This is a genomic window from Fictibacillus nanhaiensis, from assembly GCF_019801215.1.
Classification (GTDB): Bacteria; Bacillota; Bacilli; order Bacillales; family Fictibacillaceae; genus Fictibacillus; species Fictibacillus nanhaiensis_C.
The window spans coordinates 173,015-230,685 of the sequence record NZ_JAHVJO010000001.1 but is presented as its reverse complement, the minus strand read 5'-3'; the positions used below and the strand labels follow the sequence as shown (position 1 = coordinate 230,685).

Annotated in this window: 60 protein-coding genes and 1 other annotated feature (2 of these 61 running past the window's edge); of the genes, 8 read left to right on the top strand and 52 right to left on the bottom strand. The window is 38.4% G+C overall.

What is annotated here, in order from left to right; all coding sequences use genetic code 11:
* Window positions 1-167: the 5' portion of a dUTP diphosphatase gene (locus KUV80_RS01160; protein WP_222460860.1), read on the bottom strand. 328 nt of this gene lie to the left of the window's left edge; 167 of the gene's 495 nt are visible here — the first part of the coding sequence; it begins with the start codon at window positions 165-167; its stop codon lies off the left edge, out of view.
* 84 nt (window positions 168-251) lie between these two features.
* The gene (locus tag KUV80_RS01155) at window positions 252-851 is read right to left on the bottom strand and encodes a TVP38/TMEM64 family protein (protein WP_222460859.1); all 600 of its coding nucleotides are present in this window, start codon (window positions 849-851) and stop codon (window positions 252-254) included.
* 139 nt (window positions 852-990) lie between these two features.
* Between KUV80_RS01155 and KUV80_RS01150 the strand changes: the two genes are divergently transcribed.
* Both KUV80_RS01150 and KUV80_RS01145 read left to right on the top strand, forming a co-directional pair.
* Window positions 991-2,331 (top strand): cytochrome ubiquinol oxidase subunit I, encoded by a 1,341-nt coding sequence (locus KUV80_RS01150; protein ID WP_222460858.1) that lies wholly within the window; start codon window positions 991-993, stop codon window positions 2,329-2,331.
* Window positions 2,332-2,348: 17 nt separating this feature from the next.
* On the top strand, window positions 2,349-3,374 hold the full coding sequence (locus KUV80_RS01145) for a cytochrome d ubiquinol oxidase subunit II (protein WP_222460857.1): 1,026 nt from the start codon (window positions 2,349-2,351) through the stop codon (window positions 3,372-3,374).
* Between the two features lie 3 nt (window positions 3,375-3,377).
* Here the strand turns inward: KUV80_RS01145 and KUV80_RS01140 are convergent, their stop codons facing one another.
* The 26 genes from KUV80_RS01140 to KUV80_RS01015 all read right to left on the bottom strand — a co-directional run bounded on the left by KUV80_RS01140 (window position 3,378) and on the right by KUV80_RS01015 (window position 29,279).
* On the bottom strand, window positions 3,378-3,629 hold the full coding sequence (locus tag KUV80_RS01140; protein ID WP_338083456.1) for a DUF1294 domain-containing protein: 252 nt from the start codon (window positions 3,627-3,629) through the stop codon (window positions 3,378-3,380).
* Between the two features lie 74 nt (window positions 3,630-3,703).
* Window positions 3,704-4,063: a 50S ribosomal protein L20 gene (gene rplT, locus KUV80_RS01135; protein ID WP_066291543.1), complete on the bottom strand. Its 360-nt coding sequence runs from the start codon at window positions 4,061-4,063 to the stop codon at window positions 3,704-3,706.
* Between the two features lie 39 nt (window positions 4,064-4,102).
* Window positions 4,103-4,306 (bottom strand): 50S ribosomal protein L35, encoded by a 204-nt coding sequence (gene rpmI / locus KUV80_RS01130; RefSeq protein ID WP_066291545.1) that lies wholly within the window; start codon window positions 4,304-4,306, stop codon window positions 4,103-4,105.
* Between the two features lie 23 nt (window positions 4,307-4,329).
* Window positions 4,330-4,833, bottom strand: coding sequence for a translation initiation factor IF-3 (infC, locus tag KUV80_RS01125; protein ID WP_222460856.1), 504 nt, complete (start codon window positions 4,831-4,833; stop codon window positions 4,330-4,332).
* Between the two features lie 661 nt (window positions 4,834-5,494).
* Entirely contained in the window at window positions 5,495-7,402 is a 1,908-nt protein-coding gene (gene thrS / locus KUV80_RS01120; RefSeq protein WP_222460855.1) for a threonine--tRNA ligase, read from the bottom strand.
* A 50-nt stretch (window positions 7,403-7,452) separates the two neighbouring features.
* Window positions 7,453-7,681 (bottom strand) — a binding site (T-box leader).
* Between the two features lie 64 nt (window positions 7,682-7,745).
* Complete coding sequence (ytxC, locus tag KUV80_RS01115; protein WP_222460854.1) at window positions 7,746-8,615, bottom strand: sporulation protein YtxC; 870 nt, start codon at window positions 8,613-8,615, stop codon at window positions 7,746-7,748.
* Window positions 8,616-8,713: 98 nt separating this feature from the next.
* Window positions 8,714-9,370 (bottom strand): amino acid ABC transporter permease, encoded by a 657-nt coding sequence (locus KUV80_RS01110; RefSeq protein WP_222460853.1) that lies wholly within the window; start codon window positions 9,368-9,370, stop codon window positions 8,714-8,716.
* 16 nt (window positions 9,371-9,386) lie between these two features.
* Window positions 9,387-10,166: a basic amino acid ABC transporter substrate-binding protein gene (locus KUV80_RS01105; RefSeq protein WP_222460852.1), complete on the bottom strand. Its 780-nt coding sequence runs from the start codon at window positions 10,164-10,166 to the stop codon at window positions 9,387-9,389.
* 144 nt (window positions 10,167-10,310) lie between these two features.
* Window positions 10,311-11,417 carry a cyclic dehypoxanthinyl futalosine synthase gene (gene mqnC, locus KUV80_RS01100; RefSeq protein WP_222460851.1) on the bottom strand — a complete coding sequence of 369 codons (1,107 nt, stop codon included), beginning with the start codon at window positions 11,415-11,417 and terminating at the stop codon, window positions 10,311-10,313.
* A 129-nt stretch (window positions 11,418-11,546) separates the two neighbouring features.
* Entirely contained in the window at window positions 11,547-12,488 is a 942-nt protein-coding gene (gene dnaI, locus KUV80_RS01095; RefSeq protein ID WP_222460850.1) for a primosomal protein DnaI, read from the bottom strand.
* A gap of 13 nt (window positions 12,489-12,501) precedes the next feature.
* Window positions 12,502-13,890, bottom strand: a complete 1,389-nt coding sequence (locus KUV80_RS01090; RefSeq protein WP_222460849.1) for a replication initiation and membrane attachment family protein — start codon at window positions 13,888-13,890, stop codon at window positions 12,502-12,504.
* Window positions 13,891-13,965: 75 nt separating this feature from the next.
* Entirely contained in the window at window positions 13,966-14,427 is a 462-nt protein-coding gene (gene nrdR, locus KUV80_RS01085) for a transcriptional regulator NrdR (protein ID WP_222460848.1), read from the bottom strand.
* Window positions 14,428-14,498: 71 nt separating this feature from the next.
* Window positions 14,499-14,894 (bottom strand): cytosolic protein, encoded by a 396-nt coding sequence (locus KUV80_RS01080; RefSeq protein WP_222460847.1) that lies wholly within the window; start codon window positions 14,892-14,894, stop codon window positions 14,499-14,501.
* Window positions 14,895-14,996: 102 nt separating this feature from the next.
* A complete protein-coding gene (gene speD / locus KUV80_RS01075; protein ID WP_066396744.1) occupies window positions 14,997-15,380 on the bottom strand; it encodes an adenosylmethionine decarboxylase in 384 nt (127 codons plus the stop codon).
* Window positions 15,381-15,666: 286 nt separating this feature from the next.
* Window positions 15,667-16,710 carry a glyceraldehyde-3-phosphate dehydrogenase gene (locus tag KUV80_RS01070; protein WP_222460846.1) on the bottom strand — a complete coding sequence of 348 codons (1,044 nt, stop codon included), beginning with the start codon at window positions 16,708-16,710 and terminating at the stop codon, window positions 15,667-15,669.
* Between the two features lie 140 nt (window positions 16,711-16,850).
* Window positions 16,851-17,450: a dephospho-CoA kinase gene (gene coaE, locus KUV80_RS01065; RefSeq protein ID WP_222460845.1), complete on the bottom strand. Its 600-nt coding sequence runs from the start codon at window positions 17,448-17,450 to the stop codon at window positions 16,851-16,853.
* Between the two features lie 14 nt (window positions 17,451-17,464).
* On the bottom strand, window positions 17,465-18,097 hold the full coding sequence (ytaF, locus tag KUV80_RS01060) for a sporulation membrane protein YtaF (RefSeq protein WP_222460844.1): 633 nt from the start codon (window positions 18,095-18,097) through the stop codon (window positions 17,465-17,467).
* A gap of 59 nt (window positions 18,098-18,156) precedes the next feature.
* A complete protein-coding gene (mutM, locus tag KUV80_RS01055; RefSeq protein WP_222460843.1) occupies window positions 18,157-18,978 on the bottom strand; it encodes a DNA-formamidopyrimidine glycosylase in 822 nt (273 codons plus the stop codon).
* A 62-nt stretch (window positions 18,979-19,040) separates the two neighbouring features.
* Window positions 19,041-21,683 carry a DNA polymerase I gene (gene polA / locus KUV80_RS01050; RefSeq protein WP_222460842.1) on the bottom strand — a complete coding sequence of 881 codons (2,643 nt, stop codon included), beginning with the start codon at window positions 21,681-21,683 and terminating at the stop codon, window positions 19,041-19,043.
* Window positions 21,684-21,899: 216 nt separating this feature from the next.
* Complete coding sequence (gene pnpS / locus KUV80_RS01045; protein ID WP_222460841.1) at window positions 21,900-23,633, bottom strand: two-component system histidine kinase PnpS; 1,734 nt, start codon at window positions 23,631-23,633, stop codon at window positions 21,900-21,902.
* Window positions 23,633-24,343, bottom strand: a complete 711-nt coding sequence (locus tag KUV80_RS01040) for a response regulator transcription factor (RefSeq protein WP_222460840.1) — start codon at window positions 24,341-24,343, stop codon at window positions 23,633-23,635. Before KUV80_RS01040 ends, pnpS begins: the two co-directional genes overlap by 1 nt.
* A 155-nt stretch (window positions 24,344-24,498) precedes the next feature.
* Window positions 24,499-24,975 carry a MaoC family dehydratase gene (locus tag KUV80_RS01035; RefSeq protein WP_222460839.1) on the bottom strand — a complete coding sequence of 159 codons (477 nt, stop codon included), beginning with the start codon at window positions 24,973-24,975 and terminating at the stop codon, window positions 24,499-24,501.
* Window positions 24,976-25,055: 80 nt separating this feature from the next.
* On the bottom strand, window positions 25,056-25,994 hold the full coding sequence (gene mdh, locus KUV80_RS01030) for a malate dehydrogenase (protein WP_222460838.1): 939 nt from the start codon (window positions 25,992-25,994) through the stop codon (window positions 25,056-25,058).
* 84 nt (window positions 25,995-26,078) lie between these two features.
* Window positions 26,079-27,347, bottom strand: a complete 1,269-nt coding sequence (gene icd / locus KUV80_RS01025; protein ID WP_222460837.1) for an NADP-dependent isocitrate dehydrogenase — start codon at window positions 27,345-27,347, stop codon at window positions 26,079-26,081.
* Between the two features lie 103 nt (window positions 27,348-27,450).
* Window positions 27,451-28,566: a citrate synthase gene (gene citZ, locus KUV80_RS01020; RefSeq protein ID WP_222460836.1), complete on the bottom strand. Its 1,116-nt coding sequence runs from the start codon at window positions 28,564-28,566 to the stop codon at window positions 27,451-27,453.
* Window positions 28,567-28,820: 254 nt separating this feature from the next.
* The gene (locus KUV80_RS01015; RefSeq protein ID WP_222460835.1) at window positions 28,821-29,279 is read right to left on the bottom strand and encodes a DUF441 domain-containing protein; all 459 of its coding nucleotides are present in this window, start codon (window positions 29,277-29,279) and stop codon (window positions 28,821-28,823) included.
* A 48-nt stretch (window positions 29,280-29,327) separates the two neighbouring features.
* On the opposite strand from KUV80_RS01015, the gene ytvI reads away from it, so the two are divergent.
* A complete protein-coding gene (ytvI, locus tag KUV80_RS01010; RefSeq protein ID WP_246624996.1) occupies window positions 29,328-30,443 on the top strand; it encodes a sporulation integral membrane protein YtvI in 1,116 nt (371 codons plus the stop codon).
* A gap of 68 nt (window positions 30,444-30,511) precedes the next feature.
* Here ytvI and KUV80_RS01005 read toward each other — a convergent pair whose 3' ends face one another.
* The 8 genes from KUV80_RS01005 to dnaE form a co-directional block, all read right to left on the bottom strand.
* Window positions 30,512-30,907 (bottom strand): FxsA family protein, encoded by a 396-nt coding sequence (locus tag KUV80_RS01005; protein ID WP_222460834.1) that lies wholly within the window; start codon window positions 30,905-30,907, stop codon window positions 30,512-30,514.
* 88 nt (window positions 30,908-30,995) lie between these two features.
* A complete protein-coding gene (gene pyk, locus KUV80_RS01000; RefSeq protein ID WP_222462218.1) occupies window positions 30,996-32,750 on the bottom strand; it encodes a pyruvate kinase in 1,755 nt (584 codons plus the stop codon).
* An 86-nt stretch (window positions 32,751-32,836) separates the two neighbouring features.
* The gene (gene pfkA / locus KUV80_RS00995; RefSeq protein WP_222460833.1) at window positions 32,837-33,796 is read right to left on the bottom strand and encodes a 6-phosphofructokinase; all 960 of its coding nucleotides are present in this window, start codon (window positions 33,794-33,796) and stop codon (window positions 32,837-32,839) included.
* Window positions 33,797-33,913: 117 nt separating this feature from the next.
* A complete protein-coding gene (accA, locus tag KUV80_RS00990) occupies window positions 33,914-34,891 on the bottom strand; it encodes an acetyl-CoA carboxylase carboxyl transferase subunit alpha (RefSeq protein ID WP_222460832.1) in 978 nt (325 codons plus the stop codon).
* A gap of 2 nt (window positions 34,892-34,893) precedes the next feature.
* Window positions 34,894-35,748 (bottom strand): acetyl-CoA carboxylase, carboxyltransferase subunit beta, encoded by an 855-nt coding sequence (accD, locus tag KUV80_RS00985; RefSeq protein WP_222460831.1) that lies wholly within the window; start codon window positions 35,746-35,748, stop codon window positions 34,894-34,896.
* Between the two features lie 16 nt (window positions 35,749-35,764).
* A complete protein-coding gene (locus tag KUV80_RS00980; protein ID WP_222460830.1) occupies window positions 35,765-36,415 on the bottom strand; it encodes a FadR/GntR family transcriptional regulator in 651 nt (216 codons plus the stop codon).
* 20 nt (window positions 36,416-36,435) lie between these two features.
* On the bottom strand, window positions 36,436-37,677 hold the full coding sequence (locus KUV80_RS00975) for an NAD(P)-dependent malic enzyme (RefSeq protein WP_222460829.1): 1,242 nt from the start codon (window positions 37,675-37,677) through the stop codon (window positions 36,436-36,438).
* A gap of 112 nt (window positions 37,678-37,789) precedes the next feature.
* Window positions 37,790-41,173 (bottom strand): DNA polymerase III subunit alpha, encoded by a 3,384-nt coding sequence (gene dnaE, locus KUV80_RS00970; protein ID WP_222460828.1) that lies wholly within the window; start codon window positions 41,171-41,173, stop codon window positions 37,790-37,792.
* Between the two features lie 163 nt (window positions 41,174-41,336).
* On the opposite strand from dnaE, the gene KUV80_RS00965 reads away from it, so the two are divergent.
* From KUV80_RS00965 to KUV80_RS00955, 3 genes are all read left to right on the top strand, one after another.
* A complete protein-coding gene (locus KUV80_RS00965; protein WP_222460827.1) occupies window positions 41,337-41,669 on the top strand; it encodes a YtrH family sporulation protein in 333 nt (110 codons plus the stop codon).
* The gene (ytrI, locus tag KUV80_RS00960) at window positions 41,669-42,181 is read left to right on the top strand and encodes a sporulation membrane protein YtrI (protein WP_222460826.1); all 513 of its coding nucleotides are present in this window, start codon (window positions 41,669-41,671) and stop codon (window positions 42,179-42,181) included. The genes KUV80_RS00965 and ytrI overlap by 1 nt, the downstream gene beginning before the upstream one ends.
* A 120-nt stretch (window positions 42,182-42,301) precedes the next feature.
* Window positions 42,302-42,484, top strand: a complete 183-nt coding sequence (locus tag KUV80_RS00955; RefSeq protein WP_222460825.1) for a hypothetical protein — start codon at window positions 42,302-42,304, stop codon at window positions 42,482-42,484.
* A 57-nt stretch (window positions 42,485-42,541) separates the two neighbouring features.
* Here the strand turns inward: KUV80_RS00955 and KUV80_RS00950 are convergent, their stop codons facing one another.
* Window positions 42,542-43,489 (bottom strand): DHH family phosphoesterase, encoded by a 948-nt coding sequence (locus tag KUV80_RS00950; protein ID WP_222460824.1) that lies wholly within the window; start codon window positions 43,487-43,489, stop codon window positions 42,542-42,544.
* Window positions 43,490-43,575: 86 nt separating this feature from the next.
* On the opposite strand from KUV80_RS00950, the gene KUV80_RS00945 reads away from it, so the two are divergent.
* A complete protein-coding gene (locus KUV80_RS00945; protein WP_222460823.1) occupies window positions 43,576-43,875 on the top strand; it encodes a YtpI family protein in 300 nt (99 codons plus the stop codon).
* A 38-nt stretch (window positions 43,876-43,913) separates the two neighbouring features.
* Here the strand turns inward: KUV80_RS00945 and KUV80_RS00940 are convergent, their stop codons facing one another.
* The 7 genes from KUV80_RS00940 to KUV80_RS00910 all read right to left on the bottom strand — a co-directional run bounded on the left by KUV80_RS00940 (window position 43,914) and on the right by KUV80_RS00910 (window position 50,614).
* A complete protein-coding gene (locus tag KUV80_RS00940) occupies window positions 43,914-45,230 on the bottom strand; it encodes a DRTGG domain-containing protein (protein WP_222460822.1) in 1,317 nt (438 codons plus the stop codon).
* Between the two features lie 115 nt (window positions 45,231-45,345).
* Complete coding sequence (locus tag KUV80_RS00935) at window positions 45,346-45,555, bottom strand: hypothetical protein (RefSeq protein ID WP_222460821.1); 210 nt, start codon at window positions 45,553-45,555, stop codon at window positions 45,346-45,348.
* A gap of 57 nt (window positions 45,556-45,612) precedes the next feature.
* Window positions 45,613-46,293 (bottom strand): metal-dependent hydrolase, encoded by a 681-nt coding sequence (locus tag KUV80_RS00930; protein WP_222460820.1) that lies wholly within the window; start codon window positions 46,291-46,293, stop codon window positions 45,613-45,615.
* A 124-nt stretch (window positions 46,294-46,417) separates the two neighbouring features.
* Window positions 46,418-47,545, bottom strand: a complete 1,128-nt coding sequence (ald, locus tag KUV80_RS00925) for an alanine dehydrogenase (RefSeq protein WP_222460819.1) — start codon at window positions 47,543-47,545, stop codon at window positions 46,418-46,420.
* 257 nt (window positions 47,546-47,802) lie between these two features.
* A complete protein-coding gene (locus tag KUV80_RS00920) occupies window positions 47,803-47,964 on the bottom strand; it encodes a hypothetical protein (RefSeq protein WP_222460818.1) in 162 nt (53 codons plus the stop codon).
* 65 nt (window positions 47,965-48,029) lie between these two features.
* On the bottom strand, window positions 48,030-49,415 hold the full coding sequence (gene argH, locus KUV80_RS00915) for an argininosuccinate lyase (protein ID WP_222460817.1): 1,386 nt from the start codon (window positions 49,413-49,415) through the stop codon (window positions 48,030-48,032).
* On the bottom strand, window positions 49,412-50,614 hold the full coding sequence (locus tag KUV80_RS00910) for an argininosuccinate synthase (protein WP_222460816.1): 1,203 nt from the start codon (window positions 50,612-50,614) through the stop codon (window positions 49,412-49,414). Before KUV80_RS00910 ends, argH begins: the two co-directional genes overlap by 4 nt.
* Before the next feature lie 214 nt (window positions 50,615-50,828).
* Here KUV80_RS00910 and KUV80_RS00905 point away from each other — a divergent pair, with 214 nt between their 5' ends.
* On the top strand, window positions 50,829-51,143 hold the full coding sequence (locus tag KUV80_RS00905; RefSeq protein ID WP_222460815.1) for a hypothetical protein: 315 nt from the start codon (window positions 50,829-50,831) through the stop codon (window positions 51,141-51,143).
* A gap of 31 nt (window positions 51,144-51,174) precedes the next feature.
* Here the strand turns inward: KUV80_RS00905 and KUV80_RS00900 are convergent, their stop codons facing one another.
* The 8 genes from KUV80_RS00900 to KUV80_RS00865 form a co-directional block, all read right to left on the bottom strand.
* A complete protein-coding gene (locus KUV80_RS00900) occupies window positions 51,175-51,681 on the bottom strand; it encodes a MogA/MoaB family molybdenum cofactor biosynthesis protein (RefSeq protein WP_222460814.1) in 507 nt (168 codons plus the stop codon).
* A 10-nt stretch (window positions 51,682-51,691) separates the two neighbouring features.
* Window positions 51,692-52,528 (bottom strand): EcsC family protein, encoded by an 837-nt coding sequence (locus KUV80_RS00895; RefSeq protein ID WP_222460813.1) that lies wholly within the window; start codon window positions 52,526-52,528, stop codon window positions 51,692-51,694.
* Window positions 52,529-52,540: 12 nt separating this feature from the next.
* The gene (locus tag KUV80_RS00890; RefSeq protein ID WP_222460812.1) at window positions 52,541-53,218 is read right to left on the bottom strand and encodes a GNAT family N-acetyltransferase; all 678 of its coding nucleotides are present in this window, start codon (window positions 53,216-53,218) and stop codon (window positions 52,541-52,543) included.
* A gap of 431 nt (window positions 53,219-53,649) precedes the next feature.
* Complete coding sequence (locus KUV80_RS00885) at window positions 53,650-54,837, bottom strand: acetate kinase (protein WP_222460811.1); 1,188 nt, start codon at window positions 54,835-54,837, stop codon at window positions 53,650-53,652.
* Window positions 54,838-55,044: 207 nt separating this feature from the next.
* Entirely contained in the window at window positions 55,045-56,043 is a 999-nt protein-coding gene (locus KUV80_RS00880; RefSeq protein WP_222460810.1) for a class I SAM-dependent methyltransferase, read from the bottom strand.
* Window positions 56,044-56,193: 150 nt separating this feature from the next.
* The gene (gene tpx / locus KUV80_RS00875; RefSeq protein WP_222460809.1) at window positions 56,194-56,691 is read right to left on the bottom strand and encodes a thiol peroxidase; all 498 of its coding nucleotides are present in this window, start codon (window positions 56,689-56,691) and stop codon (window positions 56,194-56,196) included.
* A 91-nt stretch (window positions 56,692-56,782) separates the two neighbouring features.
* The gene (gene ytfJ / locus KUV80_RS00870) at window positions 56,783-57,256 is read right to left on the bottom strand and encodes a GerW family sporulation protein (protein WP_222460808.1); all 474 of its coding nucleotides are present in this window, start codon (window positions 57,254-57,256) and stop codon (window positions 56,783-56,785) included.
* 2 nt (window positions 57,257-57,258) lie between these two features.
* Window positions 57,259-57,671: the 3' portion of a DUF2953 domain-containing protein gene (locus tag KUV80_RS00865; protein WP_222460807.1), read on the bottom strand. Its footprint extends 259 nt past the window's final position; the window shows 413 of its 672 coding nt (coding positions 260-672); the start codon falls outside the window, past its right edge — the gene reads right to left on this strand; it ends in the stop codon at window positions 57,259-57,261.

The following is a 57,671-nucleotide window of genomic DNA, read 5'->3' as shown; positions in this document are numbered from 1 at the left end:
CGTTTGCTCCAATATTTAAAACATCTTGTTTCGTTGGCAAGCTCCCCAAGTTCTACTAGAAAAGCTAACTTTCGCTGATCTGCTAATGACTCATCTATAAGGTGATGTTCTTTTACAATTCGAGTGTTCAATTCTTTTTGTAAAGCAAAAAGTTTCTCTATTTTCATATGTGATTCCCTGCCTTTCATTCCTAAGCTATTATATCGCATTTAGCAGAATAAAAAAGATAGGGATTAAAAAAAGCATGCTCCTTATGCAGGCATGCGATGCTTCTCTGCTTTTTCCTTCTCTTCAAAAAACTCACTCCATTTCATGACCCATTCTTTCCTTCTTAACAAATAGAACAGAATAGAGAGCATAAGAAGGAGAGCAATAGAAGTCAGGATAGAAAGGGAGAGTAAAACAGAACCGAAAGAAGAGTAGAAAATGGCAATCGGGATGTTTGATACAAAACTCGCTTTCGTATATTCTTTGAAATTCGAGGAAACCTCGATTAAACAAAGGCTTAAAAGGTGGAAATGCATAAAAGGAATCATTTTTAAAATAGCAATCTGACCAACTGAAAATGGCATTTTTTTACCTATCCATTTCCTTTGAAGCCTTTTTACTTTTTTCATTAGCTTTGGCATACTCTTCATTCCCCAATAAAAGAGAAGGCTCGACAACGTAATACCGATGACAGAATAGAGTGTACCTGCAACTGCTCCGAACAAGATTCCACCGGTAAGACAAATCAGACCGACTGGCAAGAAAAAAAATTGTCTGAACGCTTGCAGAAGGATAAAAAGCAAAGGGGCAAAAATTCCACTAAACTTCAAAATGTCCATGTACATACTCGTATGATCTAACATTTCACACCCCCTTTAAGTCAGCATATGACATAAGACGAGCACTGTATGACAATTAGTACGTGAATAAACATGCGTTCTTTATGACACCTTAAACTTAGGTTGTACTTTTTTGTCATTGAAGGGAAAAGGAGGAATCGGCATGGACACAGTCATACTTGCCAGAGCATTTTTTGGCACATCTTTAGGTTTTCATATTATTTTTGCTACCCTTGGTGTTGGACTTCCATTAATGATCGTTATTGCAGAGATCATCCACCAAATAAAAGGGGATAACGACTATAGCATTATGGCCAAACGGTGGACAAAGGCTTTTGCCGTATTATTAGGAGTTGCCATTCCATCTGGAACGATTGTAGGGGTTCAGCTTTCTTTATTATGGCCAGGATTTATGGAGATCGTTGGTAAAGTTATCTCCTTGCCTTTCCAAATCGAGATTTTCGCTTTTTTCATTGAAGCACTCTTTATGTCAATCTATGTGTATGCCGCTGATAGACTTCCCCGCTATTTCAGATTAATCTCTGTTTTTTTTGTCGCTTTTGGTGCCGTTGCATCTGGCATATTGATAACAGCCGTTAACACGTGGATGAACACACCAGATGGCTTTAAAATTAAGCCTGATGGAACGATATACGATGTTCAGCCCTGGGATGCATTCTTTAATCCTAGTTTTGTATCTTCAGCTTTTCATGTTGCCGTAACAGCCTACATGACAGGAGCATTTGCTATTGCATCAGTCGCCGCATTTAAACTATTAAAAAAACGGTCAGATCGAGAACGTGCCTATCATCTCAAAGGCTTGTTCCTATCTCTTACTGTTGCCTTTTTAATGAGTTTCATTTCTGCTCTTTCCGGCCATCATTCAGCACAGATCTTGCATCAATATGCTCCAGAAAAACTTGCCGCTGCAGAAGGTTTGTTCGAAACTCAGAGATACGCACCTCTTGCAATTGGCGGTTATACCGATCCTAAAACAGAAGAAGTAAAATATGGGATTGAAATTCCTTGGGCGCTCAGTTGGCTTGCAGCAGGGAAGTTTGATACAGAAGTAAAAGGGCTTTATGAATTCCCTCGTGAAACATGGCCGCCTTTTTATGTCCATACTTTATTCAATTTAATGGTAGGATTGGGGACTTTATTATTGGGGCTTGCAGCCATCGCTTTACTTTATTGGTGGTTCTTCGTAAAAAAACGAGGCAGGCCGTTTCCAAAATGGCTGCTTTGGTTCCTCGTTTTATCTGGTCCGATGTCCATGCTTTGTATCGAATTCGGATGGGTATTCAGCTGCAGCGGTAGACAGCCATGGACAATTTATAGAGTGCAGACTACAGCTGAAGCAGCTACAAAAAATGAAGATCTTGGTGTACTGTTTCTGCTTTTCTTATTCTTATATGCACTTCTAAGTGTATTAACCATCTTGATTTTAACAGCTTACTTTAAACGCAATCCGGTTTCAAAAGATATGGATAAGATATCTGGGTAAGAGAGGAGGAAATAACAATGAGTGAAGAGGTACTCGCGATTTTAATGATGTGGTCCTTTATCTTTATCTACAGCATTTTTGGTTCGATTGATTTTGGAGCTGGTTTCTGGGCGATGGTCTACAACAATCATAAAACGATGGCTGGGACGATCGCAAACCGTTTCTTATCGCCTACATGGGAAGTAACGAATGTTTTTCTTGTTTTGCTTGTTGTCGCTTTCGTGGGATTTTTCCCAAAAGGTGCTTACACACTTGGAACTGTCATGTTAGTACCCATCAGCTTAATTTTATTTTTCTTAGCCATACGAAGCGCTTTTATGGTATTCTCCTATTCCGTTCAAGGGTATCGGAAAACCATGTTCTTTATATCAGGCATATCCGGTGTTTTAATACCATCATTATTAATCGCGGTTCTTCCAATCAGTCAGGGCGGATTTATTAGTGGCGACGTCTCGAATCAATCTCTATTAATCGCTAAACTGTTTACAAGTCCTACTCTTTATTTGTACGTTTTATTCGGACTGACATCTGAATTGTTTTTGTCCGCTCTTTTTTTAGCCGATTATTCACGCGTGTCAAACAATGAGAAAGCTTACAGCTTATATCGAAGTAATGCTATCTTGCTAGGACCGCTTACATTGTTATCTGCATTGTTCACACTTTTATTTATGGCGCCGGAAGCTAGTTGGCTCGTCGACAACCTAATGGGACAGAAAATTTGGTTCATCCTTTCTCTTTTAGCTTTTTGCATCGCCTATGCTTCACTTTGGTGGCCAAAACAAAACCGCCCAGGAATTGGACGGCCAAGATTTACATTGCTTGTTACGGTATTACAGTACGGACTCGCTAGTGTTGGATATGGGTTGGCCCATTTGCCTTATATCGTATATCCCGATTTAACGATTTATGAAGCATTCACAGCTAAAGAAACATTTTATTCCTTAATGATTATGTATATCGTTGGTCTTGCGATATTAACGCCAGGTTTCTATATTTTCTGGAGGCTTTTCTTAAAAGATAAAAGATATTTACAGCAGGAATAACTTTTATAAAAACCAACCTGCCAAAACGGTAATCAACATACTTAACAAAGGTATGCCGTAACGAAAGGTTTGATGTTTTGTCTTATGTCGGAACTTCTTCATGGCAAGCCACATTCCAGGTGCTCCTCCAAAAATAGCAACGAGCCAAAGCCGTGTTTCAGAAGTTCGCCACTTTCCTTTTTGAGCTAATGATTTATCTTTTTTCATTACAAAATAGGCGAATATGTTTATTACGATCAAATAAAAGATTAACACTTTATACTTTTCCTTTCTAAATGGAAAAAGATCATCTCCATCATATAGGAAATGATCTTTTCTTTTAGACTAATTTAAGCTTTTAGGCTGTCTTTTGCTTTTGAAGCCAATTCAGCGAAAGCTTTTTCGTCTGTGATTGCAATTTCAGAAAGCATTTTACGGTTGATATCGATACCAGCTAGTTTAAGACCGTGCATTAAACGGCTGTAAGAAAGACCGTTTGTACGAGCAGCAGCATTGATACGAGTGATCCAAAGCTTACGGAAATCACGCTTCTTTTGACGACGGTCACGGTAAGCGTACATTAAAGATTTGAATACTTGTTGTTGTGCTACTTTAAATAATTTATGTTTTGAACCAAAATAGCCTTTAGCCAGCTTAAGAACTTTTTTACGACGACGACGTGTTACATAGCCACCTTTTACTCTTGGCATATTAAAAACCTCCTATTTTTAAATCAACTTTACGTATGATTAACGTTTTTTGTAAGTTAGCAATGTGCGGATACGCTTGTAGTCACCGCTGTTAACAAGTTTCGCTTTACGAAGCTTACGCTTAGCTTTAGTAGACTTGTTAGCGAACAAGTGACTTGTATAAGCGCTCGCACGCTTTAATTTACCTGATCCAGTTTTTCTAAAGCGCTTTGCAGCACCTTTATGAGTTTTCATTTTAGGCATAATGGTTACCTCCCTGGTAAAAATTATTTTTCGGCTTTAGGTGCTAGGATAAGAAACATGCTTCGGCCTTCCATTTTAGGTGAAGTCTCCACCGTAGAAAGATCCTCGCATTCTTTCGCTAATTTCTCTAATACCGTTTTTCCGATTTGAGAATGAGTAATTGCACGTCCACGGAAACGAATACTTGCCTTTACTTTGTCGCCTTTTTCAAGGAACTTACGAGCATTTTTAAGCTTTGTATTAAAGTCGTTTTCCTCAATTGTTGGACTAAGACGAATTTCTTTAGTCGTAATGACTTTTTGATTCTTTCTTGCTTCTCTTTCTTTACGCTGTTGCTCGTATTTAAACTTGCCATAATCCATAATTTTGCATACTGGCGGTTTAGCGGCAGGAGCAACGAGAACAAGATCAAGATTTGCGTTTGTCGCAAGGTCTAAAGCTTCTTGTCTTGATTTAATGCCTAGCTGGCTTCCATCTGGACCGATTAAGCGAACCTCACGAGCTCGAATGCCATCATTGACAGACACGTCCTTACTAATAGTAAGTCACCTCCAAATTTTTTCAGTGAGTATTTTTTTCTAACACTGCACTTGTTATATTCATGCAAATAAAAAAAGCGTCGGCGCATATATCACCCACACGTAAACTGGCTATGTACTAGACATGCCTGAATTCCATCTACCCATCAACAGTCAATAGTGACGTCAAATCAGGTGAGAAGCGGGTGCTTCTGCTTGTTTGATGCTTAAGCTTATTTTATTAACCTTACTTACTATAACATATTGGTGTGAATTGTGTCAAATAACGATTTCATAAGCAACGAAATTAATTTTACTTCGTTTTCAAACGTAATGCAAGAGTTTTTTATCGAAAATTAGTTATTGCTGCTCTATTAACTAATTTTAATGGCTTTTCAATATTTATATGTCCACTTTTCACACTAGCATTGAACAAAAAATAGCTCCTGATAATTGTACTTCCACGATAGCTCACCACCAATCACACGGAAAGTGAGCATCGGTAACGAAAAATGACCACTTTCAAAATCAAAACGGTTGTTTCATGCAAGGCCTGTGAACTGTTCCCCGATATGTTGTCTATTGCATAATTCTGCCCAGATTGTCCATATAAACCAATCAACAACAAAAAAAGAGCAGCCGGATTTTTAAAAGGCCGCTCTACTCAATGTTATCTCTTTTCATTAATTTGAGCTAAAATCTTATCTCTGAAATCTTCATAAGAGACAGTTTCTGATTTTTGCTCACCATATTTACGAACGTTTACCGCATTGTCTTCGATCTCTTTGTCACCAAGAACAAGCATGTAAGGGATCTTCTTCATCTGAGCTTCACGAATCTTGTAGCCCATCTTCTCATTTCTAGTGTCGATCTCTACACGAATCGCATGTTCCTTCAGATCTTCTAGAAGTTTATACGCATACTCGTTATGAACATCAGATACCGGAATGAGCTTCACTTGAACTGGTGCTAACCATGTTGGGAACGCTCCAGCAAAATGCTCCACTAAAATTCCTAGGAAACGGTCAATTGATCCATAGATCGCACGGTGAATTACTACCGGACGAACTTTTTGATTGTTTTCATCCACATATGTGAGGTCAAACTTCTCTGGCATTTGGAAATCAAGCTGAATTGTCGCACATTGATGACTTCTCTTAAGCGCGTCTTTAATGTGGAAGTCGATTTTCGGACCGTAGAATGCTCCGTCGCCTTCATTTAGATGATAGTTCATCCCTAGATCTTCTAGTACATTTTTCAATGCACCTTCCGCTTGTTCCCAAAGGTGGTCATCACCCATAGAGTCTTCAGGACGAGTAGAAAGTTCCACTGAATATTCAAAACCGAAAGTGCTGTAAATTTTATCAACCAGCTTGAAGACGTTTTTGATCTCGCTTTCAATCTGCCCTGGTGTTACAAAGATATGGGCATCATCCTGACAGAACGTACGAACACGAATCATACCGTTCAACGCTCCACTATACTCATGGCGATGCACTTGGCCGAACTCAGCCATACGGACTGGAAGGTCTCTGTAAGAATGAAGCTTGTTTTTAAAAATAAGCATGTGTCCTGGACAGTTCATCGGTTTCATCGCAAACTTTGTGTCGTCCACTTCTGAGAAATACATGTTTTCATGATAATGATCCCAGTGACCTGATTGCTCCCATAAGCGCTGATTCATCATAAATGGCGTACGTACTTCATCATAGTCCACTTGACGTTGAAGTTCACGAGAGAAGTTCTCTAGTTCTGTACGAATCGTTTGACCATTTGGAAGATAGAACGGCATACCAGGTGCTTCTTCCGAGAACATGAACAGCTCTAACTCTTTTCCAAGTTTACGGTGATCACGCTTTTGTGCTTCTTCAATAAAATGCAAGTATTCATCCAGGTCTTTTTGGCTTAAGAAGGCTGAACCATAAATACGTTGAAGCATTTGGTTATCACTGTCACCGCGCCAATAAGCTCCTGAAATACTCATCAGCTTATATGCTTTAATCTTTCCTGTTGAAGGAATATGAGGTCCTCGACAAAGATCAAAGAATTCACCTTGCTCATAGATCGTAATCTTTTCACCTTCTGGTAGGTCGCGGATCAGCTCAAGCTTCAGATGATCATCTAATTTTTCATAAATATCAAGAGCTTCTTCACGACTTACTTCTTTACGTACGATTGGAAGATTTTCATTAACAATCTTCTTCATTTCTTTTTCAATGGCTGGAAGATCTTCAGGTGTTAAATTATGTTCCATATCCACATCATAATAAAATCCGTTATCGATTACAGGACCAATTCCTAGCTTCACATCTGGATACAAACGTTTTAAAGCTTGAGCTAGCAAGTGAGCATTTGAATGTCTTGTCATTTCAAGCCCTTCTTTAGAATCCTGCATCACGATTTCTATGGATGCATTTTCTTCGATCGGACGAGAAAAATCATATAATTGTCCGTTTACTTTTCCTGCAACAGCTTTTTTCTTAAGGCTAGGACTAATACTTTCTGCGACTTGTTCAGAAGTAACCCCCTTCGGAAACTCCTTGACTGAACCGTCTGGGAATGTGATTGAAATTGACATAAGAAACATCTCCTTTAATTTGGTATAAAACAAAAAACACCCGTCCCTATAGAAGGGACGAGTGATAATCTCGTGGTTCCACCCTTGTTCCGCCTTGTATACATACATAAGCGGCACTCGGACAGGATAACGGACTGTAGCCGTCAACGATTACTAAAGCGTTCACCGTTGAAGTTCCAAGGTGGTAAAGCAGTTTTCCGTGTTAGGAAGTTTTCAGCCGGAGACTTCCCTCTCTAAGAACCGTAAAAATTTGCTTCATGTCCTTATCAATACAGATAAAATGATAAATTTATAAGCTTATTATATGCAGTCATTTTTCAAAAAGCAAGAGGACGTTAACAGTTTATGACTTTTTTTTCCGAAAACACCTATTCTGTTTAAATGTCATCCTTTCAAGTGGAGCAATAGAGACGTGTTCTTGAAAAATATTTTTAACGGTTTGTAAAAGTGGATGGTCCATATCATAGGAGTAGATTTTAGCAGATCCAGGCGCCAGTCCAATCAGAGGCCCAAGAAGGCGTTCATCTAAGTTCACGACATTCGTTAATTTCAAAGCTTTTTCATGAAGCTGCTTTAATTGGGATGTGGATAAAGGATTCTGATGCTCATCAAAAATAACAACATCTTCACAGTCAAAAATAACAATAACATGGTTCTTTATAAAAGATTTTTGCTTTGTTAAACAATTTCGTAATTGGTCTACGAACATCTGATATTCAAGCTCGAGTTTATATTCGTCGATTGCGCACTCTACTACTTTGAGCAAAGTTGCTACATATTCTTTCATTCGAAACTTTAAAAAAGCTTCAAACTCAATACATTCTGTTGTTTCATGAAGAATGGACGCCCACTGACTTCTGATGAGTTCATTCAGATCCGTCAGGTTTTTAACTTCAGGTATCCCTTCAAGCTCACCAGAAATAATGCTTTTTGTAATTAAGAATATTTCCTTTTGTTCTGCAGCATCATCATAAAAAAAGGCATGTTCAATCATTTCCTTTAAACAAACATCTTCAACCTTATTTCGTGTAAATTCTGTTAACACATCCAATATGAATCCTTTATCTTCCTGTATGTGCAATTCAAGAATTTTTGAAGAAGCTTCAGATAATTTGGCAAAGGAAGGGTTAATTTTATGTTTTGCTGCTGTCCTAATCATATTTTTACGGACAGCAATCCCATCAGATGGGTGTGAAAAAGCTATCGTGAACAAACGAGTCCCCCCCATATAAAATCTCAATAATACAATATATGGGACCTGGTCATAAAAAATGTTACCGCAATAAAAAAACAACCCGGATATCAGGTTGTTTAATCATATACAAATTTGCGCTCGATTTTAGAAAGGATGAATGCCATGCCAAGAGTTAAAATTAAATACATAAGAGCTGCAGTCATATAAGGCTCCCAAGGACGATAATATTGGCCCATCATAGCTCTTGCATAATACATCAATTCTGGTGTCGCTATAATAGACACGAGAGATGAATCTTTTATTAATACAATAAATTCATTTCCAAGAGGCGGAATCATCCTTCTTGAGGCTTGTGGCAGTATCACATGTCTCATTGCTTGAACATGTGTCATCCCTACTGATCGTGCAGCTTCCATCTGTCCTTTGTCGATCGACTGAATTCCTGCTCTAAATATTTCAGAGATGTACGCCGCGGCATTTAAAGATAATGCGAGTACACTTGAAATAAAAACATTAGGCGGTTTCATAATAAGCGGCATTAAAGCGGAGTGAATCAATAAAATTTGAACAAGTAAAGGTGTGCCGCGAAAAAAACTTATGTACCAAACGCAGGGTAAACTGATTAATGGCTGTTTTACCATCTTTCCTAACCCAATAAACAAGCCCAGAATCGTTCCAAATAGAATAGCTAAAAAAGAAAGCTGTATTGTAACCCATGTACCTTTTAGGAACAAGGGCATGTAATCACCTATGATTTGTAAAGAATATTCCATGCAGACCTCCAAAAAATTATTGTTTCAGCACATCTACATTCGGCTCTTCCCCAAACCATTTTTTATAGATTTCTGCGTATTTCCCATCATCGATTACTTTTTTAAGAGCTTTGTTGATTTCTTCCTGATGATCTGCACCTTTAGGAAAAGCAATTCCATAAAATTCACTCTCAAAGTTCTCCTTATCACTGATTGCTACCAGCTTTTTGTCAGGATTATTTTTAGCATATTCCTGCACAACTGCATTGTCAGCAACAACAGCTTCTACCTCACCATTCAATAATGCTTGTATAGCAAGAGTATTATTATCGTATTTCTTAATATTCTCTGTGGCACCAAACATTTTCTCAAGTGCTTCTTGCCCGGTCGTTCCGTTTTGAACACTTACCTTCTTGCCCTCTAAGTCTTGAGCCGTTTTAATAGATGTTCCCTCTTTTGCTAGAATCATATTAATGGATTCAAAATAAGGAGAGGAAAAATCATAACTTTTCTTTCGCTTTTCATTGATCGTCATAGCAGATATCCCGGCATTCACTTCGTCATTTTGAAGAGCAATCAATAAAGGATCCCATCCTAAATTTTTCAGTTCGTATTCTAAACCCGCTTCCTTCATGACGGCATCGAGCAGGTCCACATCAAAGCCAACGATTTTGTCACCATCCAAAGACTCAAAAGGAGCATAGGCTGCATCTGTTCCTATTGTTAATTTTTCATCTGACCCTGTACTGCTGCAGGCTACCAAAAACGCTGCAGATAATCCGATAACTCCCATTTTCAACATCTGTTTCACATTCATTTTCCATTTCCCCCTTATGTTTAATATCCTTATATTATACACAATATTTTAAATATAAGGAAAATTCTAATTATTATTTTTAAAATAAAAAGATCCCTATTAAAGGGATCTTAAGAGTATCTGTTTATTGTGTTATTGTCAGATTTAATTTTGCATCACAAAATCTTTTTCAGCTTTTTCCTCGTCCTCAAACACACGAAGAACTTCATATTTTGTATTACGTTGTGCAGGAATTTTCCCAGCCTCACGAATTAAACGCAAAGTTAAATTCGTATTTACTTTATGAGTTGTACCTGCTGCAGAAACAACATTTTCCTCCATCATCGTACTTCCAAAATCATTGCATCCATAATGAAGAGATTTCTTGCCGACTTCAGGTCCCATGGTTACCCATGAGGATTGGAAATTTGGGATGTTGTCTAAGAAAATACGGGAAATGGCAACATTCTTTAAGTATTCTCTAGGAGTTGTTTTCTCAGCTTTCATATTCGTATTGTCAGGCTGGAACGTCCAAGAAATAAAGGCAAGAAAACAATTGGTTTCATCTTGTGCATCACGAACTCGTTTTAAGTGAAGAGCTCTTTCTTCAAAACTCTCCCCAAATCCAATAACCATTGTAGCAGTTGAATGAAGACCTACTTTTTTAGCAGTCTTCATACATTCAATCCACTCAGTCCAGGAACCTTTAAGTTTACTGATTTTTTTCCGCGTGCGATCATCTAGAATTTCTGCTCCCCCGCCTGGTAAAGAATCTAAACCAGCTTCTTTCAATTCACGAAGAACTTCCTCCAGGGATAATCCGGATACTTCAACCATTTTCCATATTTCAGCAGGTGAAAATGAATGCATCGTTATTGAGAAGCGTTTCTTAATCTCACGCAATAAATCTGTATAATAGCTAAAAGGCAGATTCGGATTCGTTCCACCTTGCATTAAGATTTCTGTTCCGCCCACATCTACCGTTTCCTGGATTTTTTGAAAAATAACCTCATCCTCTAAAACGTATCCCTCTTCACTTCCAGGCGGTCTATAAAAGGCACAAAATCTGCAATATGTATCACAAAAATTAGTATAGTTAACGTTACGGCCGATTACAAAAGAGGTGATCGGTTCTGGATGCCACCTTTTCATAATAACGTCAGCAACTTCCCCCATTCGTTCGACTTCATCACTTTCATAAAGTTTAACAGCATCTTCTACCGATAAACGTTCGCCATCCAATGCTTTCTGCAAAATCGATTCAATACTCATCGGTAACCTCCGAATCCAATTTCTTATAGACTTATCCTAACATATTTTAATAGAAGAGACAGCTATGAGTGTTAAGAAAGAATAAAATCAGTAAAAAAACTCCTGCTCACAAAGAGCAGAAGTTTTTTATCATTCTTCTCTGAAATTTTTACTGCCACCCATAAACACGGGTGAACTTAAGTGTTTAATTCGTTCCATAATCCTAAGTGCTTTTACTTCATCAAGCCCGCCTTTTTGCGAGTAGGAAAGGTGCTGCAAAAGCATATCAAAATCACAATTTGAAGTATAGAGTGTAGGAAGCTTTTCCATCATTCTGTATTGAAGAATGACTCCAAGAATTTCATCACGGACCCAATTCGTCATATTTTCTGCGCCAATATCATCAAGCATCAAAACAGGTATCGTTTTTAACAATTCCATTTTTGAATCAAAGCTGCCATCTGACAAAGAATTTTTCATTTCACGTAAAAACTCTGGTGTGTGAACCATGAGAGAATTGATTCCTTTTTCGGCTAAACCATTTGCGATCGCGCCAAGCAAGTATGTCTTGCCGACTCCAAATTTCCCATAAAAGTATATCCCTTTTACTTGTTGGTCTGTACCAGCCATTTGAACAAATTCATACGCTTTTGATATAGCATTTCGTCTCGAGTCATCGATACTATGTTTATAAAGCCGCTCGAATGTAGCGCCAAGGATTTCTTTCGGAATAAAATAGCTCTTAATCAACGTGGCCATCGATTTTTTCTGTTCATCTCTTATTTTGAGATCACAAGGTTTGTACCTCAGCTCTACAGTTTGTCTCACTCTTGTAAGTTCTGAACGGTATCCTTGCATGATATTCGGGCATTTTTCCAAACCAGGACAGTTTCTGCACGCTTGTTGTTCGTTTTTAAAGGTATAAAAACTCGACAATAATTTATCGGCATGGGTATCTGAAATGTCAGGATTTTCTCTTAAAAAACGCATTACTTTTGGATCTGTTAGAACTTGCTGTTTCATAAGTTCGTATTTTTCCTGAAATTTATCAAATCCCGGCATATGCTTAACAGATTCCTTGATTGATTCCATGTTAATCCCCCCTTTATTTCGAATTGTTCAACAAGCTTTCTAACCATTTTCTGTTTTCGTCTTCCATTGCATCGTTGTCCTTGTTCTGGACACCTGTATTCGTTTCAGGCTTTAACCAATCTGGCACGGCCACGTTCGGCTGTTGTTGTTTACCATTATAAAACCCTGGCTTCATCGTCTTTTTATCTTGCCACTCTTTGTATTTTCTTTTTTCATCACGTGCGAGTGCCATAGCTTCTGAAACGGTTTGCACTTTTTTCCTTGCCCAATGGGATGAAATACGTTCAACGAGTCCTTTTGCAAGTTTCATATCATTAGTAGTGAGCACATAGTCTAAAAGAACATTTGTTACGCCTGGGGTAAGGTTCTGATCGAGCATACAGTAAGCAACGAGTTTCAGATCAACCTCTGCCGGAGTCGCACCGCTATAATCTTCTAGCAGCCTATACGGTGAAACTTCTTCAAAGAATTTAATCTGTTCTTCTTCTTTTGTTTGGGGCTCCATCCCATGCAGAGCTTTTAAAGGTACAGGCTGTGTTCTTAATGACAACACGGGCAGTCCTTCTTCATGTTCAAAACGATACCATTTTTGGATTTCACGCCGAAGATTCTCACTCGTAATCTCACCTGTAGAGTAATATACATTTTGAATCTGTCTGCTCATATCCATTGGTTCAAGCTGATAGATATAAGCAAGTTTATAGATTGCTTCCTTTAGCTTTGGTGTTAACACTTCTTTAGGAACAATAAAGGTTGAAATCTGGTTAACCATTGCCTCAAAGTCGAACGTTTCATCCCCTAAGGTAACTCTTCCCTGTACACCTTTTTCAACAAGCGTTGTATTCTCCGAGTCCACTGCTCTTTCGGTGATCTCCGAATAACTTTTAGCAGTCATCTCTGACGGATGAAGTGAAGTAAACACATCACTAAACGAGGCTGTGACATCTTTAAAGCCATCAGAGTCCTTCTGCGGAACTAGGAATGTCTCCCGTACTTCCTGAAACCTCTTTTGTCCCAAACGGTTAAACAAATAAATGCTTAAAAAGCCATCCGTAAAAAAGGCTTTAGGTGAAAGGGGCAGCTGAAGCTCGTATAAATATTCTCTTGCGTTATCCTGATCCTGTTTAAACGTTTTTAAAAGCCCGATCGCTTCTAACTTTTTTCTTCCAGATAATATATCTTTTAAAGAAAATTGCGTTAGGTTCATAAGGTGTTGATGTTTTTTTGTTTGTTGGTTCATATTCGATTCACACCATAAAGTCATATACAAACTGTATGCAAAAGCTCCAACCAATGGCTGATACAGTAATGTAAGCACTTTTTGATCGATTTCATGCAACAAACCCTTACTCTGGACGGAATACGTATCAACGGGCACTACTTCCTGAAAATGTACCGTCATCGTTTTCACCCTTTATCTATTAAAAATACTGTTTATATCGTACAAAAAGAGCGTTATAGCCGTTATACTGACGCTTTAACGCTCCTCTTTTTTGATCAGTTCTTTCAGTTCCTGAATAAAAACGTTAATATCTTTAAATTGACGATATACAGAGGCAAATCTGACATAAGCTACCTCATCTGTTTTTGAAAGATGTTCCATCACCTGTTCACCAACAGCTGTGCTTGAAATTTCTGATGCTCCGCTATTTCGCAATTCTTTTTCAATGTTATCTACTATATTTTCTAGTGTTTCTAAAGGGACAGGCCTCTTTTCACAAGCCTTTATTAGCCCTCTAAGAATTTTTTCGCGGCTGAATTCTTCTCTTTCTCCGCCTTTTTTAACAATGATAAGCGGTGTTTGTTCTACCGTTTCAAATGTAGTAAATCGATAACTGCATGATTCACATTCCCGTCTTCGGCGAATGGATCGTCCACTATGTACAGGTCGAGAATCAAGCACTTTTGTTCCATTGTGCTGGCAAGAAGGACACCTCATTGTAATCATCCCCAAAAAATTTTCTATTCTACTCTATCTTAAAGAAAAGGGAGGTATGTGACAAGCTATTCCTATAATTTTTCAGCCAATGATGTTCCGAGATAAGGTAGTCTCTGTTTTAAATCTTCATAGAGACTGCTAATCAGGCGCTGGTTATTTCCAAAATTAAAAGGGAGGGCAGACTCCGTTGTAACATTAATATCTACAGCCGTATTGTATGCTTTAACAGTCACTACACTCATCACAACAAAAGCATTTTTCGGTTGTCTTACTTCGAACGTCACTTCTCCCCTTTCTTCTGAAAACCCAAGTTCCCGAAAATTGGTGTCTTCATCAAGGATATTTTTAATCACATTGAGCACTTCTGCTTTATTAACTTTAAAATAATGGGTTCGGAGTCTTTCGTCCACATGCAGTTCACTCGTTTCCGCATGATTTTCCATAAGGTTTTGCAGCTTTCTAAACATAACAGACCTCCAAATCAAAATAATTGAATCGTATTATTCCCCATTCTATATAAAATAAAAAAGAGGTGTGAAATTCACACCCCGCTTACATTCTGTTTTAAATTATTGAGCTGTAACTTTCGATTTGGCAACGGAAATTGGACCCATTCCACGAGGAACTTCCAGATTTTCGCGTTTTTTAGCGCCTAATGCTTCTGAAATATAATCAGCAGCAACGTTAGGATCGATTCGATCTCCACACGTATATACATCAATACTTGCATAACCATGCTCAGGAAAACTGTGAATAGTTAGATGAGATTCAGAAATAATAACAACACCACTCACACCATGTGGAGCAAATTTATGAAAAGCTACCTCACGAATCTCCGCACCAGCTTTAAGTGCAGCATCAACGAAAGTCTCTTCAATAAATTTCATGTCATTTAGTTTTTCAGAATCACAACCCCATAACTCAGCAATTACGTGTCTTCCCATTGTATCCATTAGCATAGTCCCCCTTTTAAAAATAATCATGCCTTCAAGCATGCGGAATCGAACATCTACCACGGGGGCAAGTTAGTCCAAAGAGGTCCTAACCCTTTAAGTAGCATTCAATGCCTTTGTTTGCTTTATTTGAAGTTCACGAATCATAGTATACTTCTTTTAAAATTTATTTGCAATAACTATAATGAATTTTTTTTAATGGTTTTTTTAAAAAAACTAGTTATTTTTTGTCAAACAAAAAAAGCCGGGATTTTCCCCAGCTTTGAACTTTTATAAAAAAATAACATTAAGACACGGAAGCGTTCTTTTCTAAAGAAGTACTAGCGTTTAATGCGACTGCAACATGCTTCGCTAGATCGACCACTCGGCAAGAATAGCCCCACTCATTGTCATACCAAGCTAATACTTTTACTTTGTTTCCGTCCATAACCATTGTTGAAAGACCGTCTACAATGGATGAGTTCTCATTACCATTATAATCGATCGAAACTAAAGGAAGATCGCTATAACCTAAAATGCCTTGTAAAGAGCCTTCAGCCGCAGATTGGAACGCATGGTTAACTTGATCTTTTGAAACAGAAGTCTTAAGTTCCACTACCACATCAACTAACGAAACGTTTGGAGTCGGAACTCTAAGTGACATCCCATTTAATTTGCCTTCTAGATGCGGAAGAACTTTTGCAATCGCTTTTGCTGCACCTGTAGATGTTGGAATAATAGACTGTCCGCATGCACGAGCACGTCTTAAATCTTTATGTGGATTATCAATATTTTTTTGATCATTCGTATAAGCATGAACCGTTGTCATCATTCCAGATTGTACACCGAACTGATCATCAAGCACCTTTATAACGGGAGCTAAACAATTTGTCGTACACGATGCATTTGAAATAATATGGTGTTCTGAAGGAATGTAATCGCTGTCATTTACACCCATAACAATTGTAATATCTTCGTTTTTACCAGGAGCTGTAATGATAACCTTTTTAGCACCAGCTTCGATATGAAGCCCAGCGGTTTCCTGTGATACAAATTTTCCTGTTGCTTCAATCACGATATCGATTCCAAGTGTTTTCCACGGTAATTCGAGTGGATCTCGAGAATTAACTAATGTAACTTTTTTTCCGTTAATAAAAAGGGCATCTTCTGCAGCTATAACATCTCCAGGAAAAGTGCCATGTATGGAATCGTATTTAACCATATGTGCCAATGTTTCTGCCGGATAGCTGGCATTAACAGCTACAACCTCGAAATCATCATTCTCCATCATTTTACGGAAGACCATTCTTCCGATTCTCCCCAAGCCATTAATTGCAATTTTTGCTTTCATGAAGCTGCTCCTTCCAATGTGTTATACTCTTTATCGTTTCTATCTGTAATTAGTATATCATAATAGGTCTTGAAAAGAACATACTTTTCTATAAAATAGGCAAAAAAGAGGCTATATCATTAAAAAAAACAGAACCTCATTTAAAGGATCTGTTTTCTCAAGTTTTGAATCTGTAAGGTTAGTTTTTCTTCTAATTCTTTTTTTGTTCCATTATTAACAATCACAATATCGGACAGTTCTTTTTTTTCATCGATCGGAAGTTGCGAGTGAATTCTAGATAACGCTTGCTTTTCAGTAAAATCATCCCGTTCCATTAATCGCTTCAGTTGAATATCAGGGGATGCATAAATAAGCCATGTTACGTCTACCATGTGTGTCAGTTTGCTCTCAAATAGTAGAGGAATATCCATGATTACGGGATTTTGACCAGCGTCCAAATGATGTTTTGCCTGATTTTTCATTTCCATCCTCACTGCTGGATGCACGATCGCATTGAGCTTTTCTCTTTTTTTTACATCATTAAAAATAATTTCACCCAGAAGTGTGCGATTCAATGTATGGTCAGAATTTATGATTTGAGAACCAAAGTAAGAGACTATTTTCTGATAAGCCTCTTTTCCCGGCATAACGACTTCTCTTGCGATAATATCAGCATCAATGACAGGTATGCCCTGTTGGCTCAAGATAAGACTTGCTGTTGTCTTTCCGGTGGCTATACCACCCGTTAATCCGATAATCAAAATGGTTCCTCCTGTTACATCTTTAATAATCCCATTACGATCAGTAATAATCCGGGAAGTATAGATAAACGCTTCATCCACGCTGCTTTGTTTACGCTAAATAACCCGACCACCATTCCGCCCCATAAAAATAGAGCACTCATACAAGCAATTGTCATAGTAGTTAATAAAGGAGGTAAGTGAACAAGTGCAGCACCAATCCCTGCTCCAAATGCATCAAGTGAAAGAGCGATGCCAAGTAAAACAGCTTCCCATCCTGTAATGGATCCTGACTTATCGATATCTGCCATGACGGGCTTTTTTAAAATATGGATGACAATCCCTAATGATTTAATTTCAAAAAGCACGATATCTTTTGTTTCTTTTTCCATGTATTCTTTTTCTGGTAAGAATACTTGCCATAGTGAGTAGATTCCAATTCCTAAAAGAATCATGCCCCCTAAAACTTCACCTGTTTTTTTGGAAATAAACTGCTCTAAAGTGAATCCTAATAACATGGAAATTAAGAAAGTAACAGCTGAACATATGGCAATAATCAATATGGAGCGAAAAGGTATTTTTATGGATTTCATTCCATACGTTAATCCGGCTCCAAAACTGTCCAGGCTGACGGCTAATGCCAGTAAAACAAATGAGTAAGCCACCATATTCCTGTACTCCTTTCAGTTAACGGTAAAGTAGTATATGAAAGGAGTAAAGAATTGGTTTATTTTTGGCAACCTTTACAAACGTGAGTGCCTCTGCCAGCTACGACCATTCTTTCAATCTCTGTACCACATATTCGGCATGCTTCATTTTTTCTTCCATAAACAAATAATTTCATCTGAAATCCGCCTGTTTCTCCTACAGAATTCGTGTATGAACGAATGGTGCTGCCGCCATGTTTGACTGCTTCGCTTAAAATTTCAGTAATCGCTCTTTTTAATTTTTTTATACGATGTAAAGATATTTTATTCGTAGGAGTTTCAGGATGAATTCTTGCCTGAAACAGTACTTCGTCTACATATATATTTCCTAATCCCGCTATTATTGTCTGATCGAGAAGCACCGCTTTTATGTTTCGCTTCGTTTTAGCGAATAATTTCTTTAGAAGTCCAGCTGTTAGTGATTCTGACAATGGCTCTACCCCTAATGTTTTTAAAGGAAGGTGGTTCTCTTCCGTTCCTTTTGGATACACATGCATCGTGCCGAACTTGCGTACATCTTGATATCGAAGTTCTGTCTCATCTGTGAATCTAAAGATCACATGTGTATGTTTATCAACAGGAGCATCCGTGTTGAAAAGACCATACTTCCCTTCCATCCTTAAATGGGAAACGAGGGAATCTTCATCGAGATGAAGAATTAAGAACTTCCCTCTGCGGTACACCTGATCGAACGTCTGTCCTTTTAACTTTAGAATGAATTCTTCCGTTTCAGGGTATTTCACAATATTTTTCCAATGGACTTCTACGTCTGCTATTACTTTTCCAGGAAGAAAACGATTTAGCGTATTTTTAACATTTTCAACTTCAGGTAATTCTGGCATATTTTCCACCACTCTTATTATGAAAAACAGCACCCCTATTATATGGGAATGCTGTCATCTTATTATTTAGCCTCAAACCAGGAATCTCCCCAGCTTACGTCCACTTTTAAAGGAACATCTAGTTGAACGGCTTGTTCCATTACCTCACAAACCAATTTCTTTAACTTTGCAATCTCTTGTTCTGGCGCTTCGAAAATTAATTCGTCATGCACCGTTAATAGCATTTTCGCTTCAAGTTTTTCTTCAATCAAGCGTTGGTCCATATCAACCATGGCTTTTTTTATAATATCTGCAGCCGTACCTTGAATAGGAGTATTCATCGCCGTTCGTTCTGCAAAACTTCGAAGGTTAAAGTTTCTGCTGTTGATCTCTGGTAGATAACGGCGTCTATGCAGAAGTGTTGATACATAGCCATTTTGCTTCGCTTCTGTAATACTGTCCTTCATGTATTGTTGCACGCCTGGAAAACTTTCCAAGTATGTTTTAATGAACTCACCCGCTTCTTTTCTCGTTATCCCTAAGCTTTGTGATAATCCATAATCACTTATGCCATAGACGATTCCAAAATTAACTGCTTTAGCGTGTCTTCGCATTTCAGAAGTAACTTCTTGTTCATCAACATGGAACACGTCCATCGCTGTTTTCGTATGAACATCCATCTCCTTTTGGAAGGCTTCCATCAAGTTATCATCTTGTGAAATATGGGCTAATACGCGAAGTTCAATTTGAGAATAATCAGCTGCAAGTATTTTCCATTCAGGATTGGATGCAACAAAGGCATGTCTGATTTTCCTACCTGCTTCAAGCCGAATTGGAATATTTTGCAGATTAGGATCTATGGAACTTAATCGGCCAGTCTGAGCGAGCACTTGATTAAACCGAGTATGAATCTTATCCGTATCCTCATGAACCACCTTTAACAAGCCTTCGATATAAGTTGATCTTAATTTCCCAAGCTGACGATATATTAAGATTTTATTGATGATCTCGTGTTTTCCTTCTAACTTTTCTAATACATCGACAGACGTTGAATAACCGGTCTTTGTCTTTTTAACGGCAGGTAAACTTAATTTTTCAAACAAAATCTCACCTAGTTGTTTAGGAGAATTGATATTAAACGTAACGCCTGCCAGTTCATGTATCTCTTTTTCGAGCGTAGTTAACTGTCCTTCTAAATCTGTACCCATTTTTTTTAGGGTATCGACTTTTACTTTTACGCCAGTCTCTTCCATTTTTGCAAGCACGAGTGATAAAGGCAGTTCAAGGTCATAAAAAAGATTGCTTTGTTCATTCTCTTGGAGTTTTTCAGCCATTACATCTTTTAACGTGAATGTAGTATAGGCCTTTCTGCTAAGATGTTCTGCTAAAACATCGTCTTCAGGCAGTTTTTTCTTTGCACCTTTACCATATACTTTTTCGTTTGAATCAACAGTTAAGGTTCCATACTGCTTAGCGATATCAGCAATCTCGTCTAATGATTCTGAAGGATTCAGCAAATAAGAAGCAAGCTGGAGATCAAATTCGATTCCATTTAAGTCTAAACCTTGTCCCTTTAAGGCGACATGAGCTCTTTTGGCATCAAACATTATTTTCTTTTGATCTTTATCCTGCAGCCAATTCTTAAATGTTTCCGATTCTTTCGCAATATCATAAGGCACATAATACGTACCACTTTCATTGCTAAGAGCAACCCCGTGTATGTCTGCTTTATGATAATCTTCCGTTAACGTCTCAATAACTAACGATGATGGATTCTTTAACATATTTGGTTCAATAATAGAAACGCGTTGAAAGCTAAGTTCTTCTTTCTCTGTATCTGGAAGGGCCGCTTCATCTCCCCCTAAACGATCAAGCAAAGATTGAAAGCCGAGTTCTTTAAATAACGGAAAAACAGAAGCAGTCTCAAAGCCTTCATATGTTGTATCATCAATACCAAGATCAATAGGAGCTTCTTTCGTAATGGTAGCAAGATCTTTACTCATTAACGCCTGCTCTTTATTCTCGCTTAAACGTTCTTTTAACTTTGCGCCTGATATCTCCCCGATCGCTTCAAGCACATTTTCCACTGATCCATATTGTTTAATAAGCTTTATGGCTGTTTTTTCTCCAACTCCAGGTACACCAGGAATGTTATCAGAAGGGTCTCCCATCAGGCCCTTCATATCTATAATTTGCTCTGGTGTTATACCATATCGCTCATTTACTTGTTCAACCGTATATGCTTCTACTTCTGTAATACCTTTTCGCGTAAGAACTACTTCAACATCAGGTGTTACAAGCTGCAATAAATCTTTATCACCGGTAAAGACTTTTACATCCCATTCGCCTTCAGCTGCTTGTGATGCAAGCGTTCCGATAATATCATCCGCTTCATAATTTTCTAGTTCATAACGTTTAATTTTAAACGCATCGAGTAACTGTCTAATAAAAGGAAACTGTTCAGAAAGTTCAGGTGGCGTTTTTTGTCGCCCTCCTTTGTATTCAACAAACGTTTTATGACGAAACGTTGTCTTTCCAGCATCAAATGCAACGAGCATATGAGTCGGTTTTTCATCTTCTAAGATCTTTAACAGCATTTGTGTGAATCCATAGACTGCGTTTGTATAGATTCCTTTATCGTTGTTTAACAGTGGCAATGCAAAAAAAGCTCGATAAGCAATACTGTTTCCATCTATTAAAACTAATTTTTTTGTTTTATTTCCCAAGTCTGTTACCTCCCAAGGGCATTTCTTCTACATACTATTGTATCATGCTCTCTTACAGAAACAAAAAAGAAGCAATGATAAATAAACGAAGACATAAAAAAAGGCGAGAATCATTGGATTCTCGCTAAGGGGGTACTGAAAAAGGATACTTTAAATATAAATCCTCACTATTAATTAATGAAAACAGTGGTGTAAAGGATTTGTAAATCTTATAACTTAAATCTTTTTGGGAAACAAGATGATAAACTCAGAACCTTCACCAAGCTTACTTTTCACATTAATGGTACCATGATGGGCTTCAACGAGATGTTTCACGATCGCAAGTCCTAGACCTGTACCTCCAGAATTTCTGCTTCTAGCTTTATCAACACGATAAAAACGTTCGAAAATTCGGGGAATCTCGTCTTCTTTTATCCCTATACCTGTATCTTTTACTCTCAACTGCACATGCTCTTCCAGTTCTGTGACATCTACAGTTACAGCTCCATTAACTGGTGTGTAGGTGAGACTATTTGAAACAAGATTAATGATGATCTGTTTTAAACGCGGTGGGTCACCATCCATAACAGGGTCTCCTGAAACAGAAACAGACAATGAAATATTTTTATTCTCGGCCTTGTTCTGCAAAATTTCAATGGTTTCATTTACTAGAGATTCTAGGTTAACAGGCTGTGCTTCTAAGTGAAACCCTTGCTCACTTTTTGATAAATCAAGGAGATCTTGGATTAAAGCTTGCAATCGGTCACTTTCATTCAAAATAATAGTAAGAAATTTATTTCGAAATTCTTTATTATCTCCTGCTCCATCCAATAGTGTTTCAGCAAACCCTTTTAAGGATGTAATAGGCGTCTTCAGTTCATGAGATACATTAGCGACAAAATCTTTACGAACTTGCTCAAGCTTTTTTAATTCACTAATATCATGGAATACAAGTACTATTCCTCTTAGTTTACCTTTTACATCTAACACAGGTGCACTATATACATCAAAATGTTTTCGCTCAATATGGATAGGGATGACAACGCTTTTTCTAACGTTTTTTTCAGTGAGATAGGTTTCTTTTACTATGTCTTTAATTGCAGCATGAGGAAATACTTCGTAGAACAAATGGCCTGTCCACTGGTCTGCATGCTCTTTAAACAATTCCTTGAACGCTTTATTTACTAAATTGATGTAGCCATTTGAATCAATTAATATCAAGCCGCTTCCCATATTTTCAATCAACGTTATTAAACGATCATGCTGTGACTCTTGTGATTTTGTCATTTTTTCAAGATTTCGCGCCAAAACATTCAGAGAATAATTCAACTCTCCGATATCTTCGCGATAATATTCATACGTCCTCGCTTTGAAATTACCCTTCGCCAGTTCTTTAGCGGTTTGTGTTGCTTCTTCTACAGGGCGTACGATTTTTTGGATCACTTTCACGGAAACATAAAGAATTATGACAAAACAAATAAGAAATCCAGCTGACATCATGATCCAGATCGATCTTTCTGCTGATTCAGCTGCATCTTCAGAGATCGCTAACTGTATGTAGCCACGCTTATTTTCTTTGTTGCGTTCCCACGTATAATATATTTTTCCGTTCTCATTTCTATGAATTAGTTCGTGATCAGATGGAGCTCCTTTTTTTTCCGGAAAAAAAGAAGACATGTTTCTAGGGCTATTACGATCCGTCGTATACTTTACATTCCAATTTGAGTCTAGAATATAAATGTCCCCTTTTAAATCCTTTGAAGCGTGTTTTATTAAATCATTAATTGCGGCTGATTGATCTTCAGTGATCAAAACCTGCTCGATCAAGCTGAGTTCTCCCGCGTAAAACTCCATTCTTTTTTCTTTTACACTATGATGAACAATGTTTCCCATAATGAGTGCAAGTAGAATAAATACGAGTAAAATCCCGAGTAAAAAAAGCGTAAGAACCCGGTTTTTAAATTCGTTCATTATTGAGGCTCCTCGAGCTTGTAACCAAGTCCTCTAATGGTTTTGATATAGAGAGGCTTTCTCGTATTGGTTTCTATTTTTTCTCGCAAGTGACTAATATGAACGTCTACAATTCTTGTGTCACCTACAAAATCGTAATTCCAAACAGCTGAAAGAAGCTGCTCTCTTGAAAGGACGCGGCTTTTATGTCTTGCTAAATAAACAAGTAGTTCAAATTCTTTCGGTGTCAGTTCAAGTGCTTTTTCTTTAAAATAGGCTTCATAGTTTTCAGGATAAATATCTACTTCACCTATTCTTAAATGCTCAATATCTTCTTTTTGTCTAGCAGAATCTGTACTCATCACAGTCGTTCTACGGAGTATTGCTTTTACTCTTGCAACAACTTCTCTTGGGCTGAACGGTTTTGTCATATAATCATCCGCGCCTAATTCAAGACCCAGTACTTTATCAAATTCATCATCTTTAGCCGTCAACATAAGAATAGGAATATTTAGCTTTCTTAGGCGAAGCTCTTTGCAGACTTCTATTCCATCCATTTCAGGAAGCATAAGGTCTAAAATAATTAGGTCTGGAGCTTCATTTTCTGCTTTTTCTAATCCACTTTTCCCATCCATTGCCGTTATCACCTGAAAACCTGCTTGTTCTAAATTAAATTGCAGCAATGTTGAGATTGATAGTTCATCTTCTACTACGAGTAACTTTTGGCTCATTTATATTCCCACCTTTATAACGACTTGTACAAATTCATCATACTATTTTTTTATTAGTGTGTACAAAAAACGAAAAATCTTCACACTCGCTTAACAGTAGCTTTACATAAATTTAATATCCTTTAAAAATAAAACCCTTTCATAGAGAAAGGGTTTTAGAAATTTTCCATAGTATGAGAAGTGATGGGCTTTGGCGGATAAGGAGGACAAACGTTAAGGTTTGCATGCAAGACTTCCGTTCCCTCTTCATTATTCGCTAATACAGTCATACCTATTGAATGGTTGTCCCGATTTACTTCTGTAATCTCAAAGTAAAACGTGAGCTTTGAATAATGATAGACCGGTTTATGAAACGTAAATTGTGAATGTGTAATAGAACTACCTGGTCCTGGCAAGTACTTGGATACGGCAGAAGTAACCATCCCCATCAGCATAATTTGTGGCACGACCGGTTTCTTAAAAGGTGTTAATGATGCATAATCATGCTGAATAAAAAGAGGATTGTTGTCATTTGTTAAACCTAAATACAACAATAGGTCCTTGTCTTCGATCGTCTCTTGCATTTCAAGTTTTTCGCCTATTTGTATCTCATTGATCTTGCGTCCTAGTTTTCTCTTTTTTCCTATTAGCAATTTGTTCCCCCCTTTTTATGATACCGCTTTCATTGTAAATAGGAGAAAAGATTCGGAAATAATCCCGAATCTTTTTAACCTTATGCTAAAACATTCATTACTGATTTTACAGATTCAGCAGAACGGTCTAACTCCTTTTTTTCTTGCTCTGTAAGTTCAAGTTCAATGATCTCTTCTAGTCCGTTTCCTCCAATAATGGTTGGAACTCCCAGACAAATGCCGTTGTAGCCATATTCACCTTCTAAATAAGCAATAGTAGGGAGAACTCGGCGTTGATCTTTAACAATCGCTTCCACCATTTCAACTAAAGATGCCGCCGGTGCATAATAAGCAGAACCATTTCCTAAAAGGTTAACAATCTCTCCTCCACCTTTACGAGTACGCTCTACAATCGCATCGAGACGGTCTTTAGAGATTAATTTCTCCAATGGAATTCCACCAGCATATGAATAGCGTACTAACGGAACCATATCGTCTCCATGCCCGCCAAGAACAAAACCAGTAACATCTTTTACAGAAAGATTTAATTCCATAGCAACAAATGTACGGAAACGAGCGGTATCTAGAATACCAGACTGTCCGATTACACGGCTCTTAGGGAAACCTGACTCTTTTAAAACGGTATAAGTCATAGCATCAACTGGATTTGTTAGAACGATGATTGTACATTCAGGAGAATGTTTCACAATTTCTTTTGTTACACTCTTCATGATTCCTGCATTCGTATTTACTAAGTCATCACGGCTCATGCCTGGCTTACGAGCAATACCAGCAGTAATGACCACTACGTCAGATCCTGCTGTATCTGCATAATCACTGGTACCTGTAATTTGAGCATCAAACCCTTGGACCGGGCTTGCTTCCATCATGTCTAACGCTTTACCTTTTGTAGGGTTTTCCATTTGAGGTATATCAACTAGTACAACATCCCCAACTTCCTTTTGTCCTAAAATGAAAGCTGTTGTTGCTCCGGTAAATCCTCCGCCAATCACTGAAATCTTTTTACGTTTGTTAGCCATGTCATTCCCTCCAAAAACAGTATAGAAAACGTTATAATTTCATCGTCTTTTGAGAAGACCCCTCGTGAAAGGGGCCAACAAAGCTTACATATTTTTAATTAGTTCGTCTGCAAACTCAGAACACTTAACTTCAGTTGCACCGTCCATTAGACGAGCAAAATCATAGGTTACTACTTTGCTTGCAATCGTGCTTTCCATAGATGATAGAACAAGCTTCGCTGCTTCTCCCCAACCTAAGTGCTCTAGCATCAATACTCCCGAAAGGATAACAGAAGATGGATTTACTTTATCAAGACCCGCATATTTTGGAGCTGTACCATGAGTAGCTTCAAAGATCGCATGTCCTGTTTCGTAGTTGATGTTTGCTCCAGGAGCAATTCCGATACCACCAACTTGTGCAGCAAGTGCATCAGAAATATAATCACCGTTTAAATTCATTGTTGCAACAACATCAAATTCTGCAGGACGAGTTAAGATCTGTTGAAGGAAAATATCAGCAATAGAGTCCTTTACGATAATTTTCCCTGCTGCTTCGGCATCAGCTTGTGCTTTGTTCGCAGCATCTTTACCGCTTTCTTCAACGATGCGGTCATATTGTGCCCATGTGAATACTTTATCGCCAAATTCCGCTTCAGCAAGCTCATAACCCCAGTTCTTGAAAGCACCTTCTGTATACTTCATGATGTTGCCTTTATGAACAAGTGTTACACTCTTGCGTCCTTCGTTGATTGCGTACTGAATCGCTGCTCTTACTAAACGCTGTGTACCTTCAGAAGAAACCGGCTTAATTCCAATACCTGAAGTTTCAGGGAAACGAATCTTGTTAGCTCCCATTTCATCTTGAAGGAATTGAATCAGCTTTTTCACTTCATCAGAACCGCTTGCATACTCGATACCTGCATAAATATCTTCCGTATTCTCACGGAAAATAACCATGTTTGTATCTTCAGGACGTTTTACCGGTGAAGGAACACCCTTAAAATACTGTACAGGACGAAGGCAAGTAAATAGATCTAGTTCTTGTCGTAAAGCAACGTTCAATGAACGGATTCCTCCACCAACAGGAGTTGTAAGAGGTCCTTTAATCGCAATTATGTAATCGCGGATCGCATCTAAAGTTTCTGAAGGCAACCACTCACCTGTTTGGTTAAAGGCTTTTTCACCTGCAAGAACTTCTTTCCAAACGATCTTTTTCTCACCGTTATAAGCTTTCGCAACACTAGCTTCTAAAACACGTGAAGCTGCAGCCCAAATATCAGGACCAGTTCCGTCACCCTCGATATATGGGATAATTGGTTGGTTTGGTACGTTCAACACTCCGTTGTCAACTGTAATACGTTCTCCGTTAGACATAATAAAATTCCTCCTATTTCTGCAATTGCATCTTCATAACTAGTCTACTAAAAAACATAGGGAAAAGAGAAGAAGAATCCCTTCTCTTTTTAAAAAGTGTTCCTTATCTTTGCTCTAATGCAACAAATTGCTGCATATCAGGACCGATATACTCCGCACGAGGACGAATCAGTCGGTTGTTATCGTACTGTTCCAAAATGTGTGCGATCCAGCCAGAAACACGGCTTACTGCAAAGATTGGTGTGAATAGGTCGTGATCGATACCTAAACTGTGATAAACACTTGCAGAATAGAAGTCAACATTTGGAAGCAACCCTTTTTTCTGCTTTAACATATCATCAATCTTGACACTCATCGTGTACCATTTCTCTTCACCAGTGATAGAAGTAAGTTGTTTGGACATTTCACGAAGATGTTTCGCGCGAGGATCACCATTTTTGTATACGCGGTGTCCGAAGCCCATGATTTTTTGCTTGTTCTCAATCGCATTATCCAAGTATGATTCAACGTTCGATTCTTCACCAATCTCAGAAAGCATCTTCATTACTTGTTCGTTTGCACCACCATGAAGAGGTCCTTTTAGAGCTCCGATGGCAGCTGTAATTCCTGAATAAATATCAGAAAGGGTTGCTACACAAACACGCGCAGTAAATGTGGAAGCGTTCAATTCATGGTCTGCATGCAATACAAGTGCTTTATTTAAAGCAGTCTCAGAAATTTCATCAGGCTCATTACCTGTTAACATATATAAGAAATTAGCCGCATAGCTCAGATCTTTTTTAGGAGATACAGGATCTTTTCCTTCTCTGATACGCGCAAATGCCGTTACTAGAGATGCTAATTGTGCTTGAAGACGAATGGCTTTTTTATAATTGCCCTCTGTAGACATGTCCTCTGCATCTTTATCATACATCGCAAGCGTCGAAACAATTGTACGTAAAACTGTCATTGGATGAGCATCCTTCAAAGGAAGCGATTTCATTTGTTCCAACAATGCTTCAGGAAGCTCACTCGCTTCAGCAAGCTCTGTTTTAAACTTTTCCAATTCCGTTAGGTTAGGCAGTTTACCATTCCAAAGCAAGTATACAACTTCCTCAAAAGTTGCATGTTCAGCTAAGTCATCAATGCTATATCCTCTATAGGTTAAAACATCATCGATGATAGAGCTGACAGAAGATGTTGTTGCAACAATTCCTTCTAATCCTCTTGTAGCTGTCATGGCTATCTCTCCTTTTTTTCTGTTATTCTCTCTTCTCCTTTAATAATTTCATTTTTTAAAAAATAGAAAGAGCTTACATTTTTCTTCTTTTAAAAAAGACGGAGAAATAAGATGTAATTCCGACTTCTTTATTCTCAAAAAAGAGACATGAAAAATGAAAGACTATTTAAAGGAAACGGGACATACACATCAATTATAAACAATAATCTGATTTTTGTGAACGAATATCGCTTAATTCATGCGTTATAAGGTTATCACGTTGTGAACAATTCGACAATCTTCATCGCCATATATGCAATTCCTGCACCGATTAAAGGACCTACTGCAACCCCTTTAAAAATGGCCACTGCAAGAATTGTTCCAAATACGAGAGCAGCAGTAATATGTGGATCGTTCTGAAGCAAGTGCAAGCCTCTGCTAGCAATAACTGCCACGAAGATTCCGGATAATAAAGCTATCCACGCATATGAAGATTTAAGCGATTCTTGAAGTTGTTTAAAGCCGATATCACCAGTTGCAATTGGAATTAATACGGCTATGGTGATAATCGTAACTCCCCAATTTATACCCTTATGTTGAATAACAGAAAACCATTTTTCTCCTAGACCTGAAAATTTTAACACTAATAAAAAAGCGACAGCTATCATGAGTGATTGATTTTTCGCTATAACTCCAATCACTAATAAGCCGATTAAAAAAAGAGTTGGCTCCATAATGAATTCCCTTCTTACTTAAGATCTGTAGAAAGCAGGTGATACACCTTGCATCCAGAAATTACACAGCGAATCATTCGCTTCAGTTGCATAGTAATTATAGCGATTGCCATTATTACTTTCGGATATTATGTTTCCGGCATCCTATACCCTTTTATTGCAGGAGCAGTCATAGCTCTTATTATTAATCCATTAGTAGGATTTTTGGCGAACAAATTTAAGATTAACAGAACACTTGCGGTTATTATATCCATTTTAGCTCTTCTCGGGTTTCTCGTCTTATTAATAACCCTGCTTATCCAGGAAATGATGACAGGTTTCGCCTATATCGCCCATGAGATTCCTGCTTATATTCAAGAGCTCGTCACTTACTTTGAGAATTACTTCAAAACAAATGTCCTACCGCTCTACCATGACCTGCTGACTATATACAGCAAGCTAGGAACTGATCAAAAAGAAACCGTCATGGACAACATTGAGAAGATCGGAACGGGTATTACCACGAATGTTACGGGAATTACCCAAGCCATTATTAATGGTGTTTCACTTATGATTGTTAGTCTTCCCACTTTTTTAACTGTTTTTATTTTTTCTTTGCTAGCCGCGTTTTTTATAAGTAAAGACTGGTACCGAATAACTGGATTTTTAACTGCCATCTTCCCAGAAAAACTGACTCAAACCGTGAAAACCGTTTATGTTGAGTTGCGAAAAGCATTATTCGGTTTTTTAAAAGCTCAGCTAACATTGATTTCAATAACTGCATTTATTGTATTGATTGGCCTTCTTATTCTGAGAATTGATTATGCAGTCACAATATCTGTATTAATAGGTGCCATAGACCTTCTTCCATATTTAGGAACAGGAGCTGTGTTCTTACCTTGGATTGCTTATTGTTTCTTAACTGGGAACTACACCCTAACAATCGGGTTATCGATTTTATACGGCGTTGTGGTCATTCAAAGACAGATCATGGAACCAAAACTATTATCCTCAACAATCGGGCTTGATCCGTTAGCAACGCTTGTTGCATTGTTCGCCGGATTTCAATTATTTGGATTCGTCGGGTTAATTATCGGTCCTGTTATACTTGTTGTCATCCGTGCTTTATATGAAGCAAAATTTTTTCATGAAATCTATCACTTTATCATGAAGCCTGTTAAATAAAACGGCTTTAGAAAGACCAATCAAAAAAGAACGCCTGCTCTTTTGGCAGCGTTCTTCAATTTTGACCATTAACGTTTTTTTATTACATAAAATTGACCATTCTTCATTTTTTCGTACAATTTTGCTTTTAGCCAAAACTTCACGATTTTTCTAAATGGAGGAAAGAGCAACGAAAACCCGATAAAGTCTGTTAAGAACCCTGGTGTCAAGAGCAGAGCACCTCCAACGAGAATGCAAGCTCCATCTAAGACTGCATCACCTGGCATCTGGCCGTTATCAAGCTGCTCTCTTACTCTTTTTATCGTTTCGGTACCTTCTCTTTTAGCTAAGAATGCTCCCATGATCCCCGTTAAGAATATACTGGCAATCGTCGCTGGTATTCCAATATATTGACCAGCTAAAATAAATATCCCCACTTCTAATGCAGGCACAAGTATGAATATAAACAATAACAACCGAAACATAAGATTCCTCACTTTCTCCAACTAACATCATATGAATACTTTTACGAATAAAAAAAGAGAAGGTTTCGTTTCCTTCTCTTTTCATTTATTAGATTACGTTTTTTCTTCCGTCATAAATATATCCAACAGAAGCATCAATCGTGATTTCTTGACCATCTGTAAAAATTTCAGTTGCATTCTGGAGTCCTACGATAACAGGGATGCTCATTGACACACCACATACGGCTGCATGGCTTGTTAAACCGCCTTCTTCTGTGATAACAGCTGCTGCTTTTTCAAATGCCGAGATCATATCACGGTCTGTGCCTACTGTTACAAGGATTGCTCCTTCTGTCATCTTATCCATCGCTTCTTGGGCAGTTTTTGCAACTACCACTTTACCTGATGCTGAAGATTGTCCGATTCCCTGCGCTTTAGCAAGAACGTCACCAATGATATGAACTTTCATCAAATTGGTTGATCCTGATTCACCAACAGGAACACCTGCAGTAATGACAACAAGGTTTCCATGCTGAACTGCATCTGCTTTAATAGCTGAATCAATCGCAATTTGGAACATCTCGTCAGTTGTTTTTGCTTTTTCCCCTTTAACCGGAGTAACTCCCCACACAAGAGCAAGCTTACGGCAAACATCTTCATTACTTGTTACTGCAATAATCGGAGCTTTAGGACGGTATTTGGAAATCATACGGGCTGTTTGTCCTTTTTCAGTAGCTGTAATAACGGCATCCGCTTCTAAGTTTAGAGCAGTAAACGAAACAGATTGAGAGATCGCATCTGTAATCGTCGTTTTACTCTCTTTGCTTCTAGAGGATAAGATCGTTTTATAATTTAAAGAGCTCTCAGCTCGGCTGGCAATTTTGTGCATCGTAAGAACGGATTCAACAGGATAGTTACCTGCAGCTGTTTCACCAGACAACATGATTGCATCTGTTCCGTCAAAGATTGCATTAGCTACGTCACTCGCTTCTGCACGTGTTGGACGGGGATTACGCTGCATGGAATCTAGCATCTGTGTTGCTGTAATAACTGGTTTTCCTAGCTCATTACATTTTTTAATAAGCATTTTTTGTACGAGCGGTACTTCTTCAGCTGGAATCTCTACACCAAGATCCCCACGGGCTACCATCAGTCCATCAGACACAGCAAGAATTTCGTCGATATTATCAACGCCTTCTTGGTTTTCAATCTTAGGGATGATCTGGATATGGTTTGCATTGTGATTATCTAAAATTTCGCGAATCTCAAGCACATCTGTCGCACGGCGAACAAATGAGGCCGCGATAAAATCTACACCTTGCTGTATTCCAAACTCGATGTCTTTCGCATCTTTATCCGTGATCCCAGGAAGCTTTACGCTAACATTCGGCACGTTTACACCTTTTTTGTTTTTTAGAGTACCAGAGTTCAAGATTTTCGTTATTAATTCTTTCTTTCCGATCTCAATGACTTCAAGTTCAATCAAACCATCATCAAGTAATATTCTAGATCCTACTTCTACATCTTCAACAAGGCCCGGGTATGATACAGATATTTTCTTTTCGTTTCCGATCACTTCTTCCATAGAAATGATCAGCTCATTACCAGCTTCGAGCTCAGCTACACCGCCTTCAAGTGTTTGAGTACGGATTTCCGGACCTTTCGTATCTAGAAGAATAGCTACGGTTTTTCCGAGTTCTTTTGAAGCTTCACGAATATTAATGATTCGTTGACCATGTTCTTCAAAATCACCATGTGAGAAATTAAGGCGGGAAACATTCATCCCTGCATTCATCAATTCTTTTAATTTATCTATGCTTTCGCTTGCCGGACCTATCGTACAAACGATTTTTGTTTTACGCATCATGTAAATGGCCTCCTGGTTTCTTTTTTCGCAAGAAGGCATCGTACAGACTGAAAGTTATGCAGCCATACGATGCATCATGCTTGTTATATAGATAATTCTTGGGATAATCGGTACATGTCTCTATCAATTAAGTGCTTTTTAGATAAAACCTCTGTAATGTCATAATCCACAAGTTTGTTATTTTCAATACCTACTGTTCGTCCAGCTTTGCCTTGTAAAAGAAGTTCAACTGCCTGAGCTCCTAGTCGGCTTGCTAAAACACGGTCAAAAGCAGTTGGTGAGCCACCACGCTGAATATGACCCAGAACTGTTACTCTCGTCTCAAATCCAGTTAGCGTTTCAATTTCCTTTGCAACATCAACACCACTTCCACAACCTTCTGCTACGATGATAATACTATGCTTCTTTCCGCGTTCGTGTCCTCTTTGCAGCTTTTGTACGACCTGTTCCATCTTATGTGCTACTTCTGGAATAAGAATGGTCTCAGCACCGTCTGCTAATCCTGCCCAAAGCGCTAGGTCACCAGCATCTCGTCCCATTACCTCAATAATATAAGTACGCTCATGAGAAGTCGCCGTATCACGAATTTTATCAATTGCATCAATGATTGTGTTAAGTGCCGTATCAAAACCAATTGTGAAATCAGTTCCAGGAATATCGTTGTCAATCGTCCCAGGAACACCTATAGTAGGGTATCCTTGTTCTGATAATTTCTTAGCCCCTTGGAATGAGCCATCGCCCCCTATGACCACTAAGCCTTCTATCCCAAATTTCTTTAATTGGTCAATTCCTTTTTGCTGACCTTCAGGTGTTTTGAATTCTAGGCAGCGTGCTGAATGAAGCATCGTACCACCACGGTGAATGATATCACCAACAGAACCTAGTTCCAATTTTTTAATATTACCAGAAATTAATCCTGCATAACCATTGTATATCCCGTACACTTCTAAATCATGATAGATTCCTTTTCTGACTACCGCTCGAATCGCAGCATTCATGCCCGGAGAATCGCCACCACTTGTTAGAACTCCTATCCGTTTCATGAAACATTCACCTCTCTAGTTCTCTCGTCTTATTAAAATATCATGTTCAAATGTTGAACACAATAGACAACAATAGGCAAAAAAATGCGCCTTCCCAATGGCGGAAAGGCACATTCCCTATTTAACAACAATGGAATCGTTTACAAACCCAAATTGTCCGATTTTTTTATATTTTTCATAACGCTGTTCAATGAGGTCTTCTTCCGACATGGTTAGAAGTGTATTTAGTGAAGAATCTAAAACATCATCAATGAGTTCTGATTGTCGTTTAGCATCTTTATGAGCTCCACCTTTTACTTCTTCAATAATCTCGTCGATGATTCCAAGTTCTTTTAGATCAGGTGCTGTAATTCTCATAGACTCGGCTGCTTTTTTTGCAAGTGAGGCGTCTTTCCAAAGGATAGCGGCAGCACCTTCTGGTGAAATAACAGAATAGGTCGAGTTCTCAAGCATATAAACGTAATTACCTACACCAAGTGCAAGAGCACCGCCACTGCCGCCCTCTCCAATAACGATACATATAACAGGAACGGTCAGCCCTGCCATTTCAACGAGGTTACGGGCGATCGCTTCACTCTGCCCTCTTTCTTCTGCAGATTTTCCTGGGTATGCACCTTTTGTATCAATAAAACAGATGATTGGGCGGTTAAATTTCTCCGCCTGTTTCATTAAACGTAAAGCTTTCCGATATCCTTCTGGATGAGGCATACCGAAATTACGACGTACATTTTCTTTCGTATCTTTTCCTCTTTGGTGGCCAATAACGGTAACTGGAGTACCTTTATAAAACGCAACTCCACCTACAATGGCTTCATCATCACCAAACAGTCTGTCTCCATGAAGTTCTATGAAATCAGTAAATAAGTATCCAATATAGTCAAGAGTAGTGGGACGTTCGGCATGTCTGGCAATCTGAACACGATCCCATGGCTTCATTTCTGAATACGTACTATATTCCAAGTTCGAAAGCTTTTCTTCAAGTCGTTTAATCTCGTCAGTGAGATCAATGTTTTTTTCATCCATAAAGGATTTTAATTCCGCTATTTTTTTTTCAAGCTCATGTATCGGTTTTTCAAATTCTAGCTCAGCGGCCATGCTTAACGCCCCCCTTCTGAATGAATTTTTAATAGAGTCCCTAACGTTTTTTTCATCTGGCTGCGATGAATAACTCCATCAAGCTGACCATGCTTTAATAAAAATTCTGCCGTTTGAAAATCGTCAGGAAGCTCCTGTCTTATCGTTTGTTCGATAATTCTTCTTCCCGCAAATCCAATGAGTGCACGCGGTTCAGCGAAGTTATAATCCCCTACTGAAGCAAAACTTGCAGAGACTCCTCCAGTAGTAGGATGAGTCATAACGGAGATAAACAATAGGCCCTTATCACTTAATCTTTTTAGAGCAACGCTCGTCTTCGCCATCTGCATGAGACTTAGAACACCTTCTTGCATACGCGCTCCACCTGATGCTGTAAAGATAATAAACGGACATTTTTTCTCTATCGCTTTTTCGATCGCTCGAGTAATTTTTTCCCCTACTACAGAACCCATGCTTCCCATTCTAAAACGTGAATCCATAACGGCAATTGTTATAGAGACACCGTTGATCTTCCCTTCACCAGTGACTACCGCTTCATTAATTTTTGTTTTCTTGCGGTCACTCTCCAGTTTTTCAACATAATTAGGGAACTCCAGTGGATTTTTTGAAATCATATCTGCGTTATATTCAGTAAAAGTGCCGTCATCCAACAAACTCGCTATTCGTTCCTGTGAAGACATGGAATAGTGATACTGACATGATTGGCAGACAAGTAAGTTTTTCCTTAACTCTTTTGTCACCATGATGTGCTTACATTCCGGGCATTTACTCATAATCCCTTCAGGAACATCTTGCTTCACTTTACCTGTAGGTATTGTGGCATACTTTTTCTTTTTTACGAACAATCCTTTAATCATGAATGAATAACACCACCTATTCGATTGCGTTTAGGGCATCGTTTTGTTTTGATAACAGATCCGTTAGCTCTTTAGCATTTTTCTGTTCCAGAAGTGTAAGGACTTCCGAGCATAACTCTGGAGACCAGTTCGAATCTGCTTTTTGTAATGATGATCCATAACCCGTTAGTTCTACATATAAACGATAAAGAAGATGATTGCCGCATGTCTGAATGACATTTTTTTCAAATTGTTTACATAATACTTGTAGCTGCTCATTTGAGCTTCTCTTTATTTCTTTAATTAACTCATGCAGATTACTCAATTCGGAAGAAGTGCATCTCATAATCGCCAGACCTACACAATCTTTTATGACAATATGACGTGTTTCACGCAAGTCTTCCCGAGCTTTCACATCGTTAAGAATAAAAGAAGCTAACACCTCTACAAGACGGTGACCTGTTGCTTCTCGTATAAATGTCCCCTCTCCCCTTCTTGTTTCAATCAACCCAAGAAGTTCAAGAGAGCGTAACGCTTCGCGAACAGAGGACCTTCCCGCATGGAGCCGATCGCTAAGTTCCCGCTCCGAAGGAAGTTTGTCACCCGCTTGAAGACCGTCTTCAACAATAATAGCTTTAATTTTTTTTAATATTTCTATATATACTTTTTCGGTAGGCTGGACAGACATTCCTCTCTCCTTTACCGGTTTCATTCATCTTTTCCGATGAGGGCAAGTTTCTTTGTCTTTTCAGCGATTTCTTCTGGGTTCACTCGAATTCTTGCAACACCCGTTTCCATTGCAGCAGTGGCTACTGCCGCTGCAACCATTGGCGCTACTCTTGGGTCAAAAGGAGCGGGAATAACATACTCTGCATGCAGTTCTTGTGGATTGACAAGATTTGCAATGGCATGAACAGCCGCAATCTTCATTTCTTCATTAATGTGTGTTGCTCTAACATCTAGTGCTCCACGGAAAATGCCCGGGAACGCCAAGACGTTGTTCACTTGGTTGGGGAAATCTGAACGTCCCGTCCCAATAACCATAGCTCCTGCTTCTTTTGCTTCATGCGGCATAATCTCTGGATTAGGATTAGCCATAGCGAAAATAATCGGCTCTGGGTTCATAGATTCAACCATTGCCTTTGTAAGAGCACCTTCAACAGAAACACCAATGAAAACGTCAGTACCGCTAATAACATCAGCAAGGGTACCTTCTTGTTTTGTACGGTTTGTAAAGCTGGCAACTTCTGATTTCACACTGTTCATACCATACGGGCGGCCTTCATAAATCGCCCCCTTTGTGTCACACATAATGATGTCTTTTACTCCAAAGCGGTCTAACAGTTTAATAATTGCGATACCAGCAGCTCCAGCACCATTTACAACTACTTTGATCTTAGACATTTCCCGCCCCGTTAATTTCAATGCGTTCACTAATCCAGCTAGTGTAACAATAGCTGTTCCATGTTGATCATCATGAAAGATTGGGATATTTGTTTCTTTTTTCAATCGTTCTTCAATTACGAAACAGTTAGGTGCTGCGATATCTTCCAGATTCACTCCACCAAACGTAGGTTCAAGCAGTTTAACGGTTTCAACAATTTTGTCTACATCCGTCGTGTTCAAACAAATAGGAAAGGCATCAACACCTGCAAAACTTTTAAACAATACAGCTTTTCCTTCCATAACTGGGAGAGCCGCTTCTGGTCCGATATTTCCTAGCCCTAAAACTGCTGTTCCATCAGAAACTACCGCTACTGTATTGCCTTTCATCGTATAATCATAGACTTTTGATTTGTCATCATAAATATCTTTGCAAGGTTCAGCAACACCAGGAGAATATGCAAGGCTAAGATCCTTTGCATTTCGAACGGGCACCTTTGATTTTGACTCTAATTTACCTTGATGTATTCTGTGCATGTGTAGTGCTTCTTCTCGTAATGTAGACATCTTTTCATCTCCAAATAAATTAAAATTTTAAGGGTCGATGAGTCAATAATAGTGGTCAGACCACTATTATTGACTCACTTATTATATCAAATGTAAACAAACTGTAAAGTTATTAATTTCTTTTAAGTACGACATTGCCTTCTCCAACTACAGATTGGAGTTCTAATAACAAATCTTCAGAAACGCTTATTGTCTTTGTGACTTGGACTTTTTGCCTTGTTTCTTCATAGATTAAAACAACAGGAACACTTCCTTGAGATTGATAGAGTATTTGCTTGACCGCATTTAGATGATCAGGTGAGGCATGTTCTTTATCAATTTTAATAAATAAAGCAGAATGGTCTTTCGGTTTAAGTTCATGTAAAGGGATGCATTTATTAATTAATACTTGTAATGCGTCATTACGTTGTTCAACACTTCCCTCCAGAAATAGCTGCTCTCCTTTTTGCAGAAGTCCATGATGTCCCTCGTACACTTTTGGAAACACTACAGCCTCTATTTCTCCACTCTCATCACTTATTGAAAGAAAAGCCATAAGCTCTCCTTTTTTTGTTTTAATGACACGCACTTTGTCTACTAATACGCCCAGGCGAACGGAAGAATTCTTGCCTTTTATGTCAGCGATGCTCGTTGCGGCCCAGCTTCTTAAAGCTGTTCGAAAGCGTTCTAATGGATGGGAAGAAAAGAAAAAGCCTAAAGATTCTTTTTCGAATTTCAGTTTCTCGCTTTCCTGAAAGGGCTGAACATGAACATAAGAAGGCTTTGGGAGATTAATGTCGTCATCAAAAAAATACATTTGATTTTTTCTTGAAATTTCTTGAACCTCTTCCCCATATTCGATAGCAGTCTCAAGAGAAGCTAACAGAACAGCTCTGTCCTTTCCAAGATCATCCAACGCTCCTGCAAATATTAAGGATTCAAGTGTTCGTTTATTGACTACTTTTTGCGGACACCGTGCACAAACGTCAAACAGATCGCTAAATGCTTCTTTTTCATTTTCTTCCGTTAAGTAACGTATCGCATTGATACCGACATTTTTTACAGCTAACAAACCGAATCGAATACCTTTTCCTTCAGTTGTAAAATAAGCACTGCTCTTCTGAATAGATGGCGGAAAAACGAAAATGTCCTTTTGTAACGATTCCTTAATGTATTGATTCACTTTATCATGATTGCCAATAACACTAGAAAGTAATGCTGCCATGAAATATGTAGGATAATTTGCTTTTAAATATGCTAGCTGATAGGCAATAACACTATATGCCACGGCATGGCTTCTCGGAAAACCATAATCGGCAAAACGAACGATCAGATCATATAATGCGTCTGCAGACTTCTCATCATAGCCTTGCTTTAAACAGCCTGCAACAAAATGATTCCGTTCTCTCATGAGAATATCTCTTTTTTTCTTACCGACCGCTCTTCTTAACAGATCAGCTTCTCCAAGCGTAAAACCCGCTGCTTTTGTAGCGATCTGCATGATCTGCTCCTGGTACACGATTACTCCATATGTACTTTTTAAAATAGGTTCTAGATCAGGATGCATATAAGCAACTGTTTTTTGACCGTTTTTACCTGCGATGTAATCCGGAATATTCTGCATAGGACCTGGTCTGTACAGGGCATTCACTGCAACGATATCTTCAAATTCAGTTGGTTTAAGCTGCTGAAGAACTTTTCTCATTCCGTCTGATTCTAATTGAAATACACCTGTTGTATCCCCTTGTGAAAGGAGACGGAATGTTTTTGCATCTGTAAATGGTATCGCATGTAAATCAATTTTTACCTTTTCACTTTTTTCAATGGAAAGAAGAATATTTTCAATTAAAGATAGATTACGAAGCCCGAGAAAATCCATCTTCAAAAGACCTGCCGCTTCTAACCACTCCATACTATACTGGGTTAACGGAATGCCGTCATGACCTTTCTGCAACGGTACTGTCTGAACAAGAGGGGTTCTGGATAAAACAACACCTGCCGCATGAGTCGAAACATGTCTTGGAAGCCCCTCTAAAGTCATAGCAATATCAATCAGCCTTTTCACATTCTTATCTGTTTGACAAGCTTCCTGTAGCCCAGCAGATTCTTTTAAAGCGTTCTCTAAGCTAATCCCTGGCCTTGAAGGGATGTTTTTAGCCGTTTGGTCTATTAGAGAGGGAGGGAGATCCATCACTCTTCCGGCATCCCTAACTGCCGCTCTTGCTGCTAATGTTCCAAATGTAATGATTTGAGCCACATAGTCTGTCCCATACTTATTAGCAACATATTGTAAAACCTCATCTCTCCTGTTATCTGGAAAGTCAATATCAATATCCGGCATCGTAACACGTTCAGGATTTAAGAACCGTTCAAAAATCAGATGATGATGAATCGGATCTACATTTGTGATTTTTAGAACATACGCCACTAAAGATCCTGCCGCTGAACCCCTGCCAGGTCCTGTAATCATTTTTTGGTCATGTGCATATTTCATAAAATCCCAGACAATAAGAAAATAATCTTCAAAATTCATACTTTGAATGACCTGTAATTCATAATCAAGTCTTTTTTCAATTTCTGGTGTTACTGTTTCATACCTGTCCTGTACCCCTTTTTTACATAGCATCGCCAAGTAATCAAAGCTACTGCTATCACCCGGAACCGGATATTTCGGAAGGGATATTTCTCCTAATGTAAGCTCTAGATCGCACCGGTCAGCTAGTATTTTTGTCTCGCTGACAGCCTCTGGCACAAAAGAAAACAAATCTTCCATTTCTGACGTAGATTTCAAATAATAATCTCCAGTAGCTAATTTATAGCGGTCAGGATTGTTCATCTTCTCTCCATGCTTAATACACACTAGAATATCATGTGCACTTGCATCTTTTGCATCGAGATAATACGTTTCATGTGCACAAAGAAGAGGAATGTGAAATTCTCTCGAAAGGGATTGAACCTCAAGATTCAGCGTTTTCTCAAACCCTGTACCATGATCTTCAAGACCTAGATAAAAACGGTCAGGAAAGTACTGTTGATAAAAGTGAATGCTTTTATTTACTAAATGGCCTGCACCTTTATCATGGGACAGGTGCTGCTGTATTTCACCTTCTGCTCCTGATGAAAGCGCAATCAGCCCATTTGAGTGGTTTGAGAGGTCCTCATGTGAAAGTGGCGTGATTTCTCCATCTTGCTTCGTTTGCATAATCGTTGTCAGTTTTAGCAGGTTCTGATATCCTTCTATATTCATTGCGTACAAAAGAATCTTATAAGCTGATTTTCTTATTGAATGATCGTTCTCATGCAACTCACCTAGATCTGCCTCTAATCCCAAAATAGGCTTTATTCCCACTTTTTTACAAGCTGAATAAAATTTTAACGCTCCGTACATATTTGCTTTATCCGTCAGAGCAAGCGCAGGAAAACCTGATTCTGCTGCACGCTTAACTAGCTCATCAATTCTGCATGAACTTTCAAGAAGAGAGTATTCACTATGTACATGAAGAGGAACAAATCCCATTTGAGTCACTTCCTTTTTGCAGCTATTTCCACTTCCATTATAGTACATCTGATCGTATGTGTTAATGAAACAGGTTATTAAAAGTCAAGTTCTTCGTAATTATCAAGTAAACAAGCATACTCTCTTTTTTTGTCCATACATTAAGTAGGAGGGGAGGATTCGTATGGTACGCGATTTCTTTGCAAATATGATATTGGATTTTGCCATTGCATTTGGAGTACTTTTAGGTGGTGCACTCATCGGTGGACTTGCAGCATTTTTAGTTGGAAAAGCTCCTATATATGAGATGATGGAGCTGGCTAAAAGACTTAAGATATGGGCAATCGTCGCTGCTATAGGAGGGACTTTTGATACCATCACTAACTTTGAACGCAGTTTTGAAAATGGAGCTACGGTTGAGATTTTCAAGCAGTTAACATATATTTTCGTTGCGATTGCTGGCGCAAATACCGCTATGCAGCTCATTCAATGGCTAAGCCAGGAGAACATCAACTGATGAGAATTCCACCGCTGTATCAACGAAAAGGCTACCAGCGTTTTTTTGCTGGAATGGCGATTGGATTTATCATCGGATGGGTGTTTTTTTTAATTCAAGGTGGTTTAGCTCATGAAAGACTGATTCATAAAATAAAAGAGCAAAATTCTATCATTATAGATTATAAGAAAAAAAACGAGATTTTGACTTCAGATGACAAGAGAGCAAATGAAGAACTGGCCAAAAAATTCAAGCTGCATGAGATTAACGTGAGATTTTCCAATGAAGGGTCTCAGAAACTATCAAATCTGACAAAGATGCACTTAAAACAAGCGGTTGAAGATGACCTGGAACATTTAATAGGTGAAGATACGGAAACTATCGCAAAAAGTAATACACTGCTTTTTCAAGCTATAGAAAATAAACCTTATCGGATTGATGATGACGAACAAGTTTATCGAATTACGATTGACCACCTCTATTTATATACAGGCGTTCTTAGGATATATATATCTGCAACCCCAAATGAATGATTATGCATGAATAATAAACAAAATATTACGTTTTAATGAAACTTTGGGCAATGAAATGGCATTTTCCCTTTAATTTGTATACAATATGTATAAAAGAAGTGAATTATGGGGGGAAACTGAATGATTATCAATCGAAAAGAACTTGCACGCGAAAAAGTGAAAGAATTACAAAATGGTTTCTCTGCTTTCGCAGAAACAAAAGAAGTGGCAGAACTTATTAAAAGAGAGCTTTCCAAATTAAACTTAAACGTACATGAAGATGTAACAGATGTTGGCTCTTGGTTTATACCAGAAAAAAAGTAACACGAAGAACATACTAACATTCTTTACGTGTAAAAAGGCCCCCCAATGAGGCCTTTTTTATTTGGACTTGTATTCGAGACAAGCGTTTCTTAGTTCTTTTAAAACATCTTCTGTTTCACTTTTATTGTAAACAGTAGCTCCTGATGCTCTCGGGTGTCCCCCTCCATTAAATTTAGCGGCAATGCTATTTACGACAGGTCCTTTAGAACGAAGTCTCACTCGAATTTGATCAGGCTCATCCACAAAGAAAACCCAGCTTAGTAATCCTTCGACGTGCGCGAATGAATTTACTAAGAGCGATGCTTCACTTGGACTCGCATTAAATTCTTTTAAGGTTTCCGCTGTTAGATGAATATAACCTACACAATCATCTAAGATAGAAAAGTGCTGAAGTACATAACCATTTAATCGTACAAGTTTTTCTGAAATTTTATATAGACTTTCATGAATCTCAGAAGGCGAAAACCCAGTATCTAATAAATGTGCTGCAAAACGGTGTGTCTTTTCTGTTGTATTTGAAAATAAAAAACGACCTGTATCACCGATTATACCCGCATATAAAAGTCTAGCGGCTTGCGCGTCAAGCATCAGACCTTTATCCTTGCCAAATAAGTAAAAATCCATGATCATCTCACTTGTTGAACTAGCGGTTGTATCCACCCATATGACATCTCCATACGGATCTTCATTTGGATGATGATCTATTTTGATGACCCTCTTTCCTAATGAGTACCGTTGATCACTAATACGAGGAGAATTGGCCGTATCACAAATAATTACTAATGCACCTTCATACATAAAGTCTTCAATCGTATCCATCTTATTTAAAAAAACAAGGCTTGGATCTTCTTCACCAACGGTATAGACCTCTTTATCAGGAAAACTTGCACGTATAATACGAGCTAATCCTCCTTGAGAACCTAACGCATCTGGATCTGGCCTAACATGGCGATGAATAATAATTCGTTCATGTTCTTTTATTTTATTTAAAATTTCCTCTTTCATAATAGACTCCTTTTGATCATCGTTGTGGCAATTCTAATTTTAAACGTTTACAATATAGTGGAGTAAATACTTGGGGGAATTTTGTAATGCCGATTTTTATTATCATTATTATACTTTCTTTTGCTCTTTATGTGTTTTATAAAGTTCGTGAAGTACGTGCGAAAGAGCCTTTTTATAAACGCTGGACAGGAACAAAAGCAAAGATGGCTCTCGGAGCATTCTTGGCTTCTTTTGGGTTAAATGAACTATCTACAGTCGAAGGGCGAGTACAGCTCTGGGTTGGAATTATCTTTTTAGCGTACGGCATCGTTTTATTATGGATGGGATGGAAGATGTATAAGCACTTCCTTACTCTAGCAAGAGACGAAGCCCATAAAAACGAATAGGCAGTGATAAAAAGTCCCTAAACGGGACTTTTCTTCGTTTATGATCGGTGATCAATCAATTGCGCCATCATCATCGCTTTACCAACAATTTTTCCATCATGATGTATTTCTACATCTACTTTTCCAAATTTACGGCTTACTTCTAATACTCTTGGAACGAACTCAATCTCACTTTCGATTTGAACAGGCTTTATATAATAAAAAGTTACGTTTTCAACGACAAGATCGCCTTTTTTAATTCTTCGTAAAGCTTTGCGTGCCGTTTCTGTGACTAGAGTCATCAGTACGCCATATGAAACAGTTCCAAGATGATTCGTCATTTGTGGTGTAATTTTACAAGAAAATGTTATCTCGTTTTCAGCCTTCTGTTCTTTAAGTTCAGTTGTTATAAGATCATCAAAGGTTGCCCCAACTTGAGGCTGCTTCTGCATCATCTGCATAGCCTTCAATACATCTTGTCTTGTTAAAATGCCGATTAACTTATGAGATGAGCCTATTACAGGAAGCAGTTCGATTCCTTCCCATATCATCATATGTGCGCACGCAGCAACGGATGTTCTTTCTGTTGCCGTAAGCGGTGAACGGGTCATCACTTTTTCAACTTGCGTATTAACCGGAACTCCAATAATATCTTTGGACGTCACAACACCTGTAACACGATTTGACTGGTCGACTACAGGATATCGGCTATGCATCGTCTCTTGATTTAAATCGTGCCACCTTTTTACTGAATCGTTCTGAAAAAGGTAGTGGGTTTCATCTATAGGTATAAGAATATCTGAAGCTAGTACAATATCTTTTTTGATCAATCTGTCATGAATAGCTTTATTAATCATTGTTGCTACCGTGAATGTATCGTAGCTTGTAGAAATAACCGGAAGCTCCAGTTCATCTGCTAACCGCTTAACTTCTTCTTCTGTATCAAATCCACCAGTAACGAGGATTGCACTTCCTGCTTTTAATCCTAACTCATGAGCATTTACACGGTTTCCGACAATTAATAAACTTCCTGCATCAACATAACGCATCATTGCTTCAAGTTTCATTGCGCCGATTACGAATTTATGGAGAGTCTTATGAAGTCCCGCTCGTCCGCCAAGTACTTGTCCTTCCACGATATTAACGACTTCAGCAAATGTAAGCTTCTCAATATTACTCTTCGCTTGTCTTTCTATACGTATCGTTCCCACACGTTCAATCGTGCTGACAATTCCTTGGTTTTCGGCCTCTTTAATCGCTCGATAAGCGGTTCCTTCACTAACGGTCAAGTCTTTAGCTATTTGACGGACGGATATTTTGGATCCGACTTCAAGCTCTATAATGTGCTTTAATATTTGTTCATGTTTCGTTAGCATTATACTCACCGTTCCTTTTGCCTGTATCTATCTGTTTCAGTTATTTGACTAATACAGATTATACAGGCATTGAAACAGAAACTCAACTCTCCATGTGCACGCTCTTTTTGGATTTCTAACCGACAGAGAAAGATTGTTTCTTTACTTTTTTCGTTCTTACTTCATTTTTTCTAACTAATAATCCAATCATTAACAACCCAGCAAACCCCGCCCAGGCAATCGTAAATAGGCTTTGCATAATGGAACCTTCCAAAGATAGAACGGGTAATGCTACATAAAACAAAACGATCAGCATTAACATTTTAGCGATTTTTTCCTGACTCATAAAAATACAACCTCCCTTACTATCATTGGTATGCATAGAAAGAGAGGTTAGAATCATTTATATGTTTAAGCTTTCACCGCTATGAAGCACTTTTCCTTTATTGCCTAGTTTTGATGTAAAAGCGAGTTCTGGATCTTGTTCGATAACTGGAAATGTATTGTAATGAATCGGGATATTTATAGACGCACCAATCCATTTTGCTGCGATTAGCGCATCATCAGGTCCCATTGTAAAATTATCTCCAATCGGCAAAAATGCTGCATCTGGTTTTTCAAGTTCACCAATCATTTTCATATCTGAAAACAGAGCGGTATCTCCAGCATGATAAAGCGTCTTTCCATCTACCGTTAACAAAATACCGCTTGGCATCCCTGTATATATGACTTTTCCATCTTCTTCAGTATAGCTCGAACCATGAAACGCTTGTGTGAACTTCACTCTTCCCCAAGAAAATGTATGACTTCCTCCTATATGCATAGGATGAGTTTCGACATCATAAGTACCGATATACTCTGCGAGTTCAAAAGGTGCAACAACTAAACTGTTGTTTTTTTTCGCAATTTCTACCGTATCCCCTACATGATCATTATGACCATGGGTGAGCAGGATAACATCTGCCTTTACATCTTTCACTTCCATTTTGCATTGGTTATTGCCATTGATAAACGGGTCAATCCAAACTGAATGTTCCTCCGTTTGAATTTCCAGTACTGAATGTCCATGGTAAGTCACTTTCATATACCAAACTCCCTTCTCATGTGGGTAAGATTTCATTTCCTATATCTTTTTCATACCCTATTATAGAACATAAAAAAAGTCCGATTCCAGCGAGAAGGAACTTAGGACTTTTTCATTTCTGTATTTATTGCTGTTTTTGAGCAAGAATGGTACCCGCATCTTTATAATCTAAATCATGTGCTTCGGCAACAGCTCTGTATGTTACAAAACCGTCTAATGTATTGATTCCCTTAAATAAAGCCTCATTGTCTAAACACGCTTTAACATATCCTTTATTTGCAATTTGAAGAGCATAAGGAACGGTTACATTTGTTAATCCGATCGTTGATGTTCGTGGGACGGCACCTGGCATGTTCGCAACGGCATAATGCAGAACACCATGTTTTTCATAAGTAGGGTTATCGTGAGTGGTTATTCGATCAACTGTTTCAAAAATACCGCCTTGATCGATCGCAACATCCACAATGACAGAGCCAGGCTGCATACCTTTTATCATTTCCTCTGTTACTAATTTCGGCGCTCTTGCTCCTGGAATTAAAACGGCTCCTATGACTAGCGCTGATTCTTGAACGGCAAGCGCGATATTTAAAGGATTCGAAATTAACGTATTGATCTCAACACCAAAAATATCATCAAGCTGGCGAAGACGCTCAGGATTCAAATCAATAATCGTTACATCTGCACCAAGCCCCATAGCAATCTTGGCAGCATTCGTGCCAACAACTCCGCCCCCGATAATCGTAACCTTGCCGCGCCTCACGCCAGGAATACCACTTAACAATATTCCAAGGCCACCTTTTGGCTTTTCAAGAAATTGCGCTCCGATTTGAGCCGCCATCCTTCCAGCAACTTCACTCATTGGAGTTAAAAGAGGTAAAGTTCCGTTTGCTAATTGAACCGTTTCATAAGCAATTCCAATCACTTTATTCTCGGTTAACGCTTTTGTTAGTTCTGGTTCTGGAGCCAGATGTAAATAAGTGAACAGTATCAAACCTTCACGAAAGAAACAATACTCTTCTGGTAATGGCTCTTTTACTTTCATTACCATGTCCATGGACCAGGCTTGAGTCGGAGTTTCAACGATTACTCCGCCTGCACCTTCGTATTCTTCATCTGTAAACCCCGAGCCGATCCCCGCCCCTTTTTGTATAAATACTTCGTGACCAGACGCCACTAGATTTAATACCCCGGCAGGTGTCATCGCTACCCGGTTTTCATTATTTTTAATTTCGGTCGGTACACCTATTTTCACTGTATTCCCTCCCAAAGCAGTATTGGAAATTTTTTCTTCATCTATATTGTTACCATACCATCAAAAAATGAAAATAAAAAGTCAGTTTTATTTCTGATTCGTAAGACCGCTCTTAAGATTCCCGTATAGGGTAAATAGCATTCATACAGGAGATAATTTCGTTTAGATTTTGATGAGTGAAATTGTCGTATTTAATGTGGATTTACAACTATGCATAGTAAAAGGATGACCCTACAGGAGTCATCCTTTAAAATCCTCTATTGAAGACTTTCTTCTTCGTCTAACTTTGTGCGCTGTTCACCTTGATCCACTTTATCTACAACACCGCTTTGATATGCTTCGGTAATCTGCTGATGAACAGTCATTTCGCCTTCTTGATCAAATTCAAGCTGCTCATTCGGACGCTTTTTCTTTTCCATTTAACTTCCTCCTTCAGAATAAAACCATACGTTTAGTTTCTGTCTTAGAAGAAAAGTTCATGCGGCTAAATGCTGGAAATAGCCAAGAGGGATTGGGCGGCTTCAAGCTGGTTCCTTACTGCTTGAAATCCTGTTCCACCTTCAGAGTTTCTTCTTTCCACTGCATGCTTTGGTGAGAGGACTTTGAAAAGATCATTTTCGATTAAGCTACACCACTGTTTATATTCGTCAAGACTTACATCAAGAAGAAAACATCCGTTGTGGATGCAGTGTAGAACGATCTGTCCAACTAATTCATGTGCTTCTCTAAATGGAACACCCTTTTTCGCTAGATAATCTGCCAGTTCTGTTGCATTTGAAAAATCTTTGTTAACTGCTTCTTGCATACGTTCTTCATTTACCTTTAATTCATTAACCATCCCTGTCATGATACTCAAACAACCTTTAACTGTTTTTACTGTATCAAAAACAGGTTCTTTATCTTCTTGCATGTCTTTGTTGTATGCTAACGGTAATCCTTTCATTAGCGTAATCAAAGAGACGAGAGACCCATAAACTCTACCAGTCTTCCCTCTAACTAATTCAGCCATATCTGGGTTCTTTTTTTGAGGCATCATGCTGCTACCGGTCGTAAAACTGTCACTAATCTCAATAAAGGCAAATTCTTCTGAAGACCAAAGGATCAGTTCTTCACAAAAACGGGACAAGTGCATCATAAGAATAGAAGCAATGCTGCAGCACTCGATTGCAAAATCTCTGTCACTTACTGCATCAAGACTGTTCAAATACTTTTTGGAAAAACCAAGTTCCTCCATTGTCATCATTCGATCGATCGGAAAAGTCGTTCCGGCTAATGCACCTGCACCAAGTGGCATGATATCTGTTCTTTTCAAACTGTCTGTTAACCTCTCTTTGTCTCTTTCAAGCATCCAAAAATAAGCTAGCAGATGATGAGCCAATGAAACAGGCTGTGCCCGCTGCAGATGCGTATATCCAGGAAGTATGGTTTGTATATGTTTTTCAGCCAGAGTTAGCAGCGATTTTTGCAGCTCTTCCACATGTTCAATGATCTGAATGGTTTCCTCTTTTACAAAAAGATGAAAATCTGTTGCAACTTGATCGTTTCTGCTTCTTGCCGTATGAATCTTCCCGCCATCAGCACCGATTTTGTCAGTAAGTAATTTCTCAAGGTTTAAATGAATGTCCTCGTATTCTGCAGAATAATGAAGCTCACCTGCGTGCTCTTGCCTTTGGAGGTCAATCAATCCATTTTTTATATTCTCATAGCTGCTTTTCTCTATAATCCCGCATTGAAACAGCATTTTCGCATGAGCAAGACTGCCTTTAATGTCTTGACTCGCTAATTGCTGATCAAAGGGAATGGATGCACCAAATTCATCAACCCAATCTTCAGGTTGTTTTGAAAAACGGCCTCCCCATAATTTTTTCACACTTTCACCCCATCTTTTTGAATCAAACTGCTTACTTTTGTCGGAAGTCCCCATAGAGAGATGAATCCTTTCGCCGCAGCATGATCGAACATATCTTCTGACGTATAAGTTGCCAGTTTTTCATCATAAAGAGAAAACGGTGATTTTCTGCCTTCTACGATGGCATGCCCCTTAAAGAGCTTAACTCGTACAGTTCCCGTAACATAGATTTGAGTCTCTTGTAAAAATGCTTTTAGCGAAGCATTTAAAGGTGAGAACCAAAGTCCTTCATAAATTAATTCAGTTAGCTTTTTTTCGATAACTGGTTTGAAATGAGCTACCTCTTTTACAAGAGTAAGATCTTCCAGTTCTTTATGTGCTTTTATTAATGTCATCGCAGCCGGACATTCATAAACCTCACGTGATTTTATTCCTACAAGGCGGTTCTCTACATGATCAATTCGCCCAACACCATGTGTTCCTCCCCATTCATTTAGAGTATCAATGAGTTTGTCGAGTGACATATTCTCCCCATTAAGTGAAACAGGAACCCCGCACTCAAAACCAATTTCAACGATTTGAGGAGCATGAGGTGCAGCTTCTAATGATGCTGTCATCTCATAAGCTTCTTCTGGAGGTGCAGCCCATGGGTCTTCTAAAATCCCACACTCGTTACTTCTTCCCCATAAATTCTGATCGATTGAAAAAGGATTATCCTCATTTACAGGAACTGGAATATCGTGCTGTTTCGCATAATGTATTTCTTCCTCTCGTGACCATCTCCATTCACGGACAGGCGCTAAAACTTCTAATTCAGGTGCTAGCGCAGCAACCGATACTTCAAAACGTACTTGATCGTTCCCTTTCCCAGTACATCCATGGGCAACTGCTGAAGCTCCGTAACGTTTAGCCGTCTCAACTAATTTCTTGGCGATTAATGGTCTGCTAAGTGCGGAGATTAAAGGATATTTCCCTTCATACAATGCATGTGACTGCAAAGCAATTAAGGCATATTCTTCGGCGTATTCTTGTTTAACATCTAGTACGATGGATTTTGAAGCACCGATCGACATGGCTTTTGATTGTATAAAGGGTAAGTCTTTCCCTTCTCCAACATCCAAGCATAATGCAATAACTTCATAACCCTTTTCTGCTAACCACGGAATAGCTACCGATGTATCTAAGCCTCCAGAGTACGCCAATACTACCTTTTTCCCCATATAAATTCTCCCCTTCTGTACGTGGTGAAATTTGCAATATATTTATTTTTATACATAATAATTAATAAAAATTCTATTTGCAATAAATCATACTATAACAAGAAGCACGAAAGAATTGCAAGGATATTCTGCAAAATGAATAAAAATAATATCAGTGATTCAACTGGCTTCATCTGGAAACGTTTTGTACAATAAAGCTAAGAGGTGGTTTTACATGCAAAGAAGTTTCATTATGGATGAAAGACTGGGGATTGCTATTCCAAACCTTTATCAATCATGGGAAGATTACGAAAAGGATGAACAAGCTTACCTTTTATTGCAATGGGAAAAGATTAGAGGAACGATACCAGATCGAATTGCAGAAATTGAAAGACAGATTAATACGCTTCAAGATCAGCTGTCTGTTGAAGATAATTTTGAAGTATCTTGTGAGCTTAATTTTAAAATTTCAAGCTTAGCTTCCGTAATTAATGATCTATGGTTATGGTACAGACTAAATCAACATGTGACTTCTAAGATACACGGATAATAAAAAAGAGACTGCCAAAGCAGCCTCTTTCTCATTTTTGCATTTGTTGAACGATATGCGTAAGTTCGGGCAAAATTAACTTGTTCATAGCAAGCTTTACAGCACCGGACGACCCAGGCAGAGCGAAGATGGTTGTTTGTCCTTTCACACCTGCTGCTGCTCTGCTTAACATAGCACCCGACCCAATATCTTCTGTATAGCTTAACATGCGAAACAGTTCGCCAAACCCCGTGATCTCTTTTTCAAATAAGGGAGCTAATGCTTCAATCGTTACATCTCTTGTGGCTATTCCAGTACCTCCATTAAATATTATTACATCAATCTCTTCATTCTCTATCGCAAACAGTGCTGCTTTTTTTATCAAGTGGATGTCGTCACGGATAATTTGGTACTCATTAATTTGATGATGATGTTCAGTAAGGAAGGAATGAATCAAGTAACCGCTCTTATCGGTCTCTTTATTTCTTGTATCACTTACGGTTACAATCATACATCTTGCATAATCAGGAGCAGTTGCTTTATGTTCTTGAATACTCATCGTCTAACACCTATCTCTTGTATTTTTCAGAAAGATACCGTTTCTTATAAAACTTATGTGCAATGTCTGTAATTTTTCTGGATTGCTGATAGTTCATAACCGCACCAAGCGCCATTCCAAATATAGGTAACCCTTGCATCAATTTTTTTCTAAGAAGCAAGATCGCCATCATTTTTACGATTTGTTGGATGGGGTGGGACATCCATGATATATCTGCTACTACATCTGTTCCTGCATAAAAAATCGGATCTTCTTCTTCACGAAGTTCCTCCATCAGCTCGTCCCATTTTTCTTGCTGAAACCGTTTCGGCATGGTAGCTGCATGATACACTTTTAATGATCGCATCATTTCAGAAGGTCTTTGAATATCATAGCCATAATGCATCGCTATCGACTGAACCGAACGAATTCCGAGCGCGACCATGGCTGGAAAGTCTGTGCCTAAAAAGAGCAATCCTCCTGTTCCAGCCAGCCCCCCTTGAGTAAAGGACAGTAATCGATTACGCGCGATTTGCTGATCAGCCATATAAGATAATTGATCAATGGAGCATCTTTTCAAATCTTCTATTTCAAAAATATCATCCCTGAAAACTCTTGCTTCAGAAAGAAGTCTTTGTTTCATATCAAGCTGAAACTGTGAATTTTGAATGAGCGCATGAATGTGGAACAATACAGAATCTACATACTCCCCTATTTTTCCTTGCAAGTCTTCTGGCAAAAGATCCATCTGGCTCGTTGCCCATTTCTCATAAGTCCTTCCAAAATCCGTCGGTTCATATGTAAAAAAAACTTTTTCCCAAGCGTGTATCTCCTGCAAGATCTGTTCTTCTCGCTCTGTTAATGGCATATTTCTCCTCCTTTAATCTTTATTAGTTAGTTTAAACGGATTTTTCCATTCCATCAACATGGCATTATGATGAGATTCCTCATCCTCTAAATAATGAGGAGCAAGTACAACTGGAGTCCTTCCACAACGCAGTAAAAACGATAAAACAGGATCTTGGATTCCACCTTTTATTACTTCTTCTACGTATTCGTCTGGTGTAAGCTCAGCTGCAAATCGATGGTACCCAGGCATTCTCCCCCCGCCTAACAAACGCTGCAGCTTTAACTGAACAACTACTTCATACAATGATTGCATCAGTAGCTTTCCAAGATCTAACTTTCTAAATACAGGCCTGACACATATATCAACAACATAAAGCGTATTCCCGCTTTTTTCATGGTTTCTGATATAACCATTATCTGTTACTTCTTCCCAAGTATGCAAAGGATGAGCAGGATTAAAATTCACTAAAAGACTCGTAATTGATCCAGCAAGAACTCCGTCTATTTCTACACAAAGAGACCCATCAGGAAAAAGAGTTATATGATTCATAAGCTGCTCTTCGTTCCACCACAAATCTGAAGGAAACGGTGGTGGAAAACTTTCTTTCTGAATTTGAATCAGTTCTTTAAAATCTTCAAAACCGTAATTTCTGACTACTGCTTTGACATTTTTATCATGCTTAAATAAGTATTGTTCTTTTTTGTACATGGAAGTCTCTCCCTTGCTATGATGAGCCGACTTTTAAAAAACGTATCATAGGGTAGTATTATGCAATTACGGTGCGTTTTCCTTCATAAAAAAACAAACGTACGTATAAAAAGGCTGTTTTCTTAAAACTATGTTGTTTTTGAAAGTTATTCTCTTTCCACGCGGGGCGTGTGGTGATAGATGGATATTCAAGGAAGTATACTTGCTCCTGTGTCTACAAGCAATTGCTATTGAAGTGGGCTTCCTCGTCGCATGCCTTACAAGAGTTTCTCATGTGGTAGGCACACACCTTGCACTACAATCAACTGTCTAAGAAGAGAAAAATGACCATTAGTAACAATCTTTTAGAAAAAGCTTTAGAAAAGAGCCAAAAAAAACAACCTCTTTTCAGCTTAGAAAACATGAAAAAAGGTTGTTTTTTTATTTATAAATTACATAGTAAGACGCAATGTATCTCTAGCGATCATAACTTCCTCGTTTGTTGGAATTACTATAACTTTTACAGGAGAATGTGGATAGCTGATGAACGCTTCTTTACCGCGAACTTGATTTAGAGCTGGATCCCAATAAACTCCCATAAATTCAAGACCACGCAATACACGTTCACGCACGGCTGTACTGTTTTCGCCAATTCCCGCAGTGAAAATAATTGCATCTATTCCTGCCATTCTTGCTGCGTAAGAGCCGATATATTTATGAATACGGCTTGCAAAAACTTCAAGAGCCAATTCTGCTCTTTCATTTCCGCTCTCTGCTTCACTCTCGATATCGCGAAGGTCAGATGAGAAACCAGAAACACCAAGCATACCACTCTTGTTGTTCAATACGTTCAACACTTCTTCGACGCTCTGACCTGTTTTTTGCATAATGTAAGGAATCAGTGCAGGGTCAATGTTCCCTGAACGAGTTCCCATTGTAACACCGGCAAGCGGTGTGAATCCCATAGATGTATCAATGGATTTTCCGCCTTCAATGGCAGCAATGCTTGCTCCATTACCAAGGTGACAAGATAGAAGACGTAATTGCTCCACTGGACGGCCAAGCAATTCAGCAGCACGCTCAGACACATATTTATGACTCGTTCCATGGAAACCATATTTTCTTATGCCATATTCTTCGTAATACTCATATGGCAAGCTATATAAAAATGATTTTTCCGGCATCGATTGATGGAATGCAGTATCAAAAACGGCAACGGCTGGAACATTTGGCAACACTTTATTAAATGCCTTAATTCCTACAACGTTAGCTGGGTTGTGCAAGGGAGCAAGATATGAGATATCTTCAATTTCTTTTAAAATTTCATTAGTAATCAAAACAGAATCGTTAAATTTTTCTCCTCCGTGTACAACACGGTGACCGATTCCTTCGATCTCATCTAATGATGCAATAACTTCATGTTTAATCAATTTATCTAAAAGCATAGAAACAGCTTCAGCATGATCTGAAATATTTTTTATTTCTTTAATTTTTTCACCTTTCACTTCAATCGTGAAAACTGAATCGTTTAATCCTATTCGTTCCACAAGTCCTTTAGTCAGTACTTCTTCTTCTGGCATTTGAAGAAGCTGAAATTTTAAGGACGAGCTTCCAGCATTAATTGCAATTATGTTAGCCAAAATAGCCATCTCCTTCATTATCGATGAAAAAAAAGGGCGCAAATGCACACTTCTATCCCAATTAAAACTATAATCCTTCCCTATTTAAACATTGCCTATTGTTATAATCAAGGTTGTAAAACGCTTACACGCCATATTCATGCAATTCAGACTTGAATGCGTTTGCAACTGTACATAAAAAAACAGCATAGGTTTAATCCCACGCTGTTATTTTTCACGTTCCCATTCAGTTTTAAACCATTGATCCATCTGTTCCATCACATTTGCTAACCCCGATTTATTCGAAAAGGAAGGCAGCTGAGCTAACATCGCTTGCTTCGGCTTTCTTGCCTGCTCACCATTCTTTTGTATGATCAGGATGCTTTTAGCATGTGCTGTTGATTTGAAAAGATTATCTGGAAGCTGCAGCAAGCTTAAAATCGTTACGTTCTCTTTTAACCAAGATTGAAGCAATGCTGATTGCTCACTATCAAAGATATTGTTTGGAACAATAAAAATTCCTATCCCAGCATCTTTTAAATAGTGGACAGCTTGCTCGATGATTAAATGATGTGCGTATGTGTGTCCTTCTTTCACAGAAACCTTAAACTCTTTTACAGCATCATCGTCTGGATAATAGCCGACGGGAAGATCCGCTAACACTAAATCAACTGGTTCCACATAAAGAGGTTTTATGACATCTTGATGGAAGAGCTCCACTTTATGTTTTTGTATATTTGCATTTATCCACGCTAAGCGTAGCAACGTTTCATCAACTTCAACACCAAACGCTTCGCACTCTTTGTTTTTAAGTTGATTAAGAACTGCAGTTAACAAGTTTCCAGACCCTGCCACTGGTTCTAAAATAGTGAGATGTTCACTTTTTTTCATGAACTTTTGAACAAGATACCCTGTAAATAAAGCAACAGCATCCGGAGTCATTGCATGATGAGGCTGAACTGCTTCTTTCATACCCTTTAAAACGGCCAACTGAAAGGCTTTTCTTAATTCTTCTTTCCCATATTCAGTAAGGTTAACCTTTTTATATTCATCCGATATCACGCTTATTAACTCTTTTGGATATTCTTTAGGAATTTCTTGAAAGAATAAATTTTCTCCTGTTTCAACAAGAGCATCTAAATAAGGCAAATCAAGACTCTCTTTAATTGCCTTAGTTGAGTTATCCATAATAATAAACAGTTTTTCTACATCTTTAAAAGAACTCATTTTTTAGCTTCCTCCTAAGTTTTCACAGGAAACATTTTAACAAATGAAGTGCATGATACACAATGATTAAACGTTTCTATTTAATTCCGTTTTGTTTCGTATTACAAAAAAATCTCCGGTATCATGAGAAATACCGGAGATGTGAATTTCTTATCTAGCCGCTTTTGCAGCTTCAATCGCAGCCTCATAATTAGGATGACTTGTTACTTCATCTACATATTCAACATACGTAATCTTATCTGAACTATCGATAACGAAAACAGAACGTGCAAGAAGACGCAGTTCTTCGATGGCAACACCATAGGCTTTACCGAAAGAAAGATCTCTGTGATCAGAAAGTGTCTGTACATTTTCTACGCCTGCAGCAGCACACCATCTCTTTTGAGCAAAAGGCAAGTCAACGGAAATTGTTAAAACTTTAACGTTATCAAGGCTTGATGCTTCTTCATTAAAACGACGAACTTCTGCATCACATACACCTGTATCTACAGAAGGGACAGCTGTAACTAATCGAACGCTGCCTTTAGAATCAGCCAATGTAACTTCAGACATGTCATTTGCTAAAACTTTGAAATCTGGAGCCTGATCTCCTGCTTTTAACTGATTACCAATCAAAGTTACCGGTTTTTCTTTAAATGTTACGCTCATGGTCTATATTCCTCCTCAAAATGTTTATGTACTTTCCTATTCATCTTAAAACATCACAAAAGAAAAAGCTAACAAGATGTTAGCTTCGCTGTTAAAACTCATGAGTTTCTTTGTTTGTACCTTGGTTTGTGTTTGAAGAGTCTTTTGGTTTGTTTTTGTTCATGAGGTGCTGCAATTTATCAATTACACCAGGAGCCAGGTCCAAAATTCTCTCGTACAAATGTGTGCTGTTGTCTAAGTGTATCGTTTTAATTCCGGTATTGCTAACGACTAGAAATGCGATTGGCGTTATAGAAACTCCGCCACCACTTCCACCGCCAAACGGCATCTCTTTTGAATCACTTGAAGATGATTGTTGAGATTGTTGGGAAGATTGATTGCGTTGCTGCTGGGCTCCAAATTCACTGCCGCCTGCTGCAAATCCAAAACCTACTTTTGATACGGTTAAAATTACACTTCCATCAGGAGTTTCAACCGGGTCACCAATAATCGTATTTACATCGATCATTTCTTTTAAATTTTCCATTGCGGTTTTCATTAAACCCTGGATTGGATGCTCACTCATTATTACACTCCTCCAGTCATATATTCAGTGTTTACCTGAGATGAACGCTTCGACTTTCGCCATGCCTTCACTATTTTTAACATAACGACAATAGCATGCCCGATTTTAAAAGAAACCATACAAGAAAATCGGGTTTCACTGTGCAACGCTTGAAATACCGGAACAACTGAAATGGATGGAACTCCCTGCAACTGAAAAAAAGAATTCATGACCTGCAGAACAATCCCTTTTACACCCCATGCTGCTCCAGCTGCAACGGCAGACGAAGAAGCGTCGCCAAGTCCTATCGCACTATGCCATTGAAGGTCGGATAGTTTCATTTTACTTAGAAAGTGTCTAATTATATGAAAAAGATTTTGAACATGTAATAAAGTTTTGTTAAATAACGTATACTGATTATTTAGTTGGTCGAACG

Coding starts and splice junctions, on each gene's coding strand:
- KUV80_RS01155 (WP_222460859.1), bottom strand. CDS start 851: ATGTTAGATCATACGAGTATGTACATGGACATTTTGAAGTTTAGTGGA.
- KUV80_RS01150 (WP_222460858.1), top strand. CDS start 991: ATGGACACAGTCATACTTGCCAGAGCATTTTTTGGCACATCTTTAGGT.
- KUV80_RS01145 (WP_222460857.1), top strand. CDS start 2,349: ATGAGTGAAGAGGTACTCGCGATTTTAATGATGTGGTCCTTTATCTTT.
- rplT (WP_066291543.1), bottom strand. CDS start 4,063: ATGCCAAGAGTAAAAGGTGGCTATGTAACACGTCGTCGTCGTAAAAAA.
- rpmI (WP_066291545.1), bottom strand. CDS start 4,306: ATGCCTAAAATGAAAACTCATAAAGGTGCTGCAAAGCGCTTTAGAAAA.
- thrS (WP_222460855.1), bottom strand. CDS start 7,402: ATGTCAATTTCAATCACATTCCCAGACGGTTCAGTCAAGGAGTTTCCG.
- KUV80_RS01110 (WP_222460853.1), bottom strand. CDS start 9,370: ATGGAATATTCTTTACAAATCATAGGTGATTACATGCCCTTGTTCCTA.
- KUV80_RS01105 (WP_222460852.1), bottom strand. CDS start 10,166: ATGAATGTGAAACAGATGTTGAAAATGGGAGTTATCGGATTATCTGCA.
- mqnC (WP_222460851.1), bottom strand. CDS start 11,417: ATGAGTATTGAATCGATTTTGCAGAAAGCATTGGATGGCGAACGTTTA.
- dnaI (WP_222460850.1), bottom strand. CDS start 12,488: ATGGAATCAATCAAGGAATCTGTTAAGCATATGCCGGGATTTGATAAA.
- KUV80_RS01090 (WP_222460849.1), bottom strand. CDS start 13,890: ATGACGGTACATTTTCAGGAAGTAGTGCCCGTTGATACGTATTCCGTC.
- nrdR (WP_222460848.1), bottom strand. CDS start 14,427: ATGAGGTGTCCTTCTTGCCAGCACAATGGAACAAAAGTGCTTGATTCT.
- KUV80_RS01080 (WP_222460847.1), bottom strand. CDS start 14,894: ATGTTTAGAAAGCTGCAAAACCTTATGGAAAATCATGCGGAAACGAGT.
- speD (WP_066396744.1), bottom strand. CDS start 15,380: ATGGATACAATGGGAAGACACGTAATTGCTGAGTTATGGGGTTGTGAT.
- KUV80_RS01070 (WP_222460846.1), bottom strand. CDS start 16,710: ATGAAAGCAAAAATTGCAATTAATGGCTTGGGGAGAATCGGAAGAATG.
- ytaF (WP_222460844.1), bottom strand. CDS start 18,097: ATGGTGGCTTACTCATTTGTTTTACTGGCATTAGCCGTCAGCCTGGAC.
- mutM (WP_222460843.1), bottom strand. CDS start 18,978: ATGCCAGAATTACCTGAAGTTGAAAATGTTAAAAATACGCTAAATCGT.
- pnpS (WP_222460841.1), bottom strand. CDS start 23,633: ATGAACGAATTTAAAAACCGGGTTCTTACGCTTTTTTTACTCGGGATT.
- KUV80_RS01040 (WP_222460840.1), bottom strand. CDS start 24,343: ATGAGCCAAAAGTTACTCGTAGTAGAAGATGAACTATCAATCTCAACA.
- mdh (WP_222460838.1), bottom strand. CDS start 25,994: ATGGCTAACAAACGTAAAAAGATTTCAGTGATTGGCGGAGGATTTACC.
- icd (WP_222460837.1), bottom strand. CDS start 27,347: ATGTCTAACGGAGAACGTATTACAGTTGACAACGGAGTGTTGAACGTA.
- citZ (WP_222460836.1), bottom strand. CDS start 28,566: ATGACAGCTACAAGAGGATTAGAAGGAATTGTTGCAACAACATCTTCT.
- KUV80_RS01015 (WP_222460835.1), bottom strand. CDS start 29,279: ATGGAGCCAACTCTTTTTTTAATCGGCTTATTAGTGATTGGAGTTATA.
- KUV80_RS01005 (WP_222460834.1), bottom strand. CDS start 30,907: ATGTTTCGGTTGTTATTGTTTATATTCATACTTGTGCCTGCATTAGAA.
- pyk (WP_222462218.1), bottom strand. CDS start 32,750: ATGCGTAAAACAAAAATCGTTTGTACGATAGGTCCGGCAAGCGAAAGC.
- pfkA (WP_222460833.1), bottom strand. CDS start 33,796: ATGAAACGGATAGGAGTTCTAACAAGTGGTGGCGATTCTCCGGGCATG.
- accA (WP_222460832.1), bottom strand. CDS start 34,891: ATGGCCGCTGAGCTAGAATTTGAAAAACCGATACATGAGCTTGAAAAA.
- accD (WP_222460831.1), bottom strand. CDS start 35,748: ATGATTAAAGGATTGTTCGTAAAAAAGAAAAAGTATGCCACAATACCT.
- KUV80_RS00980 (WP_222460830.1), bottom strand. CDS start 36,415: ATGTCTGTCCAGCCTACCGAAAAAGTATATATAGAAATATTAAAAAAA.
- KUV80_RS00975 (WP_222460829.1), bottom strand. CDS start 37,677: ATGTCTACATTACGAGAAGAAGCACTACACATGCACAGAATACATCAA.
- dnaE (WP_222460828.1), bottom strand. CDS start 41,173: ATGGGATTTGTTCCTCTTCATGTACATAGTGAATACTCTCTTCTTGAA.
- KUV80_RS00965 (WP_222460827.1), top strand. CDS start 41,337: ATGGTACGCGATTTCTTTGCAAATATGATATTGGATTTTGCCATTGCA.
- ytrI (WP_222460826.1), top strand. CDS start 41,669: ATGAGAATTCCACCGCTGTATCAACGAAAAGGCTACCAGCGTTTTTTT.
- KUV80_RS00955 (WP_222460825.1), top strand. CDS start 42,302: ATGATTATCAATCGAAAAGAACTTGCACGCGAAAAAGTGAAAGAATTA.
- KUV80_RS00950 (WP_222460824.1), bottom strand. CDS start 43,489: ATGAAAGAGGAAATTTTAAATAAAATAAAAGAACATGAACGAATTATT.
- KUV80_RS00945 (WP_222460823.1), top strand. CDS start 43,576: ATGCCGATTTTTATTATCATTATTATACTTTCTTTTGCTCTTTATGTG.
- KUV80_RS00940 (WP_222460822.1), bottom strand. CDS start 45,230: ATGCTAACGAAACATGAACAAATATTAAAGCACATTATAGAGCTTGAA.
- KUV80_RS00935 (WP_222460821.1), bottom strand. CDS start 45,555: ATGAGTCAGGAAAAAATCGCTAAAATGTTAATGCTGATCGTTTTGTTT.
- KUV80_RS00930 (WP_222460820.1), bottom strand. CDS start 46,293: ATGAAAGTGACTTACCATGGACATTCAGTACTGGAAATTCAAACGGAG.
- KUV80_RS00920 (WP_222460818.1), bottom strand. CDS start 47,964: ATGGAAAAGAAAAAGCGTCCGAATGAGCAGCTTGAATTTGATCAAGAA.
- KUV80_RS00910 (WP_222460816.1), bottom strand. CDS start 50,614: ATGGGGAAAAAGGTAGTATTGGCGTACTCTGGAGGCTTAGATACATCG.
- KUV80_RS00905 (WP_222460815.1), top strand. CDS start 50,829: ATGCAAAGAAGTTTCATTATGGATGAAAGACTGGGGATTGCTATTCCA.
- KUV80_RS00900 (WP_222460814.1), bottom strand. CDS start 51,681: ATGAGTATTCAAGAACATAAAGCAACTGCTCCTGATTATGCAAGATGT.
- KUV80_RS00895 (WP_222460813.1), bottom strand. CDS start 52,528: ATGCCATTAACAGAGCGAGAAGAACAGATCTTGCAGGAGATACACGCT.
- KUV80_RS00890 (WP_222460812.1), bottom strand. CDS start 53,218: ATGTACAAAAAAGAACAATACTTATTTAAGCATGATAAAAATGTCAAA.
- KUV80_RS00880 (WP_222460810.1), bottom strand. CDS start 56,043: ATGAGTTCTTTTAAAGATGTAGAAAAACTGTTTATTATTATGGATAAC.
- tpx (WP_222460809.1), bottom strand. CDS start 56,691: ATGAGCGTAACATTTAAAGAAAAACCGGTAACTTTGATTGGTAATCAG.
- ytfJ (WP_222460808.1), bottom strand. CDS start 57,256: ATGAGTGAGCATCCAATCCAGGGTTTAATGAAAACCGCAATGGAAAAT.